Origin of the sequence: Streptococcus hillyeri, assembly GCF_003686955.1 — a bacterium.
Lineage (GTDB): Bacteria > Bacillota > Bacilli > Lactobacillales > Streptococcaceae > Streptococcus > Streptococcus hillyeri.
On sequence record NZ_RCVM01000003.1, the window covers coordinates 57,672 to 115,342 of the forward strand.

Consider the following 57,671-nt stretch of genomic DNA (forward strand, 5'->3'; position numbering starts at 1 on the left):
AACTGGGCTAAGACGAACTTCTTTAACCGTTACAACGCTTTGTTTTTTACGTTGCTCTTTTTGTTTCTTCTGATACTCAAACTTGAACTTCCCATAGTCCATAATTTTGGCAACAGGTGGCGTCGCTTGCGGCTGGATAAGAACCAAGTCAACATTTGCCTGATCGGCAATAGCTTGCGCTTCTGACAATGGTTTGATACCTAATTGTTCACCTTCAAGACCAACCAAACGAACTTCGCGAACACGAATTTCGTCGTTGATGAATAGATCTTTTTTAGCTATGATCTTCACCTCTTCATTTTTTTAGAGAAAAACAAAGCGGACTTGATATTCCAAGCCCGCACGCATAGTTCTACTTTGTAGAATTTGACATGTTGGGCCAGACAACCTAAGTCGCAAGGCGAGAAGTTCTCACTTCTGCTTTTCTCATTGTTATTATTATAACAGAGAGCCTAACCCTTGTCAATAATTTTATTTGCTTTTTCTTCAATAAATGTTACAACACCCTCAATAGAGATACCTGTTGTATCGAAAGTAATCGCATCCTCTGCTGCTTTTAGAGGAGAGACTTTTCGGTGACTGTCTTTGTAATCACGCGCAGCGATTTCTTCTTTCAAGGTTTCAAGGTCTGTAGGAATTCCTTTTTCCTTATTTTCCTTAAAGCGACGCTCTGCTCTTTCATCAACAGAAGCAACTAAGAAAATCTTAAGTTCTGCGTCAGGCAAAACAACCGTTCCAATATCACGACCATCCATGATAATAGCTCCACCTTCAGCAATACGACGTTGTTGAGCAACCAGTTCTTCACGGATTTCAGGCAAGGCTGAGACCCAAGAAACATTATTGGTGATATCATTTTGACGAATCGCCAGAGTCACATCCGTATCGCCTAAGTAAACTAACTGATTACCAGAAGTGTCTCTGCTAAAAGAAATGGGATGCTTAGCGAGCTCTTCTAAAATCAAAGAGACATTTTCTTCTGTCAACTTATTTTTCAAAGCTAGATAGGTCGCACAGCGATACATAGCTCCCGTATCAAGATAGGTATAACCAAGGTCTTTTGCAATAATTTTAGCTACTGTTGATTTCCCGCTTGAAGCTGGTCCATCAATAGCAATTCTAATATCTTTCATAACTTACTTTCTAATCGATGTAAACCACATCGCCAGGATTTGCCCACCACGTTCCACCAGGTCCTGTCATTTTCTCAGGATTTAAAGCGTAGAGTTTATCTAAAGAAATTCCCGCACGTGCAGCAATGGCACCTGCTCCTTCACCAGCTTCAACAACCGTTGTACCACCATTACGCACAACTGCTTCTGTCTGACTAACACTTGTTTCACTTGTTGTCTCAGTCATTTCTTCTGAGTTCAAAGACGTTTCTGCTTCATTTGTTTTAGTCTCTGATTTTTTAGCATCCGCTTGACTCGTAGAAGCTCCATAAAAACCTGTTGTAGCTTCTTCTCTGTCTGTATTTCCATTTGACGTATAGAACATAAATAACAAGATGCCAACAAAAATGACAAAAAAGATACTGAGCAAAATGGTTAAAATTGGTGTCTGAATCCCTACCTCTTTATGTTTTTGTCGCGAGTTTCCTGCTTCTTCCTCAGGAAATACTTGCTCTTCCCATGGTTCTTTACTCATGATTTCTCCCTTGTTAAATCTAAAAATTCGTATTACAATGATACCATGAAAGTATCTATAATTCCAGAAAAATGTATTGCTTGCGGCCTATGCCAAACCTATTCAGCAGCTTTTGATTATCACGATGACGGAATTGTCAAATTCACTGATAGCGATTTGCTCACTCAACAATTTGATGACTCAGATAATGACACTCTTCTTGCCGTCAAATCCTGTCCAACCAAGGCTCTTATAAACGAGTAGAAGCCTTCTTATCATCTTGATAGTGTTCAAAATAGTCTAACTTAATAAAATTATCCAAAAGCTCAACTTCTCCCACAAAATCCGGATGAATTGCAAGAGCATCTAAGAAGTATTTCTTAGGCCATTTTCTCATATAATATAACTGACTTTGACCATTTTTTAAAACTAAACTTAAAGTGGTTTTGGTCACTTCTATTTTCTCAATATCAGAAATGAGCACATAAGTTTGTTTCCAAAATTTGCTATCAACAATCTCTAAGCGACCATCATCTCCGATAATAAAGTAGCGATGAAATCCAAGGCTAAAGAGCGTTCCAAACACACCTATCATAACAAAAAATGCCATTGGAACGTCTGTTTTTTCATAGAGCATGGATAGACCAATAAAAATAGGTAAAAAGGTCAGCGACCAATAGATCAACGACCATGACAATTCTGGCTGCCAATGATATCTGATTTTACCAAAAAGTTTAATCATGCCACTTCCCCTTTCCATAAACAATCGACATAATAATCTTTCTTAAATCGTGGTTTTATTGTATCACAAATGTCGACTGGATTCTATTTTTTCTCTTTAAACGTCGAAATACCAATGATAACATCAACTGCTTTTTCCATGGTTTGTAGACTGACATATTCAAAACGACCATGCATGTTTTCACCACCTGCAAAGATGTTTGGTGTTGGAATTCCCATAAAGGAGATTTTAGACCCATCTGTACCGCCACGAATAGGCTCAATGATTGGCTTAATATCAAGATTTTCCATCACAGACTTGGCAATGTTAATTGGTGTCATGTCTTTTTCAATGACTTTTTTCATGTTATAGTATTGGTCGTGAAGGGTCAAAATGACACGTTCTTCTCCGAGCTCTGCATTCATCTTAGCAGCAATTTTCTCCATTTCAGCTTTGCGATTTTCAAAAGCCTCATCTTCAAAGTCTCGGATAATATAAGAGCTTGTCGCCTCGTCAACAGTCCCTCCTAAGCCATGCAAGTGATAGAAGCCTTCATAACCTTCTGTATGCTCAGGGCGTTCCCCAGCAGGTAGTTGATTATGGAAATCTATTGCCAATTGCAGAGCATTAATCATGCTATCTTTAGCTGTTCCTGGGTGAACATTTCGTCCGATAAAGCGGAGTTCCGCTGCGGCTGCGCTAAAGGTTTCATATTGAAGCTCACCAAGTGGACCGCCATCAATGGTATAAGCAAAATCAACGTTAAAGTCTTCAACGTCAAACTTGTTAGCACCAACACCAATTTCTTCATCTGGACCAAACCCAACACGGATTTCACCGTGTTCAATTTCAGGGTGGCTTGCAAGGTATTCAACAGCAGTCATAATTTCAGCAATACCTGATTTATCATCAGCACCAAGCAGTGTTGTCCCATCTGTTGTAATCAGGGTTTGCCCTTTGTAATTATTAAGGCTTGGAAAATCCTTTGGAGATAGGCTATAACCTGATGAACCAAGTGCAATATCACCACCGTCATAGTTTTCAATGACTTGTGGCGCAATATTTTCAGCGTTAAAATCAGCGGTATCAATATGAGAAATATAACCAATGGTGTGCTTGAACCCCTCACCATTAGTTGGTAAAGTACCAACGATATAGCCATTGTGCTCCAAATAATGCACATCAACAAGGCCAATGCGCTCCATTTCTGGTTTCAAGATATTGAGTGCAAATTCTGTTTGGCTTGGTGTCGATGGCGTTGTGGTGCTGTTTTCATCTGAACGTGTGTTAATTTTAACGTAAGTCAAAAAGCGGTCTAGTAAATTTTCGTACATGGTATTTCCCTTCTAAATCTTATGATAAGCATTATAAACCTCTTGACGGTTGAGGTTGTAAGTTTTAGCGACTTCTTTTATGGCTTGATTTGGCTTTTTCCCTTGAGAAATAAGCTGCGCAACCAAATCAGCTATATCTAAATTTTCTATCTTATCCTCTGTCATAACTTCTTCTGAAGCTCCTCCAACTAAAATCAAGCACTCACCTTTCAGAGGATGTTCTGATAGATAAGTTAAGACTTCCGAAATCTTTCCACGTTGGTATTCTTCATAAAGTTTGGTCAGTTCACGGACCACAACGATCTCACGGTCGCCATAGATTTCCAACATATTTTCCAGCGTATCAGATACGCGATATGGACTTTCATAAAAAATTTGGGTCTCTGGGTAGGCTTTTTTTTCTTGGAAAAAAGCTTTTTGCTGCCCTGCTTTTCTCGGTAAAAAACCATAAAAAATATGTGGCTGTGGCGCTAAACCTGAAGCAATTAAAGCTGTAATTCCAGCAGAAGCCCCTGGCAAAGCAACGACAGAAATGTCTTCTAAAATGGCTGCTTTAACCAAATCATGTCCTGGGTCAGAGATGGATGGCATTCCCGCATCAGATACCTGAGCCAGGCTTTTACCGTCTTTTAATAGAGCAATCAAGTCTGGTATTTTTTCAAAAGCATTGTGTTCGTGAAAGGAGATTTGTCTTGTCTCAATTTCAAAATGCTTGAGTAACAGTCCCGTATTTCTCGTGTCCTCTGCGCAAATAACATCCACACTCTTTAAGACTTCTACCGCACGAAAGGTCATGTCTTGTAGATTTCCAATAGGGGTTGGAACCAAATAAAGGGTTCCATAAGGTGATTTCCCCTTAAAGGATTTTTGAACTTGCATGATATTCTCCTTTTCTTAAGATACAGACAGCCATCAGTTCTAAAATCGTCAATATGAGACAAATCAAGACGATAATCTTGTTAGCTCTGATTTTCGCTTTCGCATTATTTTCGACTGTAGAGAAGCTCCATGCAAAAGGCACAGTCTTCCTTATTTTCACGGTGTTGCCCGTAAAAGTCATTGCAGACATGAAATCCTTCTTCGTAAATGGATTCCACATACTCCTTACCTCTAGTAGAGCTTTTCAAGGAATGTTGTTCTTCAACGACCAATTGGCTGAGATGTTCACGTAAAGCTGTGTTTTCCATACGTAAACGGGCATTTTCTTCAAAAACTTCTTGGACTTTTTTTCTCATGGCGTCCAACTCAGCTAGCGTCACCATAAACTGTTGAGAGAAGGATTCCATCTGTTCCAATAGTTCTTTTTTATTCATTCACTTTCCTTCTTTCTAAGCAATCACAAAATAATCAAGGGCATTTTGAAAGCTGACATTTGCTTGCCACATTTGTCTTGCATGATGGCAACGCGTTAGCAGTTTAGGATTTTTCTGCCGTGACAAGATGACCGTTAACAGCCTAAAAGCAAAGTCTTGGAGATCTTTTTCTGTTGCTATTTGAGCTAGTCTTGCTACTTCTAAGTAGGCCTTATTAGTCTCTTGCTCCAACAACTTAGCAAATTTATCTAGCACTTGTTCTAGCTCCAGTATTTTACTATTTTGGGACAAAGCTAGCGCTTCTTCTTCACTGGTAGCCACTTGCGCTAAGAGGCGTGACTGACTTTTTAAAAGACCTTTTTGCAGCAATAACTCTTCCAAATACTCTTGATTCTTTGGAAAATGAAAGAGTTGACACCGGCTTTTGATGGTTGGCAGTACTTTGCTATCATCACTGGTCAATAAAATCATATAAGACTGACTTTGAGGTTCTTCGATAAATTTTAAAAGACTGTTAGCGGCATTGCTGTGCATTTTGTCCGCATCCTTGATAATAAAAACTTGGCTTTCACCTTCAAATCCAGAGCGTGAAAAATCACGTGTCAACTCTCTAACCGTATCCGTCTTAATGACTTGCCCCTGCGGTTCAATGATTTTGACATCCGAAAATTCTTGTTCCTCAATTAGGCGACAAGACCTGCAATTTTCACAGGGGATACCATCTGATAATTGCTCACAAAAACGACTTTTGGCCAGCCAAAGAGCCATTTCAAATGAACCAAAACCACCAGAAAATAGATAAGCATGGCTCATACGGTTAGCCTGTAATATCTGAGAAAAAGTTTGATAATGTTTTGGCTGATACTGAGCTATGTTCATTTTTCTGCCTTTTCTAAAGCTTCCAAGATGATTTGGTAGGCATCTTCGATGACTTTTTCAAGCGGTTGACTGGCATCAATTGTCACGATGCGTTCACTTTCCTGCTCCGCCATTTTCAAATATCCCGAGCGAACTTTTTGGTGCATGCTAAGAGCTTCCAAATCAAGACGATTAACCTCCCGCTCAGCATTTTGTGAAATTCGCTCAAGACCAATCTCTGATGGCACGTCAAAATAAAGGGTCAAATCTGGCTGGTGACCATCAGTGGCATAGTGATTTAGCCAAGTAATGGCTGGAATATCAAGCCCACGACCGTATCCTTGATAAGCTACTGAACTGTCAATAAAGCGATCTACTAAAACCAGTTTGCCCGCGGTTAAAGCAGGCAAAACTTTTTCGGCTAAATGTTGGCGGCGAGCTGCAATATATAGCAGAAGTTCCGTTTTATCATCCATATTGGTGTGGCTAACATCAAGGATAATGTCTCGGATTTTTTCCGAAATGACAATGCCACCTGGCTCTCTAGTCGTGACGATGGTATCGCCTATTTTTTCTTGCAAACGTGGGACCAAGGCTTCTAAAACGCTAGTTTTTCCAGCACCATCTGGACCTTCAAAAGATATAAAAAGACCTGTTTTCATACGATCACTTTCTGTTTCTCATTTCTCTTATTTTACCAAAAAATCATGTAAAAAGCACTAGTAAATCCAACTAGTGCTAACAAACTAAAATCCTGCTTTAGCCTGTGTTTTCACAAGACTATCAATCGTCATTCCTTGAGCCTCTAATTTTTCTCTGAGGAGATCAAGGTCAAAAGTGCCATCAATTTGGACTTCCACAATCACTTTACCATGACGCTCGTCTGCAATGACGGTACGGCGGATATTGAGATTTTCATCTGAAATAGTCTTGATAATTTTTCCAAGAACACCGACGCTATCCTCAGTTAACACACGGACGCGAATCCCTTCTTCTCCATAGCCTGAAACACGGAGGAAGGTACGGAAGATATCCTTATCAGTAATAATACCAGAAACATAACCATTTTCTGCTACTGGAAGAACCCCAACATTATGCGTCATCATGAGAAAGATAGCATCTTCAAGACTGGCATAAGGATCCACTGTCACAACATCTTTAATCATAACATCGCGGATTTTCGTCTTATTGAGCAAATAATTCATCTCATAAATAGATAGACTTGTTGCCTTAGAAGGCTGCGCTTCTGCCATAGTTCCTTCGGTTACTAGACCAACCAAACGATCCTTTTCAATAACTGGAAGTCTGCGTAATCCTTGCTCTCGCATTAAATCTGCGGCATGGGCTACTGTCGTTTCTGGAGAAACATAGACGACTTTTCTAGTCATAAAATCTTTTACTGCCATAGGGATTCCTCCAACTTTTTTGAGTTTATTATACCATTTTTTTGGAAAGGTTTACATAAAAAATATGAAATTAGATTGAAAAAATGAGTTAAATCATCAGAAAATCTTATTTCTGCTCGCGTTTTTCTCGTCTGTCTTGAATAATTTGTAATACATCTCCACGTCTCGTTTCAATGTCTCCTTCACGTCTGCGTTGGAAAGATGAATTCAACACAGCACCGATAATGAGAATTTTAGCAAAGAAAATAAACCAGAACATGACCACAAAAATAGCCACCGAACCAAAGAAGCGTAAATCTTCTAGCCTAGCTGCCGCCAAATTAAAATAGGCACCAAAAAGACTGGTCGTCAGCAAAAGGACAATACTTGTAAATAGGGTTCCTGGCAATACATTTCGCAACCGTTTAACTTTCACATTCGGCAGGATAAAGTACAGCAAGCCAACGGCAACTAAAAAGACGATAAAGGTTAAAGGCTGGGTCAGATGAGACAGATTATGATAGAGTGATTGGTCCATGTTCAAATGCTGATAAATAATGTCCAGCACCGCTTTTCCAAAAGTAGAAATCACAATCGCCAAAATCAGAAAAAGGACTAAGATCACGCCAGACAAAACACCGATTGCATGAGATAAGACAAAATCGCGATGCTCTTGAACGTCGTAAGCCTTATTGATAGCCTTCTGTAAAAAGGTCATACTTTTGGAAGTCGTCCACAATCCAGTCACAATGGAAACCCACAAAAGACCGCTTGACGAGGTATTGAAAATATTGCGAACAATACTAGCCGTACTCAGATAAAGTTGATGAGGTAAGGTATCTTCTAAAAAAAGCAAGAGTTCGCTGGTATCTATCTGGAGATAAGGGAAAATATTTGCCAACAAAATCAAGAAAGGAAACATCGTTAGCAAGAGGTAATAAGCCACTGCAATACTCGATAAATCCATCTCTGAGGCCTTATAATGTTCAAGAAAAAAAGCCAAGAACTGACTATTTTGCAAACGACGCCATAGTTTTTTCATCTTGACTTTACTCCTTTATTTTTTTCAATGAATGCACTAATATGTTCTCTCTTCACCTTGGCTGGTCAAGATGACAGGTCCATCTTTAGTGATAACAAATTGATGTTCATATTGGCAAGATAGGCCACCATCAAGCGTTTTATGTGCCCACCCTGTCTTCATATCAGTGTCAATTTCCCAAGTTCCGGTGTTAATCATTGGTTCAACGGTTAAGACCATCCCCTCTTTCAAGCGAAGCCCTCGACCTGCGGTTCCATAATTAGGTACCATTGGTTCTTCATGCATAGTTGGTCCAACACCATGCCCAACCAAATCTCTCACGACGCCATAGCCACGGCTTTCAGCATATTCTTGGATAGCTGCTCCGATATCCCCGATGCGGTTACCTACGACAGCTTTTTCGATACCAAGATACATGGCTTCTTTAGTAACTGCCATAAGATTTTTTACTTCATCAGACACATTTCCAATAGCATACGCCCAACAAGAGTCTGCCAAACCACCTTTATAATCCTCAGTGTACTTTTTCATCTCAGCCACATCGTCAAAATTAAGTTTTGACACATCTAGCACCGCTTTGTCCAAAGGCTCTGACAAGACCATATCTACCTTAAGAAGATCGCCATCTTTTAAAATGTAATGACGGGGAAAAGCATGCGCAACCTCATCATTAAGCCCGCAGCATGTCGCATATGGGTAATCCATCACATGACCGTCTACACCGATTTGAAGAGGTAAGACATTTTCCTCCTTACAACGGCGACGAACATACTCTTCAACTTCCCACATGTCTACGCCTGGTTTTAAAAGGTCACGAAGACCGATGTGGATAGAAGCAAGAAAGTCTCCTGCCCTATCCATAGCTTCAATTTCACGTTGTGATTTTAAAGTAATCAAATTTTTCTCCTTTAGTTTTAGTTTCGTTTGATATCGTTCAATTGATAATTCTAGGTTGTTTTAGTCGTTACCATAGCCTTGGCAACCATTTGATTTTCCAAGTAGATATCAATATCCAAAATACTGCTACGGCGACTTTCCATCACCACTTTTGGAACAATGGTCAGGTGATCATCAATTTGAACTGCCTCTAAAAAGTATATCATCATTTGATCAATAATGACATTCTTTTTACTTTTTTTGGTTAAAATGCGATGCGCTACTTCTTTAAAGTATTCAGCTAAGACTCCCTGAGCTAACTGCCCTAAGTGGTCTAACATCACTGGCTCAACAACGAATGAAAAATCATCTTTTTCATGATGCAGATGAGCCAACATTTGTTCGCTGTAGGTGTGAAGATTCGGGTGACGAAGATTTTGCATGCCTTCCAAAATTTGACGACGAGTAATCACACCTAAAAGTGTCAAATCATCAGCCACAACAGGCACCATATTATAATCTTCAAAAATCATTTTTTGGCTAATATTAGCAAGACTGACACTCGGCTTTGTGGTAAAGGGAATACTGGTCATCACTGTCTCTATTTTTTCATCTGGATCGACTTGGGCAACGTCACGCATGCTAACCACACCAACGACTTTTTCATCCGCATTGGTTACTGGAAAACGAACATGGTTGGTTTTCTTGGTCAAATGATGAAAATCTTTCACGGTGTCTGTTGCTTGTAAGTAACCATATTCTGACTTGAATTGGTATATTTCATCAACCGTTTTGACGTCCGTTTTGATACGGGCATTAGACAGCGCTTGGTTAATCATAGTCGCCACGCTGAACGTATCATAACCTGTTACCATGACAGGAATTCCTGTCTGCTCTGCCATTTCCTTAACCTTAGCAGAAACCGAAAAACCACCTGTAACAAGGACAGCATTTTGGTGTTCCAAGGCCAAAAGCTGGATGTCCTCACGGTCACCGACAATGAGAAGTCCCGAATTAACAAGATAGCGCAGGATGTTCTCACGGGTCATGGCACCAATAGAGAATTTGCTAAATTCACGCCCGAGCCCCCCAGCACCTGCAACAACATCAGAATCTGAGATGCGAGCAATTTCAGCATAGGTCAAGCGATCTAAACGCACGCGCATTTTTTTATCCACACGAACCGTTCCCGACCGTGGTCTTGTCTCTACAATTCCACGATTTTCTGCCTCTTTAATCGCACGGTAAGCCGTCCCGTCGCTCACCTTGAGGTGGTTGGAAATCGAACGAACGCTGACCCTTTTGCCAACCGCCAAATTTTCGAGATAATCTAAAATTTCTTGGTGTTTACTCATAAAAAAGATACCTATCCTGCTTTACGAACTAGCCAATCTCTCATCGGATATCCGCTCAAAAAAGCAGGGCATTTCCTTTCATCAATCTCTGATTCATTAGTTATCTTGTCATTTTAATATTCTCTTTGGTCAGCTCATAATCTCGATATCTGCGCATTTTATGTGTGTAACGGTCACTTCCTTTATAATGACGGTTCACTTTAAAACCAGATTTTTCTGCAACACGCTGACTTGCCTTATTTTCCTCATGTGTAACAAGGCGGAGCTTCTTTAACCCAAATTCTTGAAAACTCAAAAAAGCAATGGTTTTTAACGCTTCCGTGGCAAAGCCCTGACCTTGAAACTCTTTTTTAACAAAGTAACCTAGCTCTGCCCATTTTTCAGAAAGGTCCAACTGATCAAACTTGATGGCTCCGATAAGCTCTCCTGACTGTTTTTCCTCAAGCGCCCAAATGCCTAAAGGACTTTTCAAAAAGCCATGCACCAACAAATAATCACTTTCTTGCTTGGTCGCTTTCAAGGGAAAGATAAAATCCAAGTTATCTGGACAACTTGCAATCGCATAGAAACTCTCCGCATCCGCAAACGAAAATGGTCTCAGGTACAGATGCTCTGTCTCTATAACAGAATACGTCGCCAAAGCAGTTAAAATATCCAAAACAGCGCCTTTCTTGAGAATAATCACCTATATTATAACATAACTATGGCCTTTCTTTTATATAACAGATGAAAAAGACAAGGAAAAAACGTTAAAACTTGAGGATATGCTCTCATTTTTTAACGTTTTTAAAGAATTAAGACAAGCTAGCTATTTACTAAAAGCAATAACAAAGGCAACACCATCTACGGTATTACGAGCCGATATTTTCCAACCATGTTGCTGAATGATGGTTTTGGTGAGTGCCATTCCAATTCCTGTTTTTCCGTGTTTGCCAGTATAAAAACGGTCAAAGAGGTGTGCTAAATCTTCCTCGCTTAATTGCAGTCCGTCATTGGCAATGGTCAGGCTTTTTGTTGTGACTGTCACTCTGATATAGGTCTGGGCATAGCGCAGGCTATTACTCAAAATATTTGTCAGAGCACGTTCTAGCTGTGCGGGATCTGCTAATACTTCCACATTTGCCAGTTCCTCTTGCACTTCTAGATTTTGCTGACGAGCTTGGAAGGTGATGGGATAAAGACAATTTTCCAGAACGTCACTCAGCGAAACAGGAACTTTTTCGATTGCCAGCGCACCACTCTCCAAGCGCGACAGGTGCAAAATTTCATCCACTAGGTGACGCATTTTTTCTGTCTCTTGTAGGATATTCTGACTAGCTTCTTGCGACGACAACAAGTCGTTGCTTAAACCGTCTGCATAACCTTGAATGACCATCAATGGCGTTTTCAGTTCATGAGAAGCATTTTCAAAAAATTCCTTTTGCTGATGACGCTCGCGTTCAATCTTAGCCCCTAGACGCATTCCTAAATTTCCAGAACCCAGCAACCCCAGAACAAGAATAAACAGCAACAACACAGTAATATAGTGCACCAGACGAATTTCTGGTGTAACTTCCACCACAATCATCACCTTTTCCTGTCCCACATCTGCCACACTAATATAGTAATCATTTCCAGATAAGTGCACAAACTGAATTTCGTGATTTTTCACATGTTGCTTCGCCCATATCGCCAAAGACTCTAACGTCTCTTGGGAATCCTCATCCATATTGTCTTTAAGCTGATAATCTTTGGTTAAGGGAACGTCTAATCCATACAAACGTTCAGAAATAATGACATTATATTCTTCTGAATATTCTAAAATACTATCTTGAATGGCAACCTGCGCTTCCTGATGAATATAGGTCATCATGCCGACATAAAAACCAATCAGAATCAACCCACTGGTCACAAGACTGACTAAGATAAACCAGATTCCGACACGTTTTTTCGTCATGCCAACACCTCCAATTTATAGCCATATCCCCAAACGGTTGAAATAGCGACATTTGATTGTGCTTGACTGAGTTTTTTACGAACTCGGCGAACCGTTTCATCTGTCGTCCGTGTTTCAATCGTCGCATCAATGCCCCAAACCTCATCTAATAATTGCTCCCGTGAAATGGCTCGTCCAGCCCCTTCCATCATAAATTTTAGCAGTTGTAATTCAGTCTGACTGAGTGACAGAGCTTGATAAGAACACACTATCGCATGTTCATGATCAGAATAGGTTAAATCCCCAAATGTCAGCACCTCTTTTTCTGCCTTCGGCGACAGCATTTCAATCCGCCTAAAGATCGCCTTAATGCGACTCATCAAAATCGAAGGTCTAAACGGCTTCATCATGTAATCATCGCTACCTGAGTTAATGCCCAAAACATAATCCATGTCCGTATCTTTCGCTGTCAGCAAGATAATCGGCACTGTAGACTGCTCACGAATGAGTTTGGTCAATTCAAGCCCCGACCTTCCCGGCATCATAATGTCTAAAATGACCAAGTCGCAAGGATTGTGCTGAAAGGCGTCGTAAAGCGCATCTCCAGTCTCAAAAACCGTCACCTCATAGCCTGCGTCCACTAAAAATGTCGCCAAAATCTCCCGTATGCTCGCGTCATCATCTGCCGCAAAAATGCGTTTCGCCATCTGCCTCACCTTCTCTAACGTTTTTCTTATTGTGGGCTACACTTTTTAACCTGCCCCACTCAATCATTTATCTTTACTCTACCGAATTTTTACCGTTTAAGCAAGACCTCTCACGTGAAAGAAGCCTGAGAAAACAATCTCTCAGACTTCTTTTAAAAACCATCAGTTCATTTGGTCGTAATATTTATCCTCAATGCCTCGAATCCCCTCAGACACTTTTTCCAATTCCTTTTCAAGTTGAGCAGCTTTTTCCTCGCTTGGACAGGTGTCTAACTGCGCTTCAAGGTCATAAATCATTTGATAAGCCTTTGTTAAACTAGCTTTTTCTTCTTTAGACAAAGCAGAGCTTTCATCAATAGCAGCTACTTGGATTTTCAAATCCAGTTTTCCTAGTTTTTCGTAAGCTGCTGTCAATTGCTCTTCTAATCCATTTGCCTTAGCTTCATCATATGCTTCCTCCTTATCACCATAGAGAGCGTCCAGCTGTTCCTCTAGTTGCTCAATCGTTGCTAAGATAGACTGATATTCTTTTTTCTCAGTATCTGATAGAGTTTTCATCGCCACTGCATTTTCAGAAGCAAGGCCTTCCTTATCTTCTGCTGCCATTTTTTCTTCTAATTTCTCGATAGGTTTAAAGAGAGCTTCCAATTCTTTTTCAAGCACTTCAGCTTTTTTCTCGTCAGTAACATTACCCTTATCATCGTACAATTTAGCCAACTGAGCTGAAATCTCATCTGCCTTGTCGTAAGCTGCCTTGACTGTTTCTTTCTCCGCCTCTGTCAAGCTCTTGTATTCTGATAAAACTGATACCGTTTCAAGTGAGAGGCAATCGCCACCTTGACAAGTCGTTTGTGTCTCATTTGCCAATACCTGCGGTGCTTGTAAAAGCGGTGTTACCACCAATGCACCTGCCATAGCAAGACCTGTTACGATAGAAGTTAGTGTACGTTTTGTTTGTTTCATAAGAATGTCCTCATTTCTATTTAATCATCACCTCAGCTGAGAGGAAGTTGACCAGTCATCCTTGACTGTGACTTTATTATAGCTAGAAAATCAGCACAAATCCCCACAAACACCACACAGAAATGTCACAACTTTGTCACAAGTGAGAAAGTGAAAATACATGGCAATCTTTTTTAGGGTTATGATAAGGCGCACAATAGCCACGCACCAATAAACTGTAAACATTCACACCGTAAGACATACAGGTTAGTAAGGTCGCATAATCTTTATCAGAAGTCACTAATACTCAACCAAAATCAAAATTAGCATATTGAGCAAACTAAAGGACCAATAAAGGTATCAATTTTCCAGCGCTTCTTTCGCCATGGTGGTATTATAATCAAGAGTAAACACTTGATTATAACGGACTTTTTGAGACCTAAGCTCAAAAAGTAGCAATGAAACTCCAAAGGAGGTTTTGACGCTGACTTTGTCAGCTTCATTTCCCGCCTCAAAAGGTTCCCCAAACCTTTTGAGCGTCCGCACCGTTTTAGAAAGAAGCAAAAAAGTAATTTTTGATTTTTGACAAATATAAAATAGGTAAAAAATTATTAGGTTCAACCACCAAAATCTGATCCACCTGATAGACCAGTGTCTCTTTAATATTATGAATATAGAATACCTCACCTTTCTCATTCACTATATGTATTGGTATCAATGCAGGTTATTACCCAACATTCCCACGACTATTTTAGCAACCCCTCTTATTATATTCTCATATTAAAACTCTTTATTCCAAAAACACCGAGAAATCCTTAATTGATTTTAATTTTTAAACAATTAGTTTATTTTTGTTTATTTCAGAAAATTCTAATCGAAATGTATATTTTGTTGTATTTGTTGTATTTGTTGTATTTGTTGTAAAAATTATTTATCTTTTTTATTTTTATAATATCTACGAAAGGATAAAAAACAACGAACCTTATTATCTAATAGCAATATTAACCATGTTTTTTATCACAAAAACCATTTGTTTTAACTTTCAAATGATAACAACTACCTCTCCTTAAATGAACCCTCCGAAGCGGTCAAATACTTGATATCACTTGGTTTTATTGATTTCAGAACACAACTACTTGATTTGACAAACTGTTTTATTTATGTCAGAATACTTTAAAATAAATTTAAAAAGGAATTAAAGGTAATGTTAGAAAGGTACATAGAAAAAGCAATTCAAGATAAGGTAACCATCCTTAATATTTTATTTGATATCAATGATATCAAATTAGAACAGATTGCCACTCTATCCGCTTTACCCACTAAAACAATCTATCGTATCGTTCAAGAATTTGAAGTTGAATTTGAGTCTGAACTTGATTTGAAAATTGAGCAAGATGTTATCTACATCAAGAAAATTGCAACCCATCATTCAAGTTATTACTTTCATCGTATTTACCAGCAGTCTGCTATTTTGCAAACTATCCGATTCTTTCTATTGAATACCGATGGTAACTTCAACGATTTCATTGACCAAAAATTTATTTCCACAGCAACAGCTTATCGCATCCGCAAAAAATGTGAAGTGTTACTGCGAGCTATCGGTCTTAAGCTCTCAAAAAATAAGATTGTAGGTCAGGAACACCGTATTCGTTTTTTAATCACCCTGCTACAATATCATTTTGGTATCATTATCTATGACCTATCAGATGGGAGTATTGATTAGATCAAACAAATGATTGTCCAGTCAAATCTTCATTCTAAAGACGATTCTTTAGAACTACTTCCCGAAAGGTATCTTTTTTTCGCTATTTTGGTGTCTCTGACTTGGAAACGTCGTGAATTTCCATTAAATGATTTTCCACATAAGGAAATCAAACGTCTCAAAAAAATGTTTATTTATCCTATTTTGGTTGAAAATTGCCAGTTATCGTTAAAACCACATCTGGCTACTCCTTTGACCTCTAAGGAAATGGATTATATTTTCTTGGCATATTGCACAACCCATGTAGTATTTGCCAAAGACAAATGGACAGATGAACGAAAACTCGTTGCAGTTCAAGCTGTTTTACAAGATTCTCGTTCAAAACATCTTATCTCAAAATTCAAAAAAGTCTTTGGTACTGAGATCGTTGAATCAGATATCTTCCTCACCTCGATGACCTTCTTGTCACGAACATTCTTATTCGGCTTGCAAAACTTAATCCCTTTTATCAATCACTATGAACACCACCTCATTGATACTTCAGATTCGCTGTACATCATTATCAAAAACATCATCCAAGAATGGATGAGTGAGGAAGGTATTCAAGGATTTTTAGATCAGCACCGCCTTTATTTCTTGTATCTGTACCTGAGAAATTGTATTCAATCGTCGTTACCATCACTTCCTATCCACATCATTCTCGGAAGTCAGCTAGATCTTGACATGATCGAAGGTGTTTTAAAGCGTAATTTTACAGAAGATGTGGCTATTATCAGTAGATACAACCTTTTGGCAGATACATTAAAAGATGCCGAAGAAATCACCAATCAAACAATCATCATTACGACTAAAAAATTTCTCCCTTATCTTGAGCAGTGCTATCACGGTACAGGCTGTCACTTCATCACGATAGCTATTGATTTGCATATCAATCAACAGCGACTCATTCAAAATACCGTCTCTACCATTCGCTTGCAAACCTATTTTGACAAACTTGCGAGCATTGAAAAAAAGGCTAAACATTATCTGACTTAATAGTTTTGATTTTAAATGACCTTCGTTTCGTAAGGCGTTATATCTGTTCAAAAGGTATTATGAATAACTACCAGCCGTTTGTGAACATAAAAAGAAGCTGGGAATCCCCAAACTCCTACAAAGAACCTTTTCAGACAGTGAACTATTTTCGCTATTTTAAGAAGAGGGTGAAGAAGTTACGATTTCTTTGGAAACAGGCTAAATTGATATAGTAAAAATGCTGGGCACAGTGCCCAGCATTTTTGTTTTTTAGATGCCCTTTTGTGACAAGTTGTCTCTCCTCTATCTTATCGATTCATTTTCGCCATGGCAACATTTACTGAAACTTCTGTAACTGTTCCTAAATAATGTCAAACAACTGATTCCTGTCATGACTTTTAGCAACAGCTTTCTCTCCTACGCCAAAAAGGTTAATTAAGTGGATGAATGCCCTCAATTAACCTTTTTCATTGAAAATTAGTTGTCTTTCCGTTTTTTGACCACGATAGCCGATAAGTACGCGAGAATCGCTATTCCTAGTCCATACCAATAAGAATCACTTGTAGTACCTGTTTTCGGTAGAACTTTTGATACAGAAGTTCCCTGAGTTGAAGATAAAGCTTGTTGTGCCTTTTTTTCTTTCATAGGGAGTTCTGATGCGGTGTTTGGCTCGTGACTTGGTTTGTCATTTTCAGACGACGCCTGAGGTTGCGACATTCCTTTCCAATCTTTCACCGCGTCTTTTACCGCTTCAAAGATGGCTTGACGATGGTAACTTGCTTTTGGAACATCGCGAATTTGAGTCATATCTGCCAATTCTTTGGTGCGAATCTCTTCGACAGATAGGCCTTCGTAATCCTGCAAGGTCGCCACAGCCAAGGCATGGTAACCTTCATTATCTTCATCAATATTCAGAACTGGATTACCATATGTGTCTTTCTGGCCTTCGCCAATGCTCTCGCTACGATCCAAGATATACAGAATCACACCATTTGCATCCACATACACATTCAACCCAATATAATATTCTGGCAATGGAAGGGGGCTCTTGAACTGATGCACTCCTTGTACCATTGTTGCTTGAGCCAAGATACCTTTTCCTGTCACCAATCCTGTCAAGAGGGACAATTCTTTTTCCAAACGTGACACTTGTTCTGCTGACAAAGCACTGTTGTTGTAAGAACGTACAGCGTAGACATATTTTCCTTGTAATAGAGCTAAATTAGGAGATGTTGTAAAATCCTTCATGGCCGTTTCAGCTAATTTCATTTGACAATCAAGTCCCAAACGTCCCATGAAAAAGCGGCTGGTATGGATAAATTGCCACTGTTCCCCTTGACGCAGCTCTTTTTTCGCCACCAATTGTTCTCCTTGATGCAACAAGTCCTTAAACTGCTGCTGAGTGGAGGTACGCAATGTCGAGAAATCAATGGCTTTCATTTCAGTCATTAACTGGGTCAACACCTCACGATTTGTTGCCAATTTCGCAGTATTGATGATATGCCCCTCCCCATCAGGTAGCTGACTTTCTGCTTCGCCTGCTGTCATCACTTCGACTGTTGAACCTGGTTTCCCATTTTGAGTGAAGGCATTAAAGGCGATTATTTCAACCTTTTCTGGTAATTGTACACGGTGCAACTGATTGGTACGGAAGGCTTCTTCTTTGATTTCCCGTAATTGTGGTGGTAACTCAACCTTTTCCAAACGATTATCTGCAAAAACTTGAACCGATAGAATTTCTAATTTGTCTAAACCAGTCATATCAACTGTCGTCAAGGCATTGGATAGGAAAGCCATTTCGCCAATCTCCTCCACATCTTTGCCCAAGAAAAGGATGGCCTGTGCTCCATTTTGACGAAAGGCAGAGCGACCAATCTGCTTAACAGCTGGAGGAACCACAATTGCAGAGACATGGTTGATATGAAAAGCTGCATCCCCGATTGTCTGGAGAGAGTCAGGTAATTCTAATGTACCAATGCGATTATTCATAAAGGCACCTGCACCAATTTCAACCACACCTTCACCCAAATTCAAGGACTCAATCCGATTAGACTGAAAGGCAAAATCTCCAATTTTTTGAATACTGTTTGGCAAGAAAACTTCTTCTAAGTCATATTTTCGTAGGCTTTGCTGGTCAAAATCAACATTTCGAAAGGCATTGGCTGCAATTTCTGTGATGACATGCTCACCATTTCGCTCTGGAATGTCAAGTTTCTTCAAGCGACGAACTTTTTGAATGCCCTTCTCTGAAAAACCAAGGATCACTGAGTCTTGGTAACGGAAATCTTCTGCCACCCAACGGCTGTAATCTATCTTGGCAACCGCTGTTTGTAGCTCTTTCCCTGGATTTACATAGGCACCTTCCGTTTTTAAATGATGCGGATTTTTGCCATCTGTCGTTGTCAGTACTACCTGATTGCCATAATGGTCATCACCTGGATTGCCAGTAAAGGCTTCTTTTCCAATACGCTCCAAGTTAGCTGGCAGATGAACTTGACTCAAATCATTGTCTTGAAAAGCTGCTTCACCAATCTCTTTCAAAGAAGTCCCCTTGAAAACAACCGATTGCAAACGATTTGATTTGAAGGAACGCTCACCAAGATAGGTCAGAGTCTTCGGTAAAACCAGTTCACCTGTTAAACGATTGTCAAAAAAAGCCATATCGCCAATATGCGTCACTTCCGATGGCAGACTAAGACTCTTCAGAGCCATGTGTGCAAAAGCATAATCTGAAATCCGTGTCAAAGTCTTTGGTAAGACAACTTCTGTCACATTTTTATGATCCGCAAATGCATCCGCTCCAATATGGGTATAACCTTCTGGAATCGTGATTTTCGTCAACACATAAGCATTGATGGATTCGCCCTCTGTAGAAATAACGTTCCCATCCGCATCTAAACGGTCTACTTTACCATTTTCGCCGACACGGCTCGTATATTCTGCAATTACCGTATTTTTATCAGGCGCAAATGCAAAACTCGCCACGCGCCGTAAAACAGTGCCATCTGTTCCTTTCTGAGGTAATACCAAATGACCCGTTTGCCCTAGCTTCTCTACTCCCTTGCGTGATAACCCAACAAGACAATCTCCACGCGTGATAAAATCTTCGCTCTGCCAAATGGAGTCAGACAGCTCTTGTACCTTTTTGTCTACAGATGGGTTCGTTTTAGGGAACTCTTTGGATGGTTTCTTTGCATCTTTGGAATCATCGTCCTCTGCAAATAAGTCCTCTACTTCTTCTGAAAGAGCTTTATCAGATTGTCGAGGAACATCTTCTGCTTCTTCATAAAACCAGTCCTCATCTTTTTTATCTTCTGAGTAGGTAGGCTTTGACGGCTTGGAAGCCTTCGGTTTATCTTTTCCTGCGTCTGACGTTCTGTCTCCAAATAAATCCGTCACTTCATCTGAAACCTTTTCTGTATCCGTTGACGGTTTTTTAGGGAAATCCGTTTCCTCATCCTCAAACCAATCATCTATATCAGATGCCGTATTTGCAACACCCCTATCATGTTCCAAACCAGCAACCTCTTCAACAGACAGACCCATAGATAGCATTACTGCCAGTCCTAATACAACTGAACTTTTTTTCATTCATTTTCCTTTCATGATATTGTGATTAATCACATTGATAGATTTTATGACAGCGATCACCTGTCACCTACTGAAGCTTCATTGTATCCCCTATCTTACCACAGGAATTCATCACACGCAACCATTTTTGTAGTTTTACCTAATTTTAAAATTAGGTAAATTTAACCAAGATCATAATATTCATTTAGTCCAATCAAAGAGACTGGGCAAAAAAAAAAAAAACGAGAACACTTATTAAAATGTTCTCGCTGGATTAATTTATTACTGACGTATCTATTTTTTGTCTACGCAGTCGACATCCAAACAGACGTTCACATCAATGTACTTTTTTTGCACCTTTTTTATGTCAAAATCACTTTTTTCAATAAAGACAAAATGTTTGAAAAAGTGCTTAAAATAAAGGATTTTTACCCTTTGCTTCGTTGTAGCAACGCTACGCACTCCACGTGATGTGTCATTTGGAGTAACAAGGTCCAGTGGACCTTGTTAGCAGCTCGCCTTGAAACAAGGACTATTAATCTGTGGTTTTAACTAAGAGGCTCACAACCTCCACGTGTGCTGATAGAGAGTAACTATACTATAGAACGAAAGAGTTTAGTCAGACTTTGTGATTATATTATTGAACGATACTATGAAGTGTAATTAGTCATTTACTTATCATTATCCCATCCCTAAGCCTAGTGCTTCTCCCAAGAGGCGATTGCCACCGGCCACCATTGGTTATAAAAGCAAAGTCAATGGACTCATTTCTAAAATATTAATTCTTATTCACTTGCAACTGAGCCTTAAACATTTGCGACATAGTATCACGACCCTTTTTAGTACCAAGGTCATCTATGCTCATTTCTCCCTTGAATACCAACTCCATAATTCTGATATATGCCTCACCAAGAGCGGCTGTAATCACCCCTGCAGTTCCTGCAGAAATTGCACCACCCATGACAGTTCCTGCACCAGGAATAAATTTAATTATATTAGTAAAAACTGTTTTTCCAAGAAGAGTTGCTCCGCCTGCACCAATTGAGGAAGAAAGTAGAGCAGTTATGATGCTCTTATTAACATCAAATCCAAAAATTACCGTGATAGAAGCTATCATACCAACTTGGGTAGGAACCAATAATGCGGCGTCAGAAAACGGGATAGGTACAGCTCCTGCAGCCGCCGCTGCTAATGTGGCAGTCGCTACCGCTGCCTGTGCTCTACGCTTTTTTTCTTCCAAAGAGGCTATTTGAACATGCTGAAGTGTATCCATCAGCTCATCTGGTAGTGCTTCTCCCATAACTTTAATCAAAACATCAAGACCGTAAGACTTCGCAATACCTAAATCTTCAATTTCATAATCTTCTGCAAGTACAGGAATAATCTGAATGATATCCAAGTTTTCATTAAGTAAAGCTTGTCTCATGTCTTGAGCTTTTTTCTTTGAGAACGACTGTGTAAGGACAATTACAATCGGTACTTGAGTAATTTGATTATCCTTCGAAAGTTCTCTAAGCCATTCAATCTCTTCTGGTTCAATTCTATTTGAGGCAGTATTTATACAGTACCAAATGCAATGAATAGCTCTATTAATATCTTGTGTAGCAAGTCCTTTACTGATGGTATCCACCACTTCTTGTTTAACTTCTGCTTGAACTTCTTTTCCTAACTCAAATCCTCTCGTATCATAAATCGCAAGTGGCACATTCTTCTTTGTAATTTTACGCATATGAGTTGTCACCGGTTTTCCCATTCCAGTATCAGCCAAGTTGTCTTTAAATACTGCATTTATAAGCGTACTTTTACCCACACCTGTCTTTCCAGCAACAATAATATTCAATGTATTCAAATTTTTAATTTTATCTGCAATCGCATTAATTGCCTCCTGCGCAATCTTATCTGCACTAATTTCTGCCATTATTCTTCCTCCATGAATTTGTTTTCAAATGGTACAATTTCTGGCCCCATTTCATCAAAATCAATCTCATCATTCTTCAATGAGTCTTTGTATACTTTGTTTCCATATTTTTGGATAAGTGTTGGTATTGCAATAAATCCAGCCAAAGTTAATGCACTTCCGGCGACAAACCATTTCAATTTTCTATGCTTATCTCTTTTGGTGTTATCCCTCATAACCGATTTTTCCGTTTCTTTATTAATACTCTAATCATTCTGTTTATTTATTTACGCTATTATAACACGAAACAACACAAAAAACCACAACCTTTCGATCGCAGTCTCTTACAAGTCAACTTCTGTTCCTTCGAGAAAGATTACAGTAATCTGCCCACTCTCTGAGATAGTGATGTTATCAAAGACTTGGCACATAATGTTACTATCGAAATAGTCTAGGTCAAGAACTTGTTTCATAAACTTGCCATAATACTTATGCGGAAGATTGTCACCCTTGTTTAGCTTTTCTAACTTATCAAGAACATCAGTTTTATGGTCTTTGAGTATGCTGACGTTTTTCATAAAAGCCTTCTCTAACATTTCCTCATCAATATGGTTATTCTGACAGCCAATCTGTCCTTTGACTCTATAACGATTGTTACACTGCCATACTTTACGTTTACCTCGACTGGTGGTCTAGTTCTTTCTACCAAAGGCCGAACCACATTCTGCACAGAACACTTTTGTGGTGAATGGAGTATTGTCATTTTGCACGATGTAAAATTTCAGTAGATGTTCTTCACGAAAGGCTTTCCTCCTGTCCAATTCCAACTGTACTAATTCCCATGTGTCTTTGTCAATAATAGCTTCATGGCTATTTTCTACATAGTATTGGTTGACTTGACCATCATTTTGAACTCGTTTCTTAGTCAAAAAATCAACTGTAAAGGTCTTCTGCAATAAAGCATCGCCTTTGTACTTTTTTTGAGAATCCTACTTGGATACCAGTTGGCCTTTCCTGACCAGCCCTTGATACCTTTGGTGTTGAGTTCCTTGGCAATGTTTTCTGCACTGTAACCTTTTAAGAAAGAAACAAAAAAGTAATTTTTGATGTTTGTTAAGTATTAATACATCACTATTTATCCAGATAAAAAATTTTTAGTAAACAGATTGTTAGGGGGACATATATTCCCACTAACCTCATGTATCTGAAAACAAATCATCCCATCATCATGCTATTAAACCAACTCACTCAACTTAAACACTCACTCTGATACTTACTCTATACGATAAAAAAAGCCTTACTATCAAGGCTTTTTACTATTCCTTTCGTTAAAAGGTTTCTAGGCTTTTACAAACAGTGCGACACACTCGACGTGATGCGTATTCGGAAATAAATCCACTGGCTGGACCTTCTTCAATTTATAGCCCAGTTCTTGATACCATTTAATATCACGCGCCATGGTGGCTGGATTACAGGAGACATAGGTGATTTTATCTGGTTGCATGGCAACGCTAGCTTTGATAAAACTTTCGGTGAGTCCCTTGCGTGGTGGGTCAACGAGGATGACACTTGGTTTGATGCCCTGCTTGCTCCAGTTGGCCATAGCGTTTTCGGCACTATCAGCTACATAGTGGGCATTTGTGATGCCGTTTAGCGCAGCATTTTTTTCCGCATCGCGTACGGCAGCTTCAATTACTTCCACACCATAAACTGCCTTAACCGATTTGGCAAAGGATAGGCCGATGGTACCGATTCCTGAGTAGGCATCAATCACCACATCGTCAGCGGTCAGTTCAGAAAAATCAATAGCTGTCTGGTAGAGCGTTTCAGCCATTGCCGTATTAACCTGATAGAAAGACTGGGCTGAAATCTCGTACTGGTTACCTAACATGCTATCGGTAATGGTATCTTTGCCGTAGAGAGTACGGAATTCAGCGCCAAAGATCGCGTTGGTGTTTTTATCGTTGATGTTTTGAATCACAGACACAAGGGCTGGGAATTCTTCCACTAACTGTTCAATGAGTTGGTCAATACGGAACACCTTTGGACGTGTGGTCACAAGAACCAACATCATTTCTCCTGAGTAATGCCCTCGGCGCACCACAAGGTTGCGAATCAGACCTGTCTGTTCCTTTTCATCATAAGGTTTAAGGTCAAAGCGGCGCAGCAAATCACGAGTGGCATTGATCAGACGGTCAATCTCCTTATCTTGAATGAGATAATCTTCAATTGGCATCAAATCATGGGAAGTTTTACGGAAAAAGCCTGTCTCCAACTGCCCATTGACACGACGGACAGGGATGGCTGCCTTGTTCCGATAAGCAGTTGGATTGTCCATTCCAAGCGTTTCTAGCACTTCGACATCTGAAATACCTGCTGTTTTGTAGAGGTTATCCACCACTTGCTTGCGTTTGAATTTGAGTTGTTCAGCATAAGCCAAGTGTCCAAAGTCAGCAATACCTGTGCGCAAGTAGGCTGCATCCATATCTTCCACACGGTGAGGAGAAGTTTTCAGGTACTCTTCCACCTTACCGTAGCCAATTTTCTTGGTAACCTTGAGCACGCGCATGCGAATCGTTTCTTCTGGTAGGGCATTTTCCACAAAAAAGACCAAACCATCTACTTTGGCCACCCCTTGCCCTTCGTGGGTCAAATCGACAATTTCTACTTCTACAATATCATTTTTTTGTAACATGTTTTTCCTCATTCTAAATGTCAGCTCTGCTTTTTCCAAAAGAAAAAGAGAGACCTTCGTCTCTCCATTATATCATATTATCTAAATCCCATCTGGGCTAATAGTTCTTTATAGTTCTCTCGGTCAATATCAAGTCCTAGACCACCATACATGTCATAGGTGTCCACCCAGTCCCCTTGTTTTGGAACGGTTAAGCGCTCAATGCCAGACTGTCCACTGGTTAAAACGCCTAATCCTTCTGCCAAAAGCACAGGATAAGAAACATTGGTAGAGGTCAGGGCATAAATTTTTCCAAGCGCTGCTGAACCTGTAAAGAGTTTTGCAGGATTTTTGACTTGAGAGAAAATAGCTGATAAGACTTGTTGCTGACGTTTGACACGACCAAAGTCAGCTGTATCGTCTCCACGGAAACGGGCATAGTTCAACAGGGTTTTACCGTCCATCTTTTGTTTACCGACTGAGATGGTCTGGTACATCGCTCCGCCTTGTGCATAACCTAAATCATCAGGAACTTCTACCTCTGTTACCATTTCACCACCAACAGTTTCAAATGTGGCATCGATGTCAACTCCCTCAGGGAAAAGGGTATCAATGGCAATGGCAAAGGTTTCAAAGTCAATCATGACATAATATTTGATATCAATGTCAAAATTATGTTTGAGAGCCTGACGGACAAACTCTGCCCCTTGGTCACCATCTTGTTCACCAAGGTTAAATGAGGAGTTTAATTTTAGGTCGGTCGAATAGTCATCAGAACTGTATCCTGGAATATTGACCAGTGTATCACGCATAAAGCTTGCTAGTTTGATTTTACCATCACTGCCACCAATATTCATGACCATAATCGTATCTGTTCGAGCATCTGTTGCATTTTGCGTCACGCGCTTATCACTACCTAAAATCAGGATATTGGTCCCATCTAAGGCATCCTCACCATTAAACACTTCTGTTTGTGCTGGTTGGTAATGATTTTTACCAGAGGTTACATCAGACACTCCCTTGAAGAACATGATAACCATGCCAATCAAAATCAGTAAGATAATAATGCCTAGCCATTGGAAAAAGCGTTTAATGCTAAAACGGCGTTTTTTCTTAACAGGCTTCTCAGGTTTTACCCTGACTGGCTTTTCTTTCAGAGGACGCTGCACTTTATCTTGTGGGCGTGGACGGCTAGAGGTTCTAACCTTTTCTTGTCTTGGATAAGCAGGCAAGCCTTTCGCGCGTTCTATTTGTTCTTCTGTGCCAAAAGCTGACGCTTCACGACTTGGATAAGGCGGTAACTCCCTTGACTGACGTCGTGATTGGCGTGAATAGCTTTTTCGTTCGTCCGCTCTAGGATAGACAGGCAAACCATTGATAGGATTTTGAGCTGACCTAACTGGCTGAGAAGAGACAGGTACTTCTCCAGCTAACTTAGCATTAAGGTGGTCTAGCTCTGCTTTTTCCTTAGGATTTAAAAAATGAATGTTTTTTGATAAATAATCGTAACGTAGGGCTTCGTGGTGCGTCAAAACCTCTAAACGGCGATCTGCCATAGTTTCTCCTTAATGATCTGTCATAATGTAAACAGTGTAATCTCCTAAAATTTTAAACGTAATTCCCAAGCTTGTCAACTCAGAAAGGGCATACTGAACCAATTCTTTTTCGTGATGAGCAATATCAATGATGAAAAAGTACTCGCCTAACATGGTTTTTAAGGGGCGACTCTCAATTTTCGTCAAATCAATGCCTCTCCAAGCAAAGACAGATAGAGCTTTATATAGTGCTCCTGGAAGGTTATCAGGTAAGGTGAGGGCTAGGGAAAGTTTTTCCGATATTTGTGGCAAAGCAAGCTGATTCCTTTTTTCTCCCAAAATCCAAAACCGTGTGAAATTTTCTTCAATTTCCTGAATATCTTTTGCAATAACCGTCAGGCCATATTGCTCAGCTGCTGCTTGAGGGGCAATAGCCGCATAGGGCTTATCTGGATTTTCTGCTACAAATCGTGCGGCATAGGCAGTAGAAGCCGTTGCTTCTAAAGAGGCGTTAGGATAATGCTGGGTAATATAAGATTTCCCTTGTGCAATCGCCTGTGGGTGTGAGTAAATTTTTTCTGGATTTGTTGTCGCAACAGACATGAGTTGTTGCTTGATGGGCTGAATGATTTCAGACACAGCAAGTAAATTCCCTTGATGGAAAAGATAGTCCGTCGTTTCATGGACTGATCCCTCGATTGAATTTTCCACGGGGACAATAGCAAAGCTGACCTTCTTGTCTTGGTAGGCTTTTAGCACTTCTGTGATGGTTTCAAACGGCACTAGGTCAGCCTGAGGAAAGGCGCTGAGAGCTACATTGTGGGTAAAGGATCCTGACGGTCCTAAGTAAGCAATCTTCATCGGATTTCCTCTACAATCTCCTGAGGTGTTTTATTGGTCACATCAATGATTTGTGCGGCTGCCTCTTCATACCAGATTTGACGACTGTCAAAAATAGCCTTAAAGTCTTCTTTACTATTCGTAACAAAAAGTGGTCGCACATTTTTCGTATCGTTGGCAATGCGCTGATAGAGGGTTTCAAAATCAGCTTTCAGATAAATCGTTTGAGGATTTTCTGCCAAAAGCTGACGATTTTTCTCTGTCACAACGACTCCACCTCCTGTGGAAATAACCTTATCAGTAGCTATCAAATCTAATAAAACATCACTTTCAATCTCACGAAAAGCTGCTTCACCCTTTGTCGCAAAAAAGTCTGCAATGGGCATCCCGATGCTGTTTTCAATCACAACATCCATATCAATATAATTCGGATCCAAGAGGCGTGCAATCGTTGATTTTCCGGAGCCCATAAAACCAATTAAAACCTTAGCCATTTAACAATACCTCCATGTGTTTGAAGAAATCAGGATAGCTGGTATTGATAGCCTCTGCACGTTCCAACACTACCTCTTCATCTTGGACAAGCAGAGCAGCAATGGCAGCCATCATACCGATACGATGATCACCAAAGGTATTGATTGTAGCACCATGAAGCGGTGTTTTACCAACGATAATCATGCCATCTGCGGTCGGCGTAATATCAGCTCCCATGGCATTTAAAGCATCCGCAACAACCTGAATACGATCTGTTTCTTTGACTTTTAATTCCTCCGCATCGCGGATAACTGTTTCACCGCTGGCTTGAGTGGCTAATAGGGTGATGATTGGTAACTCATCAATCAAGCGTGGGATAATATCACCTGAAATCTCTGTTCCATGCAAGTCAGAGGTTTCTACCGTAAGAGTCGCTGATTTGGCAACTGGGTCAATATCGGTCATCTCAATACGCCCACCCATGGCCTTAATCACGTCAATGATACCTGTGCGGGTCTCATTAATCCCTACATTCTCAAGAACAACTTTACTATTTGGAACAATAAGCCCTGCTACCAGCCAGAAAGCCGCCGAAGAGATATCCCCAGGAACGACAACCTCTTGAGCAGTAAATTCTTGACCTCCTGAAATACGAATCTCTTTGCCATCAACCTGAATCTCACCGCCAAATTGAACAATCATATCCTCGGTGTGATTACGTGTCTTCTCTTTCTCGATAATGACAGACTTTCCGTCTGCCTGCAAGGCTGCAAAAATCAGAGCAGATTTTACTTGAGCGGAGGCCACAGGTAATTGGTAAGTGATTGATTTAAGTGAGCTTGTCCCCTTCATCTTAAGAGGTGGCAAGTCACGGTCAGTCTGACCAGATACCTCAACACCCATTTGTCTCAAAGGAATGGTCACACGGTCCATCGGACGTTTTGAAAGACTGTCGTCTCCAAACATTTCCACTTCAAACCCCTGTCCTGCAAGGACACCTGAAATAAGACGAATAGACGTGCCAGAATTCCCCATGTCCAGTTTATTCTGCGGAGCTTTTAAGCCCTCAAAACCAACGCCATGTATTTCAACCACATCACCCTTATCCTCTATCTTCACTCCCAAATCACGAAAAACCTGCATAGTTGAAAGAACATCCTCACCACGCAAGATATCATAAACTTTAGTCACTCCCTTAGCAAGAGAACCAAACATAATGGAACGGTGGCTGATAGACTTATCACCAGGCACACGAATAGTACCCGATAATGATTTAGCTGCTGTTTGTAATTTCATAAAAAACCTCATACCTGTATTTCTATTATTATAGCAAAAAAAGACAGAAATTTCTAAAAATTTCTGTACTTGTCCCTATGTAAAAATCTTGAATCGACTGCAGCAGTTTACCCAACCTTACTCTGACAATTCCTGTAACGGTTTAAAAATGATACGCTCCAAGTCACCAACATAAACGCCTAACGCTTGTTGGCTAGTGAAATAAGCTTTAAGAATGCTATTGTTTTCAATCTTATCACCAAGCGCTGACATTTCTGCTTGATCCTCTGAAGTTGGCATTTGTCCAGATTGGACTAGGATCTGAATTTTATTTTGTGCAACCAAAAATTCTTCCCAGATAGCTTTAGCTGACACATCAGCTTCAACCGCTTCTCTAGCTGCTTTCACTGCTTGATATTCGGGAAGCGCACGAATGGCACGCTCCAAATTATTTGCTAAATCATAAATGTTTTCCATTGTTGTATCCTCCTACTTGATTGTAATGTTATATGCTGTATGTTCTCTAATCACCTGTTCAGCATGAGCTAAGTCCTTAGCATTTTTAAAAGAAATCTGCAAAATACCATGAATATCTTCACGATTTTCTTCGTTAATTCTGATATTAACCAAAGATGTTCCTCGAAGTAATTCCAAAATTCGTAGAATCACATCTTCTTCATCGGGAACATCAACAAAAAGGTCATAAAAGCTATCTACGCCACCTTTTTTATGAATCTCCATTTCTTTTCGAGTCACTCGACCATGTTCAAAAAATTCCCAGATGCCATTTTCATCTTTTTGAGAAATTAGCTGCGCCACCTTATCTAATCGACCTTTGAAGTCTTCAATTCGATCTAAAACAGCTCTGCTATTTGTCAATAAAATAGAGGTCCACATGCCAGGCTCTGACTCTGCGATACGGGTCATGTCACGAAAACCACCTGCTGCAAAGTGATTGGTATGCTGATGATTCTCCGCATAGGCTCCAGCCTGTTCCATAAGGCTAGAGGCTAAAATATGAGGAAAATGTGATACCTGACTGGTCACTAAGTCATGTTCTGCCGCGTCAATCTCAACATAGCGTGCCTTCGTCCCAACCAGTAAATCTTTTAACTCTGAAATGGTTGTCTCTTTAGTCAAAGTAGAAGGCGTAAAAATGTAATAGGCATTTTCAAATAAGGTGACATCTGCAGCAATAGCTCCAGATTTATGACTACCAGCCATAGGATGAGAACCGACGAACTGAACCTTGTCACCAGACAAATAGGCTTCCGCTGCTGACACGATTTCAACCTTAGTAGAGCCAGCATCAGTGATAATCACATTAGGTTTCAAATCCATACTAGCCAATTCTTTAATAAAATCAATGGTCTGTTTAATAGGAACTGCCAGTATGATAACATCCGCTAAGGGGGCAAAAGAAGCAAAATCTCCTGTGACCCTATCTGCAATCCCACGCTCCAAGGCAATTTCTCGAGACTTTTCAGAGCGATTATAGCCCAAAATCTCATAATCGGGGTGGGCACGTTTTATCGCCAAGGCAATCGAGCCACCAATTAAGCCAAGCCCTGCAATATAAATGGTTTTCTTCATCCTTACACCTAAAACCTTCTCTTTTTACTTTATAGAAAACTGTCATCTTTTTCGTATCTAAACCGTTTTAGAAATGCTTCACATACTCTCTATGTCTAGTAACAGCTTCTTTTAATTCTTCTAGATTGTCTGATGAAAATTTCTCTAAGATTTCCTGAGCAATGACTGTAGCAACGACACTTTCCATAACCACACCCGCTGCTGGAAGAGCTGTTGGGTCAGAGCGTTCCACCGTTGCTTTGTAAGGCTCATGCGTTTCAATATCAACTGACATGAGTGGCTTATAGAGCGTTGGGATAGGCTTCATCACACCACGGATAATCAGCGGTTGTCCATTGGTCATGCCACCCTCAAAACCACCGAGGTTGTTGGTTCTTCGGGTATAGCCTTCTGCTTCACTCCACATGATTTCATCCATGACTTCAGAACCTTTACGGTAACCTGCTTGGAAACCAACTCCAAATTCAACACCTTTAAAGGCACTAATCGAAACAACCGCCTGTGCTAACTTAGCATCCAGCTTGGTATCCCACTGCACATAGGAACCTAGACCAACTGGTACACCACCAACGATGGTTTCCACAACGCCACCAATCGTGTCACCTTCTTTTTTAATCTGATCAATGTAATCCTTGATTTCTTGCTCACGCGCTTGATTGACAACAGAAATTTCCGATTGCGCCGCCAAGGTCTTAATTTCTTGAACTGTCAGACCTTCTGGGACATCAATTTCTTTACCACCAAACACGACAACATGATTGGCAATCTCGATGTCAAGCTCTGCCAAAATGCGCTTAGCAACGGCACCAATTGCCACTCGCATGGTGGTTTCACGGGCAGATGAACGCTCTAGAGAATTTCTCAAATCATCAAAGCGATACTTCATCCCCCCAACAAGGTCTGCATGACCCGGACGTGGGTGGGTAATTTTTCGCTTCGTTTTCAGACGGTCTTCAATGTCTTCTACTGCCATAATATCCAGCCATTTTTGATGGTCTTTATTGATGACATGAAGCGTTATTGGGGCTCCAGTGGTCTTACCATGACGGACACCTGAAGTAATGTCAACCACATCACTTTCAATTTTCATGCGACCGCCACGACCATAGCCGCCCTGACGACGTTTCAGATCACCGTTAATATCCTCTGCGGTAAGGGATAATCCTGCCGGTACCCCCTCGATAATGGCTGTCAATCGTGGTCCATGGGACTCACCTGCTGTTAAATATCTCATCTTATTTCTCCAAGTAAGCTTTCATTTCTTCTAGACTGATTTGGTTAATGGCTGCGCTTCCTAATTTTGGAACAATAACAGTCTTAATCGAGCCACCACTAGCCTTTTTATCATGCGTCAAAGCTGCGTACAATTCATCTGTCTTCCAAGGCTCGTAATCCGTTGGTAACCCAAATTTAGCACACATCGCACTAATGGCATCCGTGATACCAGCGGGCATGAGTCCTTTTTTCTCAGCCACATGAGATATTTGAACCATACCAATCGCAACAGCCTCACCGTGCATAACCTTACCATAGCCCGCAGTTTGTTCAATAGCATGCCCAATCGTATGACCAAAGTTCAAATACATGCGGACACCGCCCTCAAACTCATCCTCAACCACTATCTTACGTTTAACCTGGCAAGAATGGTAAATAATCGCCTCGGCATTTTCCAAAATAGCAGCAACGCTCCCATCTAAAGAATCAAGCAAGTCCCACAAAGCAACATCATCAATGAGACCGTACTTAATCACCTCACCCATTCCCTCAATCAATTCACGCTGACCAAGTGTCTGAAGAACATCAGGATCAATTAAAACCCCCTTAGGTTGATTAAAGGTACCAACGCTATTTTTAGCCTTAGGCGTGTTAACACCCGTTTTGCCACCAATAGAAGAATCCACTTGAGCAGTCAGACTTGTTGGTATCTGTAAAAACGGAATCCCACGCATGTAGGTTGAAGCAACAAAACCAGCTAAATCACCGACAACACCACCACCAAGAGCAACAATCCCGTCACCCCTAGTCAAACCATTTTCAAGCAAGAAATCGTAGGCATTATTAACTGTTGTAAGATTTTTGGAAGCCTCTCCTTCTAAAAACTCAAAAACAAAGACCTCAAAACCGGCAGTTTCAAGACTTTGTTGAACCGTCTCTGCATAGAGAGAGGCAACATGATTATCTGTTATAATCGCAATCTTCTGACAATTCCAAATGGAACGAGCCCAGTCTCCTACACTTGTAAGAGACCCTCGTTCAATCATGATATCATAGGGATTTGTCGCTAAATCAACATGTAATTTCATTGCTATCACTTCCTCACTTGATGTAAATAAGTTAGGGCTTCTTGTAAAATTATCCTATCACGCTGGCGTAAGAGGCTCTGTTGTTCTGTATGAGGTTGTTGAACAGAAAAACGTTTGACAAGTTCTTCTAACGTTAAGGTTTCTAAATATACCTTGTCTGATGTTTCATTTTCATCGAAATGCTGCGCCAGCTTTTTCTCCGAAACCATCGCAACGAACCCATGATGAATTTGGAGGAGCTGTTCATCTTTTCGGTAATCGTCAATCTGGCACAGTTGACTTAGCCACGTACACTGATAACCTGTTTCTTCCAAAATCTCACGCCGACAAGCCTGTTCAAAGGTTTCTCCGTCTTCTAGTCCACCCCCTGGTAAAACTGAGAAATCATATTTGCCATAAGTCATGACAAGAACTTTCTCATCAGGAGTTAAAACAAGGACACGTACTGCCTGACGTTGACGTGCAACCTGAAAATCACTGTCGCCAATCTGATAGGTTTTTATCATTGATATTTTTCTTTTAACGCCTGCCAAATCTCATCAGTCGGCATCGGCTCACCTGTCCATTCTTCAAAGGCTGCAGCAGCTTGAAACAGAAGCATTCCTAACCCATTAATAGCCTTAAGCCCACGGCTACGTGCCAGTTTTAAAAATGGGGTTTCAAAGGGTTGGTAAATCACATCTGCTACTATAAGACCTTCTGGAAATTGAAAATCATCACGAATAATCATTGATTGACCATCCATGCCCACGCTAGTCGCATTAACAAACAACTGACTTTCAGCCACTTTTTCCTCAATCAAGTCAAGATTTTCAATCGGATAAACGTCAATTGCCACACCTGTTTTTTGGGACAAAGCTTGCGCTTTTACCTGTGTTTCCTCTAAGAAGGCTGTTTGGTTAAATATCGTAATATGACTAGCACCATTGAGCGCAGCTTGAGCAATAATAGCCGTTGCCGCACCACCACCACCCAAAATGGTTAGGTGTTTATTAGCAATGTTAAAGTCTAAAAGTGTCTCTAGAGATTGAAAAAAACCGATACCATCCGTATTGTGACCAATCAATTTGCCATCACGATGAATGACCGTATTCACCGCACCGATAAGCTGGGCTGAATCCGTTAAGTCATCCATATAGGGCAAGACAGCCTGTTTATAAGGCATAGAAATATTCACGCCCCACATGTCATAGCGCTTCACATTTTTGAGGGTTTCTTCAAGATCTGTTTCTGGAATATCCCATGCCACATAAACACCATTGATATTCGCCTTTTGAAAGGCATAGTTGTGAATAAAAGGAGAAATCGAATGTTTAATTGGTCTTGCGACCACCGCAGCTAGTCGTGTGTGTCCATCAATCTGCATCTAACACCTCCAAAAACTTGGTTAATTGATGAAGAGGGATTTGCCCTGGAGCACTTTCCTCATCAAGACTAGCGTAGGACCAGCATGATCCCATCAATTCACCAGCAACACGGGTAATACGCCCTAGTTTTCCCATTGCCATGACCGCATACTCCTGCTCAGGATTAAGGGTCTTAAAGCCTCTGGTAAAATTCATCAAATCAAGTACGTCTTGATTGGTTTTAGGCATGACCGCAATTTTCACCACACGTGGCGAAAGGGCTGTCATTTCAGAGAAGGCTTCCATAATATTACCAGGGGTCTCTTCAAAATTATGATAAGACAGGACTAAATTTGAAAACTCAAGCATCTCATGAAACACATCCATATGTGAAAAATACTCATAATCAATATAGTCCGGCTGATAAATCGCGTTAACTTCCTTAATAAGACTGACATATTCGCTGTCTTCTAACGCAATGTTGCCCCCTTCACGGTTCGTCCTTAGCGTAAAAAGTACCTCTCGCCCTACAAATTTTTCAAAAATAGCAGGTGCAACAGTCAAAATCTCCTCTTTTGGTAAATAATCAGCACGCCATTCGATGATATCTGCTAAGTCATACTTAGCCACATCAAGCATCTGTGCCTCTTCCAAACTCCTAGGCATTACTGGAACGACAATTTTCATTGGTTTACCCTTATCGTAAATACTTTCAAGTAATTACTGCTTTCATCATTTTTGTTGACGGTAAAATCACTCGGCAACTGTTTTAAATCTATAAAGTGGTGCTTGGTTTTTCCAAGTCCTTTTTGAATTTGTTTTTTAAATTGCTGCGCTGTCATATTTGAAGCATTGGTGGAAGCGATGATGGTTCCTTTGGGACTTAAAATGTCCAACGCCTGCGCAATCAATTTGTGATAATCCTTCAAAACTGAGAACGTTTGTTTTTTATTTCGAGCAAAACTTGGTGGATCGATGACAATCACATCAAATGTCAAATCATGACGTTTGGCATATTTAAAATACTCAAAAACATCCATGACCACAAACTGATGGTTGTTAACATCAAAGCCATTGGCGTCAAAATGCGCTTTAGAAAGGTCGCGAGAACGTTTCGCCAAGTCAACCGATGTCGTTGCTAACGCTCCGCCCATAGCTGCTGCCACGGAAAAAGCTGCGGTGTAGGAAAACATATTAAGAACTGTTTTGCCTAGCGCCAACCCATCAACTAAACTTCCTCTGACCTCATGTTGGTCTAAGAAAATTCCTGTCATTAGACCATCGTTTAAAAAGACTGAGTAGCGCACGCCATTTTCCAAAACCTCAAAAACCTCAGGTGCTTCATCACCGTAAAGATGAGAACTTTCAGGCAAGTCGCCTTTAAACCGTACCTTTTCGTAGGCACCAACAAGCTCTGGAAAAACCTTCTGAAAGGCTGATATAATGAGCTCTTTCTGGCTATAAATAAATATAGGTATTATACCAAGAAAACAGCGCATAATCTCCGTAACGATCAATGGTTACACCACCAAGATTATCCCCATCTTGATTAAAGAGACGGTAGGCAGTGGTCAAGTCGCTATGTTCAAAACGATGACGCTTTTTCTTAGCCTTTTCAAATAATCCTATCAAATAGTCTTCCGTCAAGTCCATCGCACTACGAGACAAGACCCAACCAATCCCTTTATTTTGCGGCGACAGGTAAGCTGTCCCTAGAAAGGCACCTTTTTGATTGACCAAAGAAACCAATCCGTCAGTAAATTCTTGATTGGGAAAATCTCTCCCATCAATGAGCTGAACACCTGACTTCACACGTTTCTCAGCCAAATCTCCCATAACAAGTTTAATCATAGGAGTATTATAGCAAATTTTCAGACAGTTAGCCACAGTAGGTTTAGATTACTCCTGATTTTTGTTTTATGCTATAATAAACTCATATGATTTCTAAGAATGAGGAAAATACTTTGAAAAGACTAAAAAACACTTTCTTTGATGTGGTCTCGACGAGGTTAGGCTTTGTATTGCTACTACTACTTGGCTATACCCTCAAGACGATTTGGGCCTACTTCATGGCCTTTAACCTCGACTTGGCCTCAGTTGAACACCCTGTGCAGTACTATCTCCGATTAGTTTTGGTGGTCATTAACCCTATTCCTGTCGGACTACTCTTGATTGGACTGGCACTTTATATTAAACGCAAAAAGCCTTTCTACATCCTTGCTTGGACCATCTCGATTTTGCTGACTACACTGCTCTTTGCTAATATTATTTATTACCGTGAATTTGCAGACTTTATCACGTTCAGCTCTGCCATGGCCAGCCGAAAGACCTCAGAAGGCCTTGGTAAAACAGTCCTTGATTCCTTGCAGGTTTGGGATCTTATCTATGTGATAGACTACCTCATCATAGCCTTTTTCTTTTGGAAAAAGAAGATCGCCACAGACAGTCGTCCTTTCCACAAGAGAGCCAGCTTTGCTGTCACATCCCTTTCAGCGCTCGCCTTTTCCATTAACCTGTTTATGGCTGAGTTGGATCGTCCTGAACTGTTGACCCGCGGATTTTCAAATACCTATGTGGTTCGCGCCCTAGGTTTACCAACCTTTAGCATCTACTCAACCAATCAAGCCATTCAGGCTCAAAAGGAGCGTGATAGCGCTAGCGCTGAAGACCTCGTTCCTGTTAAGGAATACCTCAGTAGCCACTATGCCGCCCCAAATCAAGATTATTTTGGAATCGGTAAAGGACGTAATGTGATTGTCCTTCACCTTGAAAGTTTCCAACAATTTTTGATTGACTATAAGTTAAAAGTCGATGATAAGGAATATGAAGTGACGCCATTTATCAATTCTCTTTATCATTCAAAAGAGACCTTTGCTTTTTCAAATTTCTTTAACCAAGTTAAGGCCGGAAAAACATCTGACGCCGAAACCATGATGGAAACTGGATTGTTTGGATTGTCAAATGGTTCTTTCATGGTTAACTATGGTGGGGAAAACACTCAATTTGCAGCACCAACTATCTTAGCTCAAAACGGTAACTACACCAGTGCTGTTTTCCACGGAAATGTCGGTTCATTCTGGAACCGAAACAACGCTTACAAACAGTGGGGCTATAATTACTTCTTTGATGCTTCTTATTTTTCTGAGCAAACAGAAAGCAATTCCTTCCAATATGGTCTCAATGACAAAACAATGTTAGCTGATTCAATCCAGTATTTGGAACGCATGCAACAACCCTTCTACACAAAATTTATCACCGTAACCAATCACTACCCTTACAACAGTTTATTGGGTAACAGCGATGAACAAGGTTTCCCTCTGGCTCAAACAAACGACGAAACCATCAACGGTTATTTCGCCACAGCAAATTATCTTGACTCGTCTATCAAAGCGCTCTTCCAATACTTGAAAGACACCGGAATTTATGATAATTCTGTCATTGTTCTCTACGGTGACCATTACGGAATTTCAAATTCACGAAATCCAGACTTAGCACCGCTTTTAGGAAAAGATACGGAAACTTGGAGCCAGTATGACAATGCCATGCTACAGCGTGTACCTTATATGGTCCATGTACCAGGCATGACCAAAGGCTTTATCAGCGATACCTTTGGTGGGGAAATTGATGGCCTCCCTACTCTCCTTCACATTTTAGGAATTGACACTGCAAACTACAGTCAAGTGGGACAAGATTTACTATCAGCAGACAATAAACAAATTGTCGCTCTCCGTACAGCTGGTAGTTACATCACACCACAATACACTTCCTATAATGGTCGTATCTATGACACTGTCAGCGGACTCGAAATCACCAATCCTGATGAGAACACAACGGTGGCATTAGAGGACATTAGAAACACTGCTGCTTTACAACTCAAAATGAGTGATGAAATCCAAACTGGAGACCTGCTCCGCTTTGATAAGACAAATGGATTAAAAGTTGTCAATGTCGAAAATTTCTCATATACAAACAGTCTCAAATCCTTGATTGCTATCGAACAAAAGCTCGGTTCAGCTTCAACCAGTATCTATAGCAAACACGGTAACAAAACAACAGTTGATCGCTTCAACGCACCTAGCTACCTATCGCTCAATCCCAAACCCGAGGAAAGCGAAAACACTAGCGAGACAAGCACCACAACTGAAAAGAAAGATTAACAATTAGCTCAGATAATTTTGAAAAATAGCTGAGCTAATATCATGTAACCTCTCCTGACATTCAGGAGAGGTTTTTGTCATCAAAAAAAGCCAACCGAAGTTGACTTTTTATCTGATAATTTACAAGGATTACTAGAACAAGCCTACTGCTGTGCCGTCTTCTGCTACATCCATATTAAGAGCTGCTGGTTGTTTTGGTAATCCTGGCATGGTCATCACATCTCCAGTCAAGGCTACGATGAAACCAGCTCCTGTTTTTGGCACAAATTCACGGATGGTGATATCAAATCCTTCTGGTGCTCCAAGGAGAAACTGATTGTCTGAGAATGAGTATTGTGTTTTCGCCATGCAGACTGGTAATTTATCCCAACCAAATTCCGCAAATTGTTTCAATTGCGTTTTAGCCTTTGGTCCAAATTGAACAGATTGACCACCGTAAATCTCAGTGACAATCTTAGTGATTTTAGCCTCAAGACTATCTTCATCAGAATAGAGACGCTTGTAGTCTGCTCCGCCATTTTCCACAGCATTAACGACAGTCTCTGCCAAATCAATACCGCCGTCAGCACCGTTTGCCCAAACGCTAGCTAATTCAACTGCGACATCAATCTGAGCACAGAGTTCTTTTAGAGCTACAATTTCAGCTTCCGTATCTGCCACAAATTCATTGATAGCAACAACTGCAGGCACGCCAAATTTACGAATATTGTTAACATGGCGCTCCAAGTTCGCAAATCCTTTACGGACAGCTTCAACGTTTTCCTGATTGAGGTCTGTCTTAGCCACACCACCGTGCATTTTAAGGGCACGCAAAGTGGCTACAATCACCACTGCATCTGGAGTTGTTGGCAAGTTTGGTGTCTTGATGTTAAGGAATTTTTCAGCACCAAGGTCTGCACCGAAACCAGCCTCTGTAACCACGTAATCTGCTAAACGAAGAGCTGTTGAGGTCGCCAAAACAGAGTTACAGCCATGAGCGATGTTGGCAAATGGGCCACCGTGCACAAGGGCAGGGGTGCCATAGATTGTTTGAACAAGGTTTGGCTTGATAGCATCCTTCAAAATAAGCGTCAATGCGCCTTCTACCTTAAGGTCACGAACATAAACTGGTTTTCTAGCGTAAGTATAGGCAACTACAATATTAGCAAGGCGTGCTTTAAGGTCTTTCAAATCTGTTGCCAAGCACAGAATAGCCATAATTTCAGAGGCAACTGTGATATCAAAGCCATCTTCACGTGGAACGCCATTAACAGGACTTCCAAGACCAATAATCACTTGACGAAGGGCACGATCATTAAGGTCAACGACACGTTTCCAAATGATACGGCGCTGATCAATACCAAGTTCATTTCCTTGTTGGATATGATTATCTAAGAGAGCTGACAGAGCATTGTTAGCCGTTGTAATGGCATGCATATCTCCTGTGAAATGAAGGTTGATATCCTCCATTGGAAGCACCTGGGCATAACCACCTCCTGCTGCGCCGCCTTTAATCCCCATAACAGGGCCCAGTGATGGTTCACGAAGGGCAATCATGGTTTTCTTACCGATTTTATTTAAGGCATCTGCCAAACCGATAGACATGGTTGATTTTCCTTCACCTGCTGGGGTTGGATTGATGGCTGTTACCAAAATGAGCTTTCCAACAGGATTTTCTTGAATAGCAGTAATCTTATCAAAAGATAATTTTGCTTTATACTTTCCATAAAGTTCAATATCATCAAAGGTAATCCCCACCTGTTCAACAATTTCTGTAATAGGTTTTAAGGCTACACTTTGAGCAATTTCAATATCTGTTTTCATGAGACACCTCGTATTTTTGATAATCTTATTATAACAGATAATAATCAAAAACACATATTGCAAACTGAAAAACAGAATAATGTTCGCGTTTTAGCTGAGTTAAAGTCCTTTACCACCATCTTTCGGTCGTATTTCTACAAAAAATTATATAAGTCACTAAATCTCACCAACCATAGTTTGGCTCTACGCAAACACTGGTCGAATGAAGCAGTTCATCAACCGTTATCTTTTTCAAGCCAGCATGAACAGGGTCTTGCATACTATATAACGGATCTAAATAGTAAACAGACGCAATATCATTACCATCAGTGGTCATCTCATACCCAATTCCTACAACATTATGTTCACCTTTTTTATCAGGATAAAGCGTTGAGAGTTCTATCGTATAGTACATAGGATAACCATCTGCTATATTTTTCTTCAAACGTTCCTTAAAAAGTGACTTGTCTTTCTCTGGATTGGTAATAGTTTCCAAGCGATAGCCTGCTTGGTTAGCTGCAGGGCTTTCATAGCCAAAAAGATGCTTATTCAGAATGGCAATCGCATCCTTATTATGGGTTCCAAAAGATGTATCTGTCCCCATTTCTTGTGCCAAAATCTCTTGGCTGACATCAATCCCTTTATAGGATAAAAGCATGCTGACTGTCGTTGGCGCACAGTTTGTTGGCGTTTGCTGAATTTGCTGTGTCACATTTAAAATCACCCTTTGGCGATTATTTTCCAAATGACCTTCTGGAGAAATGTTATCTACTTCTTCTCTGCTTGGTACTTCGGTTTCCTCAGAAGGTTTATCAGTCGTCTCACTGGTCACTTCTGACTTTGAAGCCTCTTTTTTATCCTTATCAACCTTTTCAGTAGTATTAGACTGCAACGATATCACCTTATCAGCTCCTTTTCCAGATTTAAACCGTGTTATCCCAAACACCATTCCTATCATCAGGATAAACAACGTCAAAAAAATGCTCACAAACATGATAAAACGTCTCATCGTATCACCTCACCTCATTTCACTTCCATTATAGCGCTTTCAACAAAAGAATGCAAAACAGATTACTTTAATACTTAACAACAACAAAGCTATAGTGTTTTGAATTTATAAAGTCAATTAGTTTTTATTTAGTATTTTTTAGCACTTCTCCTAATGTGGTGTGGGGCGCTCAAAAGGTCTAGGAGACCTTTTGAGGTGGGGAATAAGGCGAACGAAGTTCGTCTCAATCGTTAAGGTCTGGGAGACCTTTGGAGGTGGGAAATGAAGCTGACTAAGTCAGTGTCAGAACCTCCCCTCCTACAGAGTTCCATTCCTTCTTGGCAAGCCTAGGTCTCCTTCGCTCCCAGGTTTCTAAGCTCAGGCTGAAACTGTCCACTGGACAGTTTCACTAATAAGAATACCACTATAGCGAAAGAAACATTTTACCCTCACTTCGTTCGGTAGTCCATCAAAAGTATTAGAGGTTCTAAAATGCTAATTTTGATTTTGAATGAGTATAAACTGGATAAGAATGATTTTTTGGTAAATGAAAACTCCTGAAATACAACGACTGCTAATCTGATAAGCATTTAGCTCTCATTAGCAAATCGTACCATTCAGGAGTTTTGAAATTAGTGTGTTGTACTTTCGGTACTTGTTTCTTGCGTTGTGTCTGTTACAACTGTTTCTGTCAATTCTGGTGATGAGGTTTCCTCTGAAAGGGTTTCTGACCCTTCCACTTCCTCATTAGCGTCAGCTGTGCCATCCGTTTTCTTGTTTTTCTTTTTCGCTTCTTCCTCTGCTTTTTTCTTAGCCTCTTCACGCTCTGCTTTTTCCTGAGCCATAATAGCTTCAATGGTTTCATTAGTCGTGTAGATTCCTACTTCCATGTCGATGATGCTAGGAGCAGTCAGGGTTTCAGCAATTTTGGAATAAAATGGCAACTTGACATCAAGTTGTGATAAAGGCACCCGAATTTGATGACCTTCTTTGACTTCTAACAGAAGCAAATCCTTTGTTGTGGCATTGGTCACCGCATTGACAACTTTAATACGTGAGACGAGATCTTCATCGAGTTTTGCTAACTGAGTGACCAAGGACTGCACCGCTTTTTCATCCGTCAGATTAACCGTTAAAAAGTTCTCAGGTAAGTCTGCTTTTGAAACAACTGGCATACGCAGACCATTTTCAAGAACAGGCTGGTGACCAGCTTCTGTCTGAGCATAGGCGATGATTCGATTCTCCGTGATGGAAATCTCAAAAACGTTAGGAAAACGATAAGTGATTTCTGCTTTTTTCACCCACGGGTTAGCAGCTTGGATGGCTTTTTCAATGCTTTCTTTCTCGAAATACACACTCGAAATGTAATCAGATTGTTTAATTCCTGTTGAGACCAAAATAGAAGCCTTATCAGCATGTTCTAACCCAGTCACCTCAAACTGCTTTTCCTTGCTGTAAGGGCTAAGAATAAAACCTGAACACACCAGTGTTAAAACTGCCACAACAATGATAGAAGCAACTTTTAACCTTGCCACTCTCAATGGACGGTTCTTAAGACGCTGTTCTTTTTTTTCGCTCTTAGCCTTTTCCCTAAGCTGTTTTTTAAGCGCCTTTTCTTCTTTTAAAATATCTTTAGGGGTTGGAGCAGGATTTTCTAGCTTTACAACTTCCTCTTTGACGTCACTCGGTTCCTCAACAGTTTCATCATCATCTTCTTCATCTGTTGGGAAATCTTCTTCTGAGATGACATCTTGAATGTCTTCTTCACCATCCTCAGATTGTCTTTCCTCAGTTAAAGAATCCTCAAAATCATCCATAATTTGCTCTGGTTCTTCTGCTAAGACTTCCTCTTCTTCTGAGTTTTTAACAGCCTGCCTAGCGACAAATTCTTCGTGGAGCTTCTGCCAGTCAGTCTTTTCTATCACTTCTTTAGGCTCATTAGTGTCATGTTTTTTAGTCATTTACTTTCCTTCAATGGCATTACGCAAGAGCTGATAAAAGGCATCAGGTGATGTGATTTCCTCTGATTTTTTCATCGCTTCTTGGTAATTTTCTTTTTTAGATAATAGCAGAGCTACTTTCTCTTTTAAGCTCTCCACAGAAAGGTCTGGTTCAAGCAATTGTTCAGCGTAGCCTTTTTCCACAAAATAAGCAGCATTTTCTAACTGATCCCCACGTGACACCTCTTTTCCAAGTGGCACAATCACGTGAAGTTTTTGCATGGCAACCAGTTCAAAAATCGTATTTGATCCACCGCGAGTGACAACGACATCAGCCATGTCCATGAGGGGCTGATAAAGGTCTGTGACGTAGTCAATGCGATATAGATTTTTTGAAAGTGTGTTGAGGTTCTCATCGCCAGAAATATTGATAACGTTAAAATCAGTCGTCAAATCATTGGTGCTAATAAAGTCATTAAAAACCCTAGCACCAGCTGAGCCACCAATAAAGAGTAACGTTGTTTTACTCTCATCAAACTGCGCCTTAATAGCATCAATTTGATGCTGGTCAAAAGATTGAGGGTTACCAACCTTGGTAATGGCACCAATGTGCTTGGTTTTCACAAGACCAGCCGCCTGCTCAAAGGTTGTGTACATTCGCGTCGCAAACTTATAAGCAATTTTATTGGCCAAACCCATAGAAAGGTCTGATTCATGGATAAAGACTGGAATGTTTAATCCTTTTGCAGCTATAACTGGTGGTACTGAGACAAAGCCACCTTTTGAAAAGAGCGCCTGCGGACGAATTTTTGCCAAAATGACAACAGATTGAAGAATTCCCCAAGCTACCTTAAAGACATCAAGCATATTTTGCCATGAAAAATAACGGCGAAGCTTTCCTGTTGCAATCGAATGGAACACAACGTCAAGCCCAGATTTTTCAATTTCCTTGTGCTCAATGCCATTTTTATCACCAATATAGTGGACTTCCCAACCATCTTTTAGAAACTTAGGAATTAAAATAAGGTTTAGGGTAACGTGACCCACGGTCCCACCACCAGTAAATACAATTTTCTTTTTTGTCATCATTTAACTTCTTTTATTTTGATTGTTTTAGGGAACTTTTTACGAGTTACTGTTTTGTAATTTTAATTCTTCAAAACTGGTGATGAATTCTTCACCTCTAATTTCGAAGTTTTTATACATATCCCAGCTTGCATTAGCTGGACTGAGGAGAACCACTTCACCAGCTTGAGCATTTTCAAAGGCAATACGTGTCGCATCAGCGACATCCTTGGCATCAAGTGTCGGAACACCAGCTTTTTGCGCAGCTCGTTTGACACGATGAGCTGATTCGCCAAGGACAACCATCAACTTTAGCCCCTCAATATCAGGGACAAGCTCATCAAATTCATTACCTCGGTCCAAGCCACCCGCAATCAAAATAGTGGTCGCATTGTCAAAACCTGATAAGGCCTTTTGTGTGGCTAAAATATTGGTTGATTTCGAATCGTTATAGAATTTGACATCAGCGATTTCTCCGACATATTGAAGGCGGTGTTTAACGCCACCAAAGGCTGATAGGGCTTCTTTAATTGCCTGATTTGAGATGCCTGATAATTTAGCAACGACAATTGTTGCTAGGGCATTTTCAATATTGTGAGAACCTGGTACTCCAATTTCAGAAGCCTGCATAATGGCTTCACCTTTAAAGTAGAGGGTACCATCTGCTAGATAGCCACCGTCTACTTGCTCTGTCGTTGAAAACGGAACGACTGTTGCCTGAGTTTTGTGCGCCAGCTCTTTCGCCAAATCTTGGTTAACATTAAGCACCACAAAATCATCTTTGGTCATACGATTTTGCATGTTCCACTTTGCTGCAACATAGCCATCAAAATCCCCATGATAATCAATGTGCGTAGGCATTAGATTGGTAATAAGGGCAATATGAGGGCGGAAATCATTGATTCCCATCAGCTGGAATGATGATAGTTCCATAATCAGCGTATCATCAGCTGTCGCCTTAACAGCAACCTCAGATGCCGGAAAACCGATATTTCCAGATAAGAGACCCGTACGACCTGCTTGGTTAAAGACATCAGCAATCATCGTTGTTGTGGTCGTTTTTCCATTTGAACCGGTAATACCGATAATTGGCGCCTCAGAAACAAGATAAGCCAACTCCACCTCCGTCCATACAGGAATGCCCTTTTCAAGGGCACGGACTACCATGGGATTATCATATCGAATGCCTGGGTTTTTCACCATCAGCTCAAAATTTTCATCCAAAAGCTCAACAGGGTGACTGCCACATACGACTTTTATGCCTTCTTCAAGCAAAGCTTGCGCCGAGGGATTTTCATCGAAAGGTTTCCCATCATTGACGGTCACAATAGCACCGAGCTTCACCAGCAGACGTGCTGCCGCTTCACCAGAACGTGCTAAACCTAATACTAATACCTTTTTATTTTCAAAATCTGTGATCTGTTTCATGTCACAATAAGTCCATTCTATCAATTCTATCCCATCTATTTTACCTTTTATAACAGCATTTTTCAAGGTAAAGGTAGGCATCAAAAAACTAGGATAAACCTAGTCCTCATTTAATAATTTTCTGTAACTCCCTCTGTTACTGGTAGCTCTTTGGCTGGGTTCATATTTACCTTGTGCCATTCGTTGATAACATAGGTTAAACAGCATAATTGATTATAACCGTAACCGCTCATATCAGTAGTATCTGCATTACTCCCGCCAAATCCTGCCGTATAAATTGAAATAAGGTAAGGAATTTCTTCTTCTACAATAGCATTGACATTTAAGGCTTCCTGAGAAAATCCAGGCTTTTGAGAGATGCGCACCGAATGAACATATTGCTCATACCATTGACCTGGGAAAGAAGCGTCTAATCGCTCAATGATTGGCGCATACTTATCTTTATGCTCCCATAAATAATCAAGTACCTGTATGTAGTAATCACTCGTTGTCTTGTTACCACCTTCGTAATCAATGGTCTTGATGTCTCCCTTTGAGTGACCAAATTTAGAGATTTTTTGATAGGCTTCATGAAAACCACCGAGACGATCAGCCATAACGTAGGCTGGTGTATTTTCAGAATGAATAAGAGCATTATCAAGAATCTGTGTCCAATTCATTGTTTCACCAAAGCCAGCTAGGTAAAGCGGGTAATCTGGTGCCTCAGTAATATTGCCAATAGTCGTATAAGGCACTTCCTCTGTCATATTAAGACGTCCAGCTGCAGCTTCATCAATAATCAACATTCCAAGTGGTAACTTATAAGTTGAACCAGCTGTCATCGGCTGAGTATCATTCATGGTAAGCGTCTCATTGGTCACTAGATTTTTATAAGAAAACGCTACCTGAGAAACGTCTAAACCTTGTTCTGCTAAGAAGGCCTTGACAGTATCTTCTAAACTGAGATGCGCATAGTCATAATATAGACCTAAAGACGACATATAAGCTAAGTCCTCAGCTACAACCGCTTCCTTAGCCTCTAGACTTTTTACGGTAGGGGTCACTTCGGTTTTCTTACTTTTCTTTGCTTCTTCCGAAGATGATTTTTTTAAGAGAGGCTGTGAAGAGTTATTGCCCATTTTAGGAAGAATAGCGGCACTAGTCAACCAAAGACTAACAGACAAGATAAGGAGGCAAAGAGTTCCCAAAATAATGAGGCGATTTTGAAAGAAAGTGCTCACTTCCATCTTAGAGAGCATCCTATTTGTAAAAAATATCAGACCTTCGTCAGTTCCCTTAAAGGTGTTTCGAGTATGTCTAACACTATTGTGTAAATAATTTGAAGGTTTTCTCCTTCTTTTTTGTCGCCTTCTAGAACGGCGTTTATTTTCTTTTTTCATATCGTCACTATTATAAAACAAATTCGAAGAACTATCTAATAATAACTAAAAAAGAACTGACTTGTGCCAGTTCCCCAAAATTATTTCGTTGCTGCGTACAATTCAGCTACCTTGTTCCACTCCTCAGTTCCATCGGCGAAACGCTCGATGTCACACGAAAAGTCCAATGGGACTTTCCTAGAGGAATGACTAGCTGTTCAAGGAGAAGATATCGTTCTCCTTAAAAAGTGTCGCTAATTATTTTGCTGCTTTGTAGAGTTCGTCAACTTTATTCCAGTTGATGATTTCAAAGAATGCTTTGATGTAGTTTGGACGGACGTTACGGTAGTTAAGGTAGTAAGCGTGCTCCCAAACGTCAAGTGCCAAGATTGGTTGTTTGCCATCCATGATTGGTGTATCTTGGTTTGGTGTTGATACCACTTCAAGTTTACCTTCTGCATTGACAACAAGGAATGCCCATCCTGAACCAAAACGCGTTGTTGCTGCTGCTGTGAAAGCCTCTTTGAAAGCGTCAAATGAACCAAATGCTTCATTGATTGCCGCTGCAACTTCTTCAGTAATTTCAGTTTTTTCTGGAGAAAGCAATTCCCAGAACAAAGCGTGGTTCAAGTGACCACCACCGTTGTTAATAACTGCTTGACGGATATCCGCTGGAATTGACTCAACGTCTGACAAAAGTGCCACAAGGTCTTCACCAATTTCAGGGTGTTTTTCAAGCGCAGCATTCACGTTTGCCACGTAAGTTGCGTGGTGTTTGCCGTGGTGTAGAGTCATTGTTTCCGCATCAATAACTGGTTCAAGCGCATCGTAAGCGTAAGGTAGGTCTGGTAAAATAATTGCCATGATTACATATCCTCTTTTCGTTATATTACCTTTATTTTATCTGAAAATGGCAGAGCTTTCAAAGAATTTGACTAGAAATAATAATCCTCATCAATACGTAAAAAGGTACCATCTTTGACATAGAAATAAAAATAATTGGAACTACTACCCGAATACGTTCCCGATTCTGTCTCTTCATCAAATCCGATGCTGTATTTACCATCAGGAAATTGTGTTAAATCGGCTTTCTCTACAGCAGTTTTCAAAAATTCCTTAGCCTCTTTTGCTTGTCCGAGTTTCTCATTAAGAACATCAGAAGTCATCAAATGGAAGGAAAAAGTCCCTATAACATTTTCCTTGGCCAGCATTTCTTTAATAGGAATGTCATACAAACCTTGGAGGGGTTTTCCAGCCTTTCGGTTCGTTTCCACAACCTTGTAGTAATCTCCTATCTGAGGCGAATCCTCATCAATCGTACCCCCAAAACCAGAGTAAGTCATATGATCAAATTGAAACCCTTTTATAGTCCTTTCCATTTCTTTCTGAAGTTGTCTCCCCTCTGGCTGCTTCCACATCGCCTCCAAGGCAATAGGGAAAAATGTCCTTACCAAGCTTTCTGTTGAAGCGATTGCTTCTGGACTAGAATCTTCAGGTTCCTCACCATAGCCTAGAGACAGAGAAAAGGTTAGCTCTTCGCCGTTAACAACTTCCGTATAATGACCATCAGCGCTATAGATACTCGTCTCTATCGTTCGACCGACAGCATCTTCAACGTTCATCTCTCCAGTGAAACCATAAGCTTTAAACAGGAGGGATAACTCGGACTCAGCTACCTGACGTTCCTTTTCACCATTTCCACAACCTGTTAGAAAAAAGAGCAAGGAAAATATCACAATCATTAAGCTAATCAGTTTCTTTTTCATATTCTTCTCCATCAACCTTTGAGTAAACTTGCTATCTTCAACAATGCCACTTCAAAGAGATAATCTTTGTCATAAACACCTGTCTTAATCTGATAATCGCATTCAATGAGCGTTGCGACAGCTTTTTTCAAAAAAGTTAAAGACAGAGTGCGACTATCTCGAAGAGCAAATTTCACCTGATAGGGATTGATGTTCCGTCCTATCAAACTAGAAAGCTCAGCTACCATAGCTTGCTCAGATTTCCCCTGACTAGCTAAAATCTTAACCTGCAAAAAGAGACGAAACTGCCCAAGCATAATCGCAATCAACTTAATCTCGTCCTCCCCTTGAAGTCGTAAATCCCTTACCAACTCACGACTAGCATCAATCTTGCCAGACAGGATATACTGAGTCAGGTCAAATAAATTATCTTGTAGGCTTTTGGGAATAGCTTGCGCAATGTCCTCATGTGTCACCGTGCCCTGCTTCTTATAAGATTTCAAAAAGGCTAAATTTTTTGAGGTGTCAGAAAAATCAAAGTTAGACTTAATCAAAAGCTCCTCAAAAACACCTGACTCAAACGCCAATCCTTCCTTATGAGCCAACTTCTGAAAATAGGTTCTCAGGTCTGCTTCTTTTAAAGGAACCGCTTCGAAAATCCGAGCGTCACGCTTGAGAATCTTCACTAGACGTCGCTTTCCATCTAGTTTTCCTGGCGCCATAATAACCAAGCGTGTTGTCTCCACAGGATTCTCTAGATAGGCTTCAAATCGCTTGAGTTCCTGCTCACCCAAATAAGATTTACGATCCGTCGTAATGTCTAAAAGATGATCAAAAATCACAACCTTTTCATCCGCAAAAAAAGGGAGACTTTCCAAATCCATTTCAGCCGCTGCATAATCAGTCTCAGCCATGTCAAAATAAGAATAGGTCAAATCATCCTTATCAAACGAGATAGCCTTCATAAAAGCTTCTTTTAGCTGACTATACTGGCCTAGGTCCTCACCAGTAACGACCGTAATCAGCCCCAGTTTTTCTTTGGTAATGTTACCAATTTCTTCAATAGCAATCATACCTTCATTATACCACAGGAAGTTATAACTTGACCATTTTCTCTATTTTGCAGTTTAGGTTCCCATTGATTGCTTCATGGCACTAAAAAACTTAATATTATGACATTAAAAAATGGCATTTTCTTGAAATTTCTTCACGGGAGCAAAAAGTATTTACTAGCTTTTGGTTTATCATTGCTAATAGCAAAAAAACGGTGTATACTTGTATATACAGAAAGAAGGTGGAAAATATGAACTTTGTAAAGGCTCGTAAAGTCGGTAACTCTATAACCGTGACACTTCCTAAAGACTTGGGTATCACCACTGGTCAAGAGTTCTTAATCGAGAAAGGTCGTAATGATGTCATTATGCTAGTTCCTAAGATTGCCAATCCTTTTAATGGTCTTGACGATTTAAGTATGGAAGATGACTTTGAAGGGGTAACATTGTTAGATCATGAGTAATTACATTCCTAAAAAGCAGGATATTATCTGGATTGATTTTGACCCTTCTGCTGGGCGAGAAATTCAAAAGAGGCGTCCTGCCTTAGTCGTATCTAGTGACAATTACAATAAACAGACTGGCTTTGTTGCTGTCTGCCCTATCACTCACGGACAAGCTAAATTAAGAGATAAGGGACTATTAGTTGACGTGGAAAATGAAAAAATTGACGGTTACGTTAACCCGTTCCAACTACACACTTTCGACTATCGTGCTAGGAATGCCCAAAAAATCACTATATTAAGCGATTATGCTTTTGCTCAAGTCGTTCAACTCTATCAATTCATTTTTGAATAAAGCAATTCAAACACTAAAAATAGACACACGCGTGCACACATACTAGGAGATTTAAATATGGCAAGAAAATCAAAAAAAAGCGGTTCTAATGGTCCTTGGATAATCATCGGAATTATTGTACTGATAGCGATCATCATTGTATTACTACCCGTTATTTTTATCGGTAGCTTATTTGCAGTTTGGTACTTCGGTAAAAAGAACCCTAATCCTAAAATGAGAAACATCGCTATCGGAACTGCTGTAATCAGCTTATTAAGTTGGAGCTTTATCGGAGACAGTAATGATAAAAATAATCAAGACACATCTGTGAAGTCTGGAATTGTATCTACAACAGCAACTAAGAAGAAAGAAAATCCCGAAGTGACCACTACTGAAAAGAAAACTACGGTAACAGAATTTACAACTTCTACCACTACAACAACCACTGAAAAAACCACAACTACATCAACAATCGCAACGACACTCGAAGCTCCGACAACACAAGCTCCTGACCCAGTTGTTTCAACTACCGAAAGTGTTCCGGTACAAAATTTTGCTACCGCACCAGTAGCAGAAGCTGCTCCAGCTCCACAACCCGTGGCACCCGAACCAGAAGCTGCTCCAGTTCAAGCATACTATGCAAACTGTACCGCAGTGAGAAACGCAGGAGCTGCTCCGATATATTCTGGAGACCCTGGTTATGGTCCACATTTAGACCGTGACGGAGATGGCGTAGCCTGCGAGTAATGAAAAGAAGTTGAACCAAAATCTCAACCCTCTCTTTTTTGATAATGGCAGATTGGCGCAGTAATTGATTGGAAGTCTATATCTGAACTTTAAGTGTCCATCTCAAATAGTCCACTGAACAGTTTCACCCCCACACACTAAAACTTATTAGTTTTAGTGTGAAGGGGGTGGCAAGACCTAGGCTTGCCAAGATGGAATGGAACTCTGTAGGAGCTCGCTTCCGCCCCACACCACATTAGAAGAAGTGCTAACAAAAATACTAAATAAAAACTAATTGACTTTACCATTCTATAAAACGCATATAACATAGTTATTAGCTATAACAAAAGCAAAAGAAACTGTCAAATACTATGAAAAAGTCCTAGAAAATTAGAGAAGGGAGCAAATCTGTTATTTTAGATTTTTCGATAGCTAAGAAACCTATCGTATTACCGTTTTTTAAGGCATATAATTTTATAACTTGACTATTTTCTCTATTTTGCTATGATTAAGGTATCTTAAAGAAGATAGGAGACACTCTTATGGCTAAAAAACATCCTTTTGTGAAAGGTCTTGTGACCGGTGTTGTTGGATCAGTTGCTGCCGCTGCTGGTGCGCTTTTTGCAATCCAAAAAACCATCATTGAACCTGAAGAAAAGAAAGCTGCTTTTATCGAAGAAAACCGTAAAAAAGCTGCGCGTCGTCGCGTATCACGCTAATTTATACTTTCAAAGATCAAACCAACCAATTCACCAAAAACTTAGATAAAACTGAGTTTTATCAGGCTGAGGTAAGCTTTGCTTGTCAATAAGCACTCACCATTTGAATATAATCAAAGAGCCCGGTAAAAGTCTCAACAATAGAAAAAGGCTTAGAATAACGTCATCAATATACGTTAATTTTAAGCCTTTTTCTATTGTTCAATTGTATCAGCAAGATCCAAATCTGAGTTTTTCCCAGCCTCTCATAGTTGCTTAATTTAAGCTATTATTTTCCATGATAGCATCAATGAAACCATATTTAAGTGTTTCTTCTGCACTCATCCAGTAATCACGCTCTGCATCCTTGTGAACTTGCTTCACTGTCTTACCAGAGTTTTTAGCCAAGATTTGTTCAAGGTTATTACGAGTTTTCAAAAGGTGCTCAGCTGCGATTGCCATATCTGTTTGTTGCGTACCGCCACCAGTACCACCCATCGGTTGGTGAATCATGTATTCTGCATTTGGAAGCATGAAGCGTTTCCCTTTTGCTCCTGATGACGCAATGATTGTTCCCATTGAGGCAGCCACACCCATAACAATCGTCTGGACATCTGCCTTGATAAAGTTCATGGTATCAACAATAGCTAAACCTGCTGATACAGACCCTCCAGGAGTGTTAACGTAAAGATAGATATCTTTTGTAGGATCTTGAGCATCTAGGAACAAAAGCTGCGCAATAACAGAATTTGCCATATTATCCTCAACAGGACCTGTTAACATAATGATACGGTCTTTTAAAAGACGTGAGTAAATATCATAAGAACGCTCACCGCGTGATGTTTGTTCAATAACTACAGGAATCATAATTTTCCTCTTTTCTACTTAATTCTTACTGTTATTATATGCTTTTAGTCAGATAAGGTCAAATAAAAAACTCATTTTTTAGCACTCTCTTCAAAAGAGTGCTAAAATTCTTTTGTAAAAATAAGAACAACTGTATTTGCCCTTATTTTTTTCTATTCCTTTAGAGTCAGTTTGTTAGGGCTCGTTTATTTCAAACGATCTAAACTTATTTGGCCACTGGACCTCGCCGCTTTCTTATTTTCCAGCGACGACCTAAATAGGTCCACTGGACCTATTTAGTACCAAACAAGCGGTCTCCTGCATCTCCAAGTCCTGGGACGATGTAGCCTTGTTCATTGAGTTTTTCGTCAAGGGCTGCTGTATAGATATCAATGTCTGGATGCGCTGCTCTGAGTTTTGCAACTCCTTCTGGCGCTGCTACCAAGCAGACGAATTTAATGTTAGTTGCTCCGCGTTTTTTCAATGAATCAACACCTAGAATAGCTGAGCCACCTGTCGCAAGCATTGGGTCAACCAAGAAGACTTGGCGCTGCTCGATATCTTCTGGAAGTTTTACCAAGTATTCAACTGGCTCAAGAGTTTCTTCGTCACGGTACATTCCAATGTGCCCCACTTTTGCGGCTGGAACAAGACTCAAAAGACCATCAACCATACCGATACCTGCACGCAAAATTGGAACGATTGCTAATTTTTTTCCAGCCAATTGTTTCTGAATCGTTTTTGTAATCGGCGTCTCAATTTCAACATCTTCAAGTGGAAGATCACGCCACACTTCATATCCCATGAGCATAGCAATTTCATTAACCAACTCACGAAAATCTTTTGTAGAGGTCGTTGTACGACGCAAAATAGACAACTTATGCTGAATTAGCGGATGTGCAATAACTTGGAAATTTCCCATGAGAGAACCTCTTTCTATATACGTTTATCCCTAGTATTATATCAAAAAAGTAAGCGGTTGACTATTATTTTTTGTAGAACTAACCATGACAAACACATGGCAAAAAGCCGTATAACTGTTTTCTAACTACACATATTTTCTCAAGATATTTACATCTGTATATTGGCTTATCCTCGTTTTCATCTACAATACGACGAAAATGTCAACAAATAGTTGCGCACAAGCAAACAAATCTTTCTCAGTTAGTCTTTTGAATTCCATCTCATTCTCTCTGTCCATAAAAATAAGCTCTACTATTTTACCATTTTTTAGGGAAAATAGCAGAGCTGAACCTCAATCTTTCTTTGTTACCTTTTGTGCTTTAATGACTAAAAAATCAGGTTTATGTAGTAAATCCCTATACTCGGGATATTCTTCTAACATCTTATCATCTGGGAGTGGTTCAATCACTTTCTCAATCGTAAAGCCAGCATATATCAAGGTATTAAAAATCTCTGAAAATGTTCGGTGATATTTTTTGACATTGTCCACAAACCAGACAGACTCACGTTCTCCTGAGACGCTATAATGAGTCAAATTCAAATGTAGACGATTCCCATCGGTATCTCTAGTCCACCGATCACCACCTGTATGGCAGGTATTGATTGGATGTTCTTGTGAAAAAATCAGAAAGCCATTATCATTTAGCTTATCATAAATTTTAGCAATCAAATCCGAAAAATCTGCCACATAGTGAAAAGCTAGCGAACTAACCACCAAATCAAACGAACCATCCAACTGATCGATATCTTCCATCGGTAAATTCAGGTATTGAATGTTAGGAGCCGTATTTTCAGCCTCAGCAACCGCCAACATCTTCTCAGAAATATCAATCCCAAGAATAGAACTAGCTCCCGCATCACTAAATTTCTTGCAGTAATCACCAAATCCACAGCCTAAATCAAGAATCCTTTTACCTTTTAAATCAGGTAATAAGGAAAATAAGGCAGGAATTTCAAAAAGAGTATTGGCATTGCGTTCATTTTTTCGAATCTTTTGATACCCCTCAAAAAAGGTATCATTGTCATAGATATTTTGCTTTGCCATCATAGCTCCTCATTATTTTAAAAATTAAAGACGTCGTTTAAATTCTCAGCCATGGTTGGGTGTGTGAAAATTTGATTTTTGATGTAAGTGTAAGGAATATGGTTATCCATAGCCATTTTGATGAGGTTAATGATTTCGTGACTTCCTGCTCCAAAGAGAGTTGCTCCTAGAATTTCATTGGTCTCAGTATTGACAATCACTTTATAAACGCCTCGAAGGTCATTATTGACATGGGCTCTTGGCATATTAGCTACCAGTAATTCATTGACCTTGTATGGTAAACCTGCTTCTTGCACAGCCTTTTCCGTCAAACCAACCTGTGACAAAGCAGGATCAATGAAGAGAGAGTTTGGTACATTTTGACGGTTTTGAAGGCTGTAATCTCCTTGACCGGTCAACTTACCAAAAACGATGCGGAAATCATCAAGTGATGTGTAAGTGAACTGGAGACCTCCGTTCACATCACCGACCGCATAAACACCAGATACCGTTGTTTCACAGTAGTCATCAACCTGCACAGCACCACGGTCGGTCAGTTTGATGTCTGTATTTACCAAACCAAGTCCTTCAGTGGCTGGTTTGCGCCCCATGGCGTACATCACCACATCAAAGAGATATTCTTTGCCGTTTTCAGTGACAACAACCTCCTCACCACGGTTGGCAACTGCTTCTACTTGACTTCCTAGGACAAAGCTGACGCCATCTGCTTCAAGGTACTCTTGTGCTAATTTGGCAGCCACCTCTTCATAGCGTTCTAAAATGACTGGGGAATTTTCAAAAACAGTGACTTGACTACCTAGACGAGCATAAAGCGAGGCAAATTCTAGACCAATATTACCACCACCGATGATTCCAAGTCGTTTTGGTTGTTCAGGTAAATTTTGGATACCTGTACTATCTACCACATGCTTACTCTCTAACAGCCCTGGAATTGGAAAGACATTTGACACGGCACCAGTATTGATAACAATGGTTTCTGCTGTTAATTGTTCTGTCTCATCACCAGCTGAAACTTCAATCACTTTGTTAGAAATAAATTTAGCATGAGCATTGATGAGATCAGCTCCGCTATTTTCTAAAACCATTTGATTTTTATTGCGAAGACGAGTTGTGACGGTCTCTTTGAGCGTCATTGCATGATCAAAGGTTAAATTGTTTTCTGCTGCTTGTATCAAGGTTTTAGTCGGAATACAGCCGACATTGATACAAGTGCCACCATAATTTGCCGCATTTTGCTCAACAAGAGCAACTTTTTTACCAGCGGCAGCCATTTTACCAGCCAATGTTTTCCCCGCCTTACCAAAGCCGATAACAATCAAATCATATGCTTTCATAAACACTTCTCCACATCTTTTTCTTTAGTTTAACAAACTTTAACGTCGCTGTCATAAATTCGCTACGCCAATTTGAATTCATTTTATTTCCGAACGTTATAGCCAAAACAAATCAATTTGTTATCATTTAACACAAATTACTTGACAAGTTTGACATTTTCATTTAGAATAAGCACAATTACATAAAACACCAACCGATTGACGTCATTCTGGAGAAGATTTGATCTACCGAAGGAATTATACTCTCAGGTGCCTTAGGGCAAGGACAGGATGACTGACGGACTTCTGGAGAGATTCTGCAAGACAGAACACCGAAGGGGCAAGGCGATTTTTCGCTCAATCTCTCAGGTAAAAGGACAGAAGGAAAATGATGCACTTGTTAAAAGGGGATGTTCTCATTTTAACAGGATTTTTTGCGACATTCTCCACCTCCAGGACTGTGATTTTTCTCAGTCCTTTTTGTGTTCAGTGTGGGTGTTTGACAGTTATTCTAACTTAGAATAACTGTGCAACTTATATTTTAAGGAGTTTTATATGTCTACTTTTTTCACACATCTTGAAAAGATTCTTTCAACTGTTAATGATTTGGTTTGGGGACCACCACTTCTCATCTTGTTAGTCGGGACAGGTATCTATCTGACTCTTCGTCTCGGTCTTTTGCAAATTCTCAAACTCCCTAAAGCTTTCAGTTTAATCTTTGTCCACGACGAGGAACATCACGGAGATATTTCCAGTTTTGCGGCTCTAGCAACAGCTCTTGCGGCTACTGTTGGTACTGGAAATATTGTCGGAGTGGCTACCGCTATTCAAGCTGGTGGTCCCGGTGCCCTTTTTTGGATGTGGGTAGCTGCTTTCTTTGGAATGGCGACTAAATATGCAGAAGGTCTTCTTGCTATCAAATACCGTACCAAGGATGATAACGGTGAAATTTCTGGTGGACCTATGTACTATATCCTAAATGGTATGGGGCAAAAATGGCGTCCTCTCGCAATCTTCTTCGCCTTAGCTGGTGTATTGGTAGCTTGGCTTGGCATCGGAACATTCTCTCAAGTCAATTCCATTACCGGCTCTTTGAAATCTAGCTTTGGCTTTGCTCCACAAATCGTCAGTGTCATTATCGCCATTATCGTTGCTTTCATTATCTTTGGCGGTATCCAGTCTATTTCTAAAGTAGCTGAAAAAGTGGTTCCCTTTATGGCTGGACTTTATATCTTAGCTGCTGTTCTTGTTATTCTCTTAAATAGCAATCAAATTCTCCCTACTGTTGCTCTAGTGCTTGAATCTGCTTTTACAAAATCTGCTGCCATCGGAGGTTTTCTTGGAGCCAGCGTCCAAAAAGCTATGCAGATGGGAATTGCCCGTGGGGTCTTTTCAAATGAATCTGGTCTAGGCTCTGCACCAATTGCTGCCGCTGCAGCTAAAACCAACGAGCCAGTAGAGCAAGGTCTCATCTCAATGACAGGTACTTTC

58 protein-coding genes, 2 pseudogenes, 1 riboswitch and 1 other annotated feature (2 of these 62 cut by a window edge) are annotated in these 57,671 nt (G+C 40.3%); of the genes and pseudogenes, 9 read left to right on the top strand and 51 right to left on the bottom strand.

Annotated features, from left to right (window positions below; translation table 11 throughout):
- From infC to EAF07_RS02850, 3 genes are all read right to left on the bottom strand, one after another.
- Positions 1–291, bottom strand: partial view of a translation initiation factor IF-3 gene (infC, locus tag EAF07_RS02840; protein ID WP_027974443.1) — the 5' portion only. It extends 240 nt beyond the left edge of the window; the window shows 291 of its 531 coding nt (coding positions 1–291); the start codon lies at positions 289–291; the stop codon falls past the left edge of the window.
- A 13-nt stretch (positions 292–304) separates the two neighbouring features.
- Positions 305–429: a sequence feature (ribosomal protein L20 leader region), on the bottom strand.
- Positions 430–452: 23 nt separating this feature from the next.
- Positions 453–1,133: a (d)CMP kinase gene (gene cmk / locus EAF07_RS02845; protein ID WP_121834780.1), complete on the bottom strand. Its 681-nt coding sequence runs from the start codon at positions 1,131–1,133 to the stop codon at positions 453–455.
- A 10-nt stretch (positions 1,134–1,143) separates the two neighbouring features.
- Positions 1,144–1,647 carry an SAG1386/EF1546 family surface-associated protein gene (locus EAF07_RS02850; protein ID WP_121834781.1) on the bottom strand — a complete coding sequence of 168 codons (504 nt, stop codon included), beginning with the start codon at positions 1,645–1,647 and terminating at the stop codon, positions 1,144–1,146.
- Between the two features lie 45 nt (positions 1,648–1,692).
- Between EAF07_RS02850 and EAF07_RS02855 the strand changes: the two genes are divergently transcribed.
- Complete coding sequence (locus EAF07_RS02855) at positions 1,693–1,890, top strand: ferredoxin (protein WP_121834782.1); 198 nt, start codon at positions 1,693–1,695, stop codon at positions 1,888–1,890.
- Here the strand turns inward: EAF07_RS02855 and EAF07_RS02860 are convergent.
- From EAF07_RS02860 to EAF07_RS10735, 16 genes and pseudogenes are all read right to left on the bottom strand, one after another.
- Positions 1,877–2,368, bottom strand: coding sequence for an EbsA family protein (locus EAF07_RS02860; RefSeq protein WP_121834783.1), 492 nt, complete (start codon positions 2,366–2,368; stop codon positions 1,877–1,879). The genes EAF07_RS02855 and EAF07_RS02860 overlap by 14 nt on opposite strands.
- An 83-nt stretch (positions 2,369–2,451) precedes the next feature.
- Complete coding sequence (gene pepT, locus EAF07_RS02865) at positions 2,452–3,681, bottom strand: peptidase T (protein ID WP_121834784.1); 1,230 nt, start codon at positions 3,679–3,681, stop codon at positions 2,452–2,454.
- 12 nt (positions 3,682–3,693) lie between these two features.
- Positions 3,694–4,560 (bottom strand): 16S rRNA (cytidine(1402)-2'-O)-methyltransferase, encoded by an 867-nt coding sequence (rsmI, locus tag EAF07_RS02870; protein WP_121834785.1) that lies wholly within the window; start codon positions 4,558–4,560, stop codon positions 3,694–3,696.
- Positions 4,561–4,664: 104 nt separating this feature from the next.
- A complete protein-coding gene (gene yabA / locus EAF07_RS02875; RefSeq protein ID WP_121834786.1) occupies positions 4,665–4,994 on the bottom strand; it encodes a DNA replication initiation control protein YabA in 330 nt (109 codons plus the stop codon).
- 15 nt (positions 4,995–5,009) lie between these two features.
- Positions 5,010–5,873 (bottom strand): DNA polymerase III subunit delta', encoded by an 864-nt coding sequence (locus EAF07_RS02880; protein WP_121834787.1) that lies wholly within the window; start codon positions 5,871–5,873, stop codon positions 5,010–5,012.
- Positions 5,870–6,514: a dTMP kinase gene (gene tmk, locus EAF07_RS02885; protein WP_121834788.1), complete on the bottom strand. Its 645-nt coding sequence runs from the start codon at positions 6,512–6,514 to the stop codon at positions 5,870–5,872. Before tmk ends, EAF07_RS02880 begins: the two co-directional genes overlap by 4 nt.
- A gap of 84 nt (positions 6,515–6,598) precedes the next feature.
- On the bottom strand, positions 6,599–7,258 hold the full coding sequence (locus EAF07_RS02890; RefSeq protein WP_121834789.1) for a CBS domain-containing protein: 660 nt from the start codon (positions 7,256–7,258) through the stop codon (positions 6,599–6,601).
- Positions 7,259–7,364: 106 nt separating this feature from the next.
- On the bottom strand, positions 7,365–8,279 hold the full coding sequence (locus EAF07_RS02895; protein ID WP_121834790.1) for a YihY/virulence factor BrkB family protein: 915 nt from the start codon (positions 8,277–8,279) through the stop codon (positions 7,365–7,367).
- A 36-nt stretch (positions 8,280–8,315) separates the two neighbouring features.
- Positions 8,316–9,176, bottom strand: coding sequence for a methionyl aminopeptidase (locus EAF07_RS02900; protein ID WP_121834791.1), 861 nt, complete (start codon positions 9,174–9,176; stop codon positions 8,316–8,318).
- 50 nt (positions 9,177–9,226) lie between these two features.
- Positions 9,227–10,510 carry a CBS-HotDog domain-containing transcription factor SpxR gene (gene spxR, locus EAF07_RS02905; RefSeq protein ID WP_121834792.1) on the bottom strand — a complete coding sequence of 428 codons (1,284 nt, stop codon included), beginning with the start codon at positions 10,508–10,510 and terminating at the stop codon, positions 9,227–9,229.
- A gap of 100 nt (positions 10,511–10,610) precedes the next feature.
- Entirely contained in the window at positions 10,611–11,168 is a 558-nt protein-coding gene (locus tag EAF07_RS02910; protein ID WP_121834866.1) for a GNAT family N-acetyltransferase, read from the bottom strand.
- 150 nt (positions 11,169–11,318) lie between these two features.
- A complete protein-coding gene (locus EAF07_RS02915; RefSeq protein ID WP_121834793.1) occupies positions 11,319–12,446 on the bottom strand; it encodes a sensor histidine kinase in 1,128 nt (375 codons plus the stop codon).
- On the bottom strand, positions 12,443–13,132 hold the full coding sequence (locus tag EAF07_RS02920; RefSeq protein ID WP_121834794.1) for a response regulator: 690 nt from the start codon (positions 13,130–13,132) through the stop codon (positions 12,443–12,445). The genes EAF07_RS02915 and EAF07_RS02920 overlap by 4 nt, the downstream gene beginning before the upstream one ends.
- 162 nt (positions 13,133–13,294) lie before the next feature.
- The gene (locus EAF07_RS02925) at positions 13,295–14,095 is read right to left on the bottom strand and encodes a hypothetical protein (RefSeq protein WP_121834795.1); all 801 of its coding nucleotides are present in this window, start codon (positions 14,093–14,095) and stop codon (positions 13,295–13,297) included.
- A 136-nt stretch (positions 14,096–14,231) separates the two neighbouring features.
- Positions 14,232–14,375 carry a hypothetical protein gene (locus EAF07_RS10590; RefSeq protein ID WP_183121647.1) on the bottom strand — a complete coding sequence of 48 codons (144 nt, stop codon included), beginning with the start codon at positions 14,373–14,375 and terminating at the stop codon, positions 14,232–14,234.
- A gap of 291 nt (positions 14,376–14,666) precedes the next feature.
- A pseudogene (locus tag EAF07_RS10735) lies at positions 14,667–14,762 on the bottom strand (class C sortase); the annotation flags it as partial.
- Positions 14,763–15,278: 516 nt separating this feature from the next.
- Between EAF07_RS10735 and EAF07_RS10740 the strand changes: the two are divergent.
- A complete protein-coding gene (locus tag EAF07_RS10740) occupies positions 15,279–15,797 on the top strand; it encodes a helix-turn-helix domain-containing protein (protein WP_245962684.1) in 519 nt (172 codons plus the stop codon).
- 9 nt (positions 15,798–15,806) lie between these two features.
- Positions 15,807–16,811: a M protein trans-acting positive regulator PRD domain-containing protein gene (locus tag EAF07_RS02940; protein ID WP_245962685.1), complete on the top strand. Its 1,005-nt coding sequence runs from the start codon at positions 15,807–15,809 to the stop codon at positions 16,809–16,811.
- 456 nt (positions 16,812–17,267) lie between these two features.
- On the opposite strand, the gene hupY is transcribed toward EAF07_RS02940, so the two are convergent.
- The 19 genes and pseudogenes from hupY to EAF07_RS03025 all read right to left on the bottom strand — a co-directional run bounded on the left by hupY (position 17,268) and on the right by EAF07_RS03025 (position 36,148).
- Positions 17,268–20,381, bottom strand: a complete 3,114-nt coding sequence (gene hupY, locus EAF07_RS02945; protein WP_121834797.1) for a leucine-rich repeat adhesin HupY/LrrG — start codon at positions 20,379–20,381, stop codon at positions 17,268–17,270.
- A 757-nt stretch (positions 20,382–21,138) separates the two neighbouring features.
- Entirely contained in the window at positions 21,139–22,278 is a 1,140-nt protein-coding gene (locus EAF07_RS02950) for a YcjF family protein (protein ID WP_121834798.1), read from the bottom strand.
- Positions 22,278–22,493, bottom strand: coding sequence for a hypothetical protein (locus EAF07_RS02955; RefSeq protein WP_121834799.1), 216 nt, complete (start codon positions 22,491–22,493; stop codon positions 22,278–22,280). The genes EAF07_RS02950 and EAF07_RS02955 overlap by 1 nt, the downstream gene beginning before the upstream one ends.
- A gap of 108 nt (positions 22,494–22,601) precedes the next feature.
- Positions 22,602–22,835 carry a site-specific recombinase resolvase gene (locus tag EAF07_RS10910; protein ID WP_425452076.1) on the bottom strand — a complete coding sequence of 78 codons (234 nt, stop codon included), beginning with the start codon at positions 22,833–22,835 and terminating at the stop codon, positions 22,602–22,604.
- Between the two features lie 114 nt (positions 22,836–22,949).
- A complete protein-coding gene (locus EAF07_RS10915; protein ID WP_425452077.1) occupies positions 22,950–23,186 on the bottom strand; it encodes a recombinase family protein in 237 nt (78 codons plus the stop codon).
- Entirely contained in the window at positions 23,183–23,365 is a 183-nt protein-coding gene (locus EAF07_RS10920) for a recombinase family protein (protein ID WP_425452080.1), read from the bottom strand. The genes EAF07_RS10915 and EAF07_RS10920 overlap by 4 nt, the downstream gene beginning before the upstream one ends.
- Before the next feature lie 231 nt (positions 23,366–23,596).
- A complete protein-coding gene (gene rlmD, locus EAF07_RS02965; RefSeq protein WP_121834800.1) occupies positions 23,597–24,952 on the bottom strand; it encodes a 23S rRNA (uracil(1939)-C(5))-methyltransferase RlmD in 1,356 nt (451 codons plus the stop codon).
- 77 nt (positions 24,953–25,029) lie between these two features.
- Entirely contained in the window at positions 25,030–26,487 is a 1,458-nt protein-coding gene (locus EAF07_RS02970; RefSeq protein WP_121834801.1) for an LCP family protein, read from the bottom strand.
- Positions 26,488–26,496: 9 nt separating this feature from the next.
- On the bottom strand, positions 26,497–27,327 hold the full coding sequence (pheA, locus tag EAF07_RS02975) for a prephenate dehydratase (protein ID WP_121834802.1): 831 nt from the start codon (positions 27,325–27,327) through the stop codon (positions 26,497–26,499).
- Positions 27,324–27,800 carry a shikimate kinase gene (locus EAF07_RS02980; RefSeq protein ID WP_121834803.1) on the bottom strand — a complete coding sequence of 159 codons (477 nt, stop codon included), beginning with the start codon at positions 27,798–27,800 and terminating at the stop codon, positions 27,324–27,326. The genes pheA and EAF07_RS02980 overlap by 4 nt, the downstream gene beginning before the upstream one ends.
- Entirely contained in the window at positions 27,793–29,076 is a 1,284-nt protein-coding gene (gene aroA / locus EAF07_RS02985) for a 3-phosphoshikimate 1-carboxyvinyltransferase (RefSeq protein ID WP_121834804.1), read from the bottom strand. Before aroA ends, EAF07_RS02980 begins: the two co-directional genes overlap by 8 nt.
- A gap of 117 nt (positions 29,077–29,193) precedes the next feature.
- Positions 29,194–29,532: a YlbF/YmcA family competence regulator gene (locus tag EAF07_RS02990; protein ID WP_121834805.1), complete on the bottom strand. Its 339-nt coding sequence runs from the start codon at positions 29,530–29,532 to the stop codon at positions 29,194–29,196.
- Between the two features lie 12 nt (positions 29,533–29,544).
- On the bottom strand, positions 29,545–30,648 hold the full coding sequence (locus tag EAF07_RS02995) for a prephenate dehydrogenase (protein WP_121834806.1): 1,104 nt from the start codon (positions 30,646–30,648) through the stop codon (positions 29,545–29,547).
- A 67-nt stretch (positions 30,649–30,715) separates the two neighbouring features.
- A complete protein-coding gene (aroC, locus tag EAF07_RS03000) occupies positions 30,716–31,882 on the bottom strand; it encodes a chorismate synthase (protein ID WP_121834807.1) in 1,167 nt (388 codons plus the stop codon).
- Position 31,883: 1 nt separating this feature from the next.
- On the bottom strand, positions 31,884–32,951 hold the full coding sequence (gene aroB / locus EAF07_RS03005) for a 3-dehydroquinate synthase (protein WP_121834808.1): 1,068 nt from the start codon (positions 32,949–32,951) through the stop codon (positions 31,884–31,886).
- A 5-nt stretch (positions 32,952–32,956) separates the two neighbouring features.
- A complete protein-coding gene (locus EAF07_RS03010; protein WP_121834809.1) occupies positions 32,957–33,457 on the bottom strand; it encodes an NUDIX hydrolase in 501 nt (166 codons plus the stop codon).
- The gene (locus EAF07_RS03015) at positions 33,454–34,317 is read right to left on the bottom strand and encodes a shikimate dehydrogenase (RefSeq protein WP_121834810.1); all 864 of its coding nucleotides are present in this window, start codon (positions 34,315–34,317) and stop codon (positions 33,454–33,456) included. Before EAF07_RS03015 ends, EAF07_RS03010 begins: the two co-directional genes overlap by 4 nt.
- Positions 34,307–34,984, bottom strand: a complete 678-nt coding sequence (gene aroD, locus EAF07_RS03020) for a type I 3-dehydroquinate dehydratase (RefSeq protein WP_121834811.1) — start codon at positions 34,982–34,984, stop codon at positions 34,307–34,309. The genes EAF07_RS03015 and aroD overlap by 11 nt, the downstream gene beginning before the upstream one ends.
- Positions 34,981–36,148, bottom strand: a pseudogene (locus EAF07_RS03025) (class I SAM-dependent rRNA methyltransferase). Before EAF07_RS03025 ends, aroD begins: the two are co-directional and overlap by 4 nt.
- A 113-nt stretch (positions 36,149–36,261) precedes the next feature.
- On the opposite strand from EAF07_RS03025, the gene EAF07_RS03030 reads away from it, so the two are divergent.
- The gene (locus EAF07_RS03030) at positions 36,262–38,454 is read left to right on the top strand and encodes an LTA synthase family protein (protein WP_121834812.1); all 2,193 of its coding nucleotides are present in this window, start codon (positions 36,262–36,264) and stop codon (positions 38,452–38,454) included.
- A 132-nt stretch (positions 38,455–38,586) separates the two neighbouring features.
- On the opposite strand, the gene EAF07_RS03035 is transcribed toward EAF07_RS03030, so the two are convergent.
- The 9 genes from EAF07_RS03035 to holA form a co-directional block, all read right to left on the bottom strand.
- Positions 38,587–40,257, bottom strand: coding sequence for a formate--tetrahydrofolate ligase (locus EAF07_RS03035; protein WP_121834813.1), 1,671 nt, complete (start codon positions 40,255–40,257; stop codon positions 38,587–38,589).
- 163 nt (positions 40,258–40,420) lie between these two features.
- Positions 40,421–41,245 carry a C39 family peptidase gene (locus tag EAF07_RS03040; RefSeq protein WP_245962686.1) on the bottom strand — a complete coding sequence of 275 codons (825 nt, stop codon included), beginning with the start codon at positions 41,243–41,245 and terminating at the stop codon, positions 40,421–40,423.
- Between the two features lie 611 nt (positions 41,246–41,856).
- Positions 41,857–43,185: a cell division protein FtsQ/DivIB gene (locus EAF07_RS03045; RefSeq protein WP_121834814.1), complete on the bottom strand. Its 1,329-nt coding sequence runs from the start codon at positions 43,183–43,185 to the stop codon at positions 41,857–41,859.
- Complete coding sequence (locus EAF07_RS03050) at positions 43,186–44,253, bottom strand: UDP-N-acetylglucosamine--N-acetylmuramyl-(pentapeptide) pyrophosphoryl-undecaprenol N-acetylglucosamine transferase (protein WP_121834815.1); 1,068 nt, start codon at positions 44,251–44,253, stop codon at positions 43,186–43,188.
- A gap of 36 nt (positions 44,254–44,289) precedes the next feature.
- Positions 44,290–45,657, bottom strand: coding sequence for a UDP-N-acetylmuramoyl-L-alanine--D-glutamate ligase (gene murD / locus EAF07_RS03055; protein ID WP_121834868.1), 1,368 nt, complete (start codon positions 45,655–45,657; stop codon positions 44,290–44,292).
- 110 nt (positions 45,658–45,767) lie between these two features.
- Positions 45,768–46,883, bottom strand: coding sequence for a serine hydrolase (locus tag EAF07_RS03060; protein ID WP_121834816.1), 1,116 nt, complete (start codon positions 46,881–46,883; stop codon positions 45,768–45,770).
- Between the two features lie 390 nt (positions 46,884–47,273).
- Positions 47,274–47,879: a superoxide dismutase SodA gene (gene sodA, locus EAF07_RS03065; RefSeq protein ID WP_121834817.1), complete on the bottom strand. Its 606-nt coding sequence runs from the start codon at positions 47,877–47,879 to the stop codon at positions 47,274–47,276.
- Positions 47,880–47,950: 71 nt separating this feature from the next.
- On the bottom strand, positions 47,951–48,781 hold the full coding sequence (locus EAF07_RS03070) for a hypothetical protein (protein ID WP_121834818.1): 831 nt from the start codon (positions 48,779–48,781) through the stop codon (positions 47,951–47,953).
- A gap of 11 nt (positions 48,782–48,792) precedes the next feature.
- Positions 48,793–49,833: a DNA polymerase III subunit delta gene (gene holA, locus EAF07_RS03075; protein ID WP_121834819.1), complete on the bottom strand. Its 1,041-nt coding sequence runs from the start codon at positions 49,831–49,833 to the stop codon at positions 48,793–48,795.
- A 230-nt stretch (positions 49,834–50,063) separates the two neighbouring features.
- Between holA and mazE the strand changes: the two genes are divergently transcribed.
- The 4 genes from mazE to EAF07_RS03095 all read left to right on the top strand — a co-directional run bounded on the left by mazE (position 50,064) and on the right by EAF07_RS03095 (position 52,034).
- Positions 50,064–50,276 carry a type II toxin-antitoxin system PemI/MazE family antitoxin gene (mazE, locus tag EAF07_RS03080; RefSeq protein WP_121834820.1) on the top strand — a complete coding sequence of 71 codons (213 nt, stop codon included), beginning with the start codon at positions 50,064–50,066 and terminating at the stop codon, positions 50,274–50,276.
- Positions 50,266–50,610 carry a type II toxin-antitoxin system PemK/MazF family toxin gene (locus EAF07_RS03085; RefSeq protein WP_121834821.1) on the top strand — a complete coding sequence of 115 codons (345 nt, stop codon included), beginning with the start codon at positions 50,266–50,268 and terminating at the stop codon, positions 50,608–50,610. The genes mazE and EAF07_RS03085 overlap by 11 nt, the downstream gene beginning before the upstream one ends.
- Before the next feature lie 57 nt (positions 50,611–50,667).
- Complete coding sequence (locus tag EAF07_RS10925; protein ID WP_245962687.1) at positions 50,668–51,336, top strand: excalibur calcium-binding domain-containing protein; 669 nt, start codon at positions 50,668–50,670, stop codon at positions 51,334–51,336.
- Positions 51,337–51,857: 521 nt separating this feature from the next.
- On the top strand, positions 51,858–52,034 hold the full coding sequence (locus EAF07_RS03095) for a DUF3042 family protein (protein ID WP_121834822.1): 177 nt from the start codon (positions 51,858–51,860) through the stop codon (positions 52,032–52,034).
- Between the two features lie 255 nt (positions 52,035–52,289).
- Here EAF07_RS03095 and EAF07_RS03100 read toward each other — a convergent pair whose 3' ends face one another.
- The 4 genes from EAF07_RS03100 to EAF07_RS03115 all read right to left on the bottom strand — a co-directional run bounded on the left by EAF07_RS03100 (position 52,290) and on the right by EAF07_RS03115 (position 56,201).
- Positions 52,290–52,880, bottom strand: a complete 591-nt coding sequence (locus EAF07_RS03100) for an ATP-dependent Clp protease proteolytic subunit (RefSeq protein WP_121834823.1) — start codon at positions 52,878–52,880, stop codon at positions 52,290–52,292.
- Positions 52,881–53,151: 271 nt separating this feature from the next.
- Positions 53,152–53,781 carry a uracil phosphoribosyltransferase gene (gene upp, locus EAF07_RS03105; RefSeq protein ID WP_121834824.1) on the bottom strand — a complete coding sequence of 210 codons (630 nt, stop codon included), beginning with the start codon at positions 53,779–53,781 and terminating at the stop codon, positions 53,152–53,154.
- A gap of 333 nt (positions 53,782–54,114) precedes the next feature.
- Positions 54,115–54,867, bottom strand: coding sequence for a class I SAM-dependent methyltransferase (locus tag EAF07_RS03110; RefSeq protein ID WP_121834825.1), 753 nt, complete (start codon positions 54,865–54,867; stop codon positions 54,115–54,117).
- A gap of 17 nt (positions 54,868–54,884) precedes the next feature.
- Positions 54,885–56,201 (bottom strand): FAD-containing oxidoreductase, encoded by a 1,317-nt coding sequence (locus tag EAF07_RS03115; protein ID WP_121834826.1) that lies wholly within the window; start codon positions 56,199–56,201, stop codon positions 54,885–54,887.
- Positions 56,202–56,476: 275 nt separating this feature from the next.
- Positions 56,477–56,571, top strand: a riboswitch (glycine riboswitch).
- Between the two features lie 164 nt (positions 56,572–56,735).
- Here EAF07_RS03115 and EAF07_RS03120 point away from each other — a divergent pair.
- A protein-coding gene (locus EAF07_RS03120) for an alanine/glycine:cation symporter family protein (protein WP_121834827.1) crosses the window boundary here: on the top strand, positions 56,736–57,671 show its 5' portion. The gene runs 417 nt beyond the window's last position; the window shows 936 of its 1,353 coding nt (coding positions 1–936); its start codon is at positions 56,736–56,738; the stop codon falls past the right edge of the window.

Bases quoted from the DNA above. Each gene is read 5' to 3' on its own strand.
- cmk (WP_121834780.1), bottom strand. From the start codon at position 1,133: ATGAAAGATATTAGAATTGCTATTGATGGACCAGCTTCAAGCGGGAAA.
- EAF07_RS02850 (WP_121834781.1), bottom strand. From the start codon at position 1,647: ATGAGTAAAGAACCATGGGAAGAGCAAGTATTTCCTGAGGAAGAAGCA.
- EAF07_RS02855 (WP_121834782.1), top strand. From the start codon at position 1,693: ATGAAAGTATCTATAATTCCAGAAAAATGTATTGCTTGCGGCCTATGC.
- EAF07_RS02860 (WP_121834783.1), bottom strand. From the start codon at position 2,368: ATGATTAAACTTTTTGGTAAAATCAGATATCATTGGCAGCCAGAATTG.
- pepT (WP_121834784.1), bottom strand. From the start codon at position 3,681: ATGTACGAAAATTTACTAGACCGCTTTTTGACTTACGTTAAAATTAAC.
- rsmI (WP_121834785.1), bottom strand. From the start codon at position 4,560: ATGCAAGTTCAAAAATCCTTTAAGGGGAAATCACCTTATGGAACCCTT.
- yabA (WP_121834786.1), bottom strand. From the start codon at position 4,994: ATGAATAAAAAAGAACTATTGGAACAGATGGAATCCTTCTCTCAACAG.
- EAF07_RS02880 (WP_121834787.1), bottom strand. From the start codon at position 5,873: ATGAACATAGCTCAGTATCAGCCAAAACATTATCAAACTTTTTCTCAG.
- tmk (WP_121834788.1), bottom strand. From the start codon at position 6,514: ATGAAAACAGGTCTTTTTATATCTTTTGAAGGTCCAGATGGTGCTGGA.
- EAF07_RS02890 (WP_121834789.1), bottom strand. From the start codon at position 7,258: ATGGCAGTAAAAGATTTTATGACTAGAAAAGTCGTCTATGTTTCTCCA.
- EAF07_RS02895 (WP_121834790.1), bottom strand. From the start codon at position 8,279: ATGAAAAAACTATGGCGTCGTTTGCAAAATAGTCAGTTCTTGGCTTTT.
- spxR (WP_121834792.1), bottom strand. From the start codon at position 10,510: ATGAGTAAACACCAAGAAATTTTAGATTATCTCGAAAATTTGGCGGTT.
- EAF07_RS02915 (WP_121834793.1), bottom strand. From the start codon at position 12,446: ATGACGAAAAAACGTGTCGGAATCTGGTTTATCTTAGTCAGTCTTGTG.
- EAF07_RS02920 (WP_121834794.1), bottom strand. From the start codon at position 13,132: ATGGCGAAACGCATTTTTGCGGCAGATGATGACGCGAGCATACGGGAG.
- EAF07_RS02925 (WP_121834795.1), bottom strand. From the start codon at position 14,095: ATGAAACAAACAAAACGTACACTAACTTCTATCGTAACAGGTCTTGCT.
- EAF07_RS10740 (WP_245962684.1), top strand. From the start codon at position 15,279: ATGTTAGAAAGGTACATAGAAAAAGCAATTCAAGATAAGGTAACCATC.
- EAF07_RS02940 (WP_245962685.1), top strand. From the start codon at position 15,807: ATGATTGTCCAGTCAAATCTTCATTCTAAAGACGATTCTTTAGAACTA.
- hupY (WP_121834797.1), bottom strand. From the start codon at position 20,381: ATGAAAAAAAGTTCAGTTGTATTAGGACTGGCAGTAATGCTATCTATG.
- EAF07_RS02950 (WP_121834798.1), bottom strand. From the start codon at position 22,278: ATGGCAGAAATTAGTGCAGATAAGATTGCGCAGGAGGCAATTAATGCG.
- EAF07_RS02955 (WP_121834799.1), bottom strand. From the start codon at position 22,493: ATGAGGGATAACACCAAAAGAGATAAGCATAGAAAATTGAAATGGTTT.
- EAF07_RS10910 (WP_425452076.1), bottom strand. From the start codon at position 22,835: ATGAAAAACGTCAGCATACTCAAAGACCATAAAACTGATGTTCTTGAT.
- rlmD (WP_121834800.1), bottom strand. From the start codon at position 24,952: ATGTTACAAAAAAATGATATTGTAGAAGTAGAAATTGTCGATTTGACC.
- EAF07_RS02970 (WP_121834801.1), bottom strand. From the start codon at position 26,487: ATGGCAGATCGCCGTTTAGAGGTTTTGACGCACCACGAAGCCCTACGT.
- pheA (WP_121834802.1), bottom strand. From the start codon at position 27,327: ATGAAGATTGCTTACTTAGGACCGTCAGGATCCTTTACCCACAATGTA.
- EAF07_RS02980 (WP_121834803.1), bottom strand. From the start codon at position 27,800: ATGGCTAAGGTTTTAATTGGTTTTATGGGCTCCGGAAAATCAACGATT.
- aroA (WP_121834804.1), bottom strand. From the start codon at position 29,076: ATGAAATTACAAACAGCAGCTAAATCATTATCGGGTACTATTCGTGTG.
- EAF07_RS02990 (WP_121834805.1), bottom strand. From the start codon at position 29,532: ATGGAAAACATTTATGATTTAGCAAATAATTTGGAGCGTGCCATTCGT.
- EAF07_RS02995 (WP_121834806.1), bottom strand. From the start codon at position 30,648: ATGAAGAAAACCATTTATATTGCAGGGCTTGGCTTAATTGGTGGCTCG.
- aroC (WP_121834807.1), bottom strand. From the start codon at position 31,882: ATGAGATATTTAACAGCAGGTGAGTCCCATGGACCACGATTGACAGCC.
- aroB (WP_121834808.1), bottom strand. From the start codon at position 32,951: ATGAAATTACATGTTGATTTAGCGACAAATCCCTATGATATCATGATT.
- EAF07_RS03010 (WP_121834809.1), bottom strand. From the start codon at position 33,457: ATGATAAAAACCTATCAGATTGGCGACAGTGATTTTCAGGTTGCACGT.
- EAF07_RS03015 (WP_121834810.1), bottom strand. From the start codon at position 34,317: ATGCAGATTGATGGACACACACGACTAGCTGCGGTGGTCGCAAGACCA.
- aroD (WP_121834811.1), bottom strand. From the start codon at position 34,984: ATGAAAATTGTCGTTCCAGTAATGCCTAGGAGTTTGGAAGAGGCACAG.
- EAF07_RS03035 (WP_121834813.1), bottom strand. From the start codon at position 40,257: ATGAAAACAGATATTGAAATTGCTCAAAGTGTAGCCTTAAAACCTATT.
- EAF07_RS03040 (WP_245962686.1), bottom strand. From the start codon at position 41,245: ATGAGACGTTTTATCATGTTTGTGAGCATTTTTTTGACGTTGTTTATC.
- EAF07_RS03045 (WP_121834814.1), bottom strand. From the start codon at position 43,185: ATGACTAAAAAACATGACACTAATGAGCCTAAAGAAGTGATAGAAAAG.
- EAF07_RS03050 (WP_121834815.1), bottom strand. From the start codon at position 44,253: ATGATGACAAAAAAGAAAATTGTATTTACTGGTGGTGGGACCGTGGGT.
- murD (WP_121834868.1), bottom strand. From the start codon at position 45,657: ATGAAACAGATCACAGATTTTGAAAATAAAAAGGTATTAGTATTAGGT.
- EAF07_RS03060 (WP_121834816.1), bottom strand. From the start codon at position 46,883: ATGGAAGTGAGCACTTTCTTTCAAAATCGCCTCATTATTTTGGGAACT.
- sodA (WP_121834817.1), bottom strand. From the start codon at position 47,879: ATGGCAATTATTTTACCAGACCTACCTTACGCTTACGATGCGCTTGAA.
- EAF07_RS03070 (WP_121834818.1), bottom strand. From the start codon at position 48,781: ATGAAAAAGAAACTGATTAGCTTAATGATTGTGATATTTTCCTTGCTC.
- holA (WP_121834819.1), bottom strand. From the start codon at position 49,833: ATGATTGCTATTGAAGAAATTGGTAACATTACCAAAGAAAAACTGGGG.
- mazE (WP_121834820.1), top strand. From the start codon at position 50,064: ATGAACTTTGTAAAGGCTCGTAAAGTCGGTAACTCTATAACCGTGACA.
- EAF07_RS10925 (WP_245962687.1), top strand. From the start codon at position 50,668: ATGGCAAGAAAATCAAAAAAAAGCGGTTCTAATGGTCCTTGGATAATC.
- EAF07_RS03095 (WP_121834822.1), top strand. From the start codon at position 51,858: ATGGCTAAAAAACATCCTTTTGTGAAAGGTCTTGTGACCGGTGTTGTT.
- EAF07_RS03100 (WP_121834823.1), bottom strand. From the start codon at position 52,880: ATGATTCCTGTAGTTATTGAACAAACATCACGCGGTGAGCGTTCTTAT.
- upp (WP_121834824.1), bottom strand. From the start codon at position 53,781: ATGGGAAATTTCCAAGTTATTGCACATCCGCTAATTCAGCATAAGTTG.
- EAF07_RS03110 (WP_121834825.1), bottom strand. From the start codon at position 54,867: ATGGCAAAGCAAAATATCTATGACAATGATACCTTTTTTGAGGGGTAT.
- EAF07_RS03115 (WP_121834826.1), bottom strand. From the start codon at position 56,201: ATGAAAGCATATGATTTGATTGTTATCGGCTTTGGTAAGGCGGGGAAA.